Here is a 43,360-nt window from a genome sequence, read left to right on the forward strand (position 1 = left end):
CGCGGTGTAATGGGTTTCCTGATCGTAGGGGCTCAGGGCTGAGCCACTGGACAGATTGGTCTGATCCAGCAGCAACGCTTTGCGTGGCTGACCGTTAGCGTCCAGCCCCACCAGGTCTGCTGCGCGGCGTACGCTGTCGCGGTAGACCCGGGTCGCCAGCAGGTCGCGGATCATCCATTCATGCCAGGCCAATGCATCGACCTGATCGGCGGATTCACTGAGTAGACGCCGCGCCCAATCGATGCCGCGCTTGTCCGCTGCGTTGCGGGCGAACGGCCCGTTGACAAAACGGGAGCTGGCGGGCATGGCGATGCGCACGCCGGCCTTGGCATTGGCCGGATCGCTGCGCACTTGGCGGGCCATGCTGACAAAAATCGCCCGATAATCTTCGTAGCTTGAATAGTTCAGGTTCGGCTCGTCGGCGAAGCCGATGTAATGCGTGCCTTGACCCTCCAGGGCACGAGTGCCGGCGAGCCATGCCTCAAGGCCGTTGTTGCTTTGCACGTCGGCACGCAGATCGGCCCGACGGCCGGTGCCGGCGAGCAGGGTGATGTCCTGGCGGATGCCGAAGCGAGTCTGATAGAGCTGACGAACCGGGTCTGCAGAACGGGTATTTTTCGCAGTGACGTCAACGTAGCTGTAATAACTCGCCGCACTCGGTTTCAAGGCATCCAGGGCGGCATAACTGGTTGCGGGCGGCATGAGATTGGGCAGGGCAATGCCCAGATCGGGGGTGCGACCGAGCACCTTATCGTGCAGGGTCAGGCGTACCTGGCCCGGCTCTTCACGCAAGGGCTGGAGCTGCTGCGGATTTTGCGCAAACAGATTGGCCGTGCCGTCGAGCCAGAATGCCGCTTTACCGCTGCCCTGCAGGCGCAAGCGCCAGACCTGGGGCCGGTCGCTGACCGGCAAGGCCACTTGATCGAATTGCCAATAGGCGCGGTATGGCTTGAGGGCCAACGACAGTTGTTGTCCATCGTCCATGCGCTGGGCTTGCAGTGCGTTGACCCCGCCATGGTATTTGCCGTTCAGCACCGCGTGTTCTCCCGGTGCCACTTGGAAAAACAGCTCATCGCCATTGCCGGTTTCGACACTGAAATGCACTTTGGCCGGACTGAACAGCACCACTGTTTTATCGTCATGCTCGACGCGATAACTGCGGAAGCTGTAGCCGGGAATTTCCAGGCGATAACTGGCAGCCCCGGGCAGCAACGGCCAGCTCTGCGAACCGCGAGTTTCGCTGGCTTTGATCAGCCGTTCGCCCTGCAGCTTGCCCTGACCGTCGAGCAGATAAATATGCTCTTCATTGGCCTCGGCCTGCCATGCCGGCACCCATCGCACTTTAACGGTGTCCGGGCGATTCGCTTGCAGGTACAGACTGCCGTCGCGCAGGTCACCCCACTGCATCGGCGCCGCGAAACCGTTCAGCGTCAGGCCGAGTCCTAACAGCAGGGCCAGGCGTTTCATGCTGTCTTCCGACGTTGCAGCATCAACCACATCGGGGTGATGTCGCTGGGCAGGATGATCAAGGTTTGCCAGAACGGCACGTTGCTCAAGCGGCAATAAAGCACCAGCATCGCCACCGTCACCGCCAGATAGGCGATTGATGAAGCCGCCGCTGCACCGACAATGCCGAAGGCAGGAATCAACAGCAGATTCAGCGCCAGGTTGAGCAGAGCGCCGATGCCCATCAGCAACGACACCGTGCCGGGGCGATCCTTGCCAATCAGATCCAGCCGCAGAATGCTCGCATAGCACAGGCCCAGCAGGCCGGGCAGCAACGCGAGCAGCGCTGGATACGCCGGTTGATACGCCGCACCGAACAGCGTGACGATCAACCATTCGCCGATCACTGCCATCGTCAGGCAGGCGCCGAGCATCACCGTGGCGGTCAGGCGCAGGGCCAGCGGCGTGACCTTGTCCATGCCTTTGTCCTGTTGCAGCAGTCGCTTCATCAGCGGTGTGGTGACCGCCTCCGGAACGATCAGCAACAATTCGGCGGCGGCGCTGGCCATGGCGTAGTGGCCGAGCGCGGTACTGCCCAGCAGGGCGCCGATAAACAAGTAGTCGGAGCGCAGAATGATCTGTTGGAACAGCAGATCCGGATGGCTGCGCGCACTGAATCGCAGCAGCTCGTTCTGGCTCGCACGATCCCATTGCAGTTGCAGCGGTTGTGCGCGTTTGAGCCACATCCAGCCGACCAGCACCACCAGACTGATGCCGGCCAGCCAACTGATCAGCGCGGCTTCGAGTGCGGCCTCTTTCCACATCCAGAACAGCGCAACAAACAACAGCAGCGGCGCGAGGGATTCGATCAGACGCAGAACATTGAAGGCGACCACGCCGCCCGACGCGTTGTGCAAGGTCAGCAAGCCGCTTTTAAGGACGGTCAGCGGCACCGCCAGCAGCAACAGCCACGCCAGCAGACCGAGCTGCATCGTCACATCGAGTTCGCTGCCGAACTCACGGGCCAGCGCGACCACCAGCAAGGTCAGCAGCCCGGCCAGAACACAGCCGAACACCAACACCTGAGCGAGCAACACGCCCATCGGCCGCTGATTGGCCGCTTGGTAACCAACTGCCGAATTCAAGCCGCCGCTGGTCGCCGCGCTGATCAGGTCCGGCAGGGTGCTGAGCAGGGCGAACAAACCGCGTTCACTCGGGCCGAGAATCCGCGCCAGCAACACATTGCGCAGCAGGCGCAAGGCAATCATTGCCAGTTTGGTGCCCATGCTCAGGGCCAGATGCTTGAGGTAGCTACCGCGACTCATGGCCGTGCCCCGCGATAAATGCGCCACGACAACAACGCCGGATTGCACGCGATGCGCTGACTGACGCCGAAGCGCGGCAGGTTCAGCGGGTCGCCTTCGCCGCGATAAATGCCGGTGCCGGTGCCGAGGGCGAACGGGTAGTCGTGATTGGCGATCTGCTCGCGCACGCGTTCATCGTTGTCGCCGTTGGGGTAGCAATACACAGGCAGTGGGCGGTTGCAGCTGTTGTACAAGGCATCGCGGCTGCGGCTGATTTCTTCGTTCAGGCGCTGATCATCCAGGCCGGTGAGGATGGCGTGGCTGGCACCGTGCGGGCCAAAGCGCACCAGACCGGAAGCCTCCAGCGCGCGCACTTGATGCCAGTCCAGCGCTTGCGGCTGTGATTCGGCTGGGCACTCATCGGTGAGTTTTTCCAGTTCCTGCGGGTCAAGCGTCTTCAACCCTTGGAGGAAATGCAGCAGCGCCAGGCTGCGGCGGTCGACATCGATGTCATCGAGCAGTACCGGCAATGGGTGATGCATGAACTGCAGGCACTCGATCAAGTGCATCCGCGCTTTTTCACCGTGGCTGCCCCACAGGGTTTCGCCAAGGCTTTCCCACCAGAAACGCTGACGGCTGCCGATGAAATCGGTGGAGAGGAAAATGCTCGCCGGTACCTGATGTTTCTGTAGCAGCGGGAAGGCGTTGACGGCGTTGTCGCGCCAGCCGTCATCAAAGGTCAGCGCCACCCGTGGGCGCTCGCTGCGCAGCGAATTGGGCTGGAGGATTTCCATCAGCGGCACGCAATCGAAATGCCGACGCAGCCACAGCAGTAAATGCTCGAAGGCCTTGGGCCCGACGCACAGTTCATTGCGGTGCGGCAGGTTGGCGGCACGGTCGTTGGCCAGCACCCGATGCAGCATCAGAATGACCCCGGCACCGTGCAACTGGTTGCGCCCCACTGACGAGTTGAGATAAAGCCAGCCGCTGGTGCGTTTCAGCAGTTGTTTGATCGCCATGGCATGAGTCCTCTCAACGATTCTGGTCAGGATTCCACTGTGCGTAGCGTTGCCCGCGCAGGAACTGCCACAGACCGACGCTCATGCCGGCCAGCGTCACCAGCAGGAATGCTGCGAGGCGGAACGGTTTGGGTAAACGGTGTTGCGAATCCAGCAGGCCGGCGATGGCAACCGCGTAGCCGAGCAATTGCGCAATCAGGCTCAGGCGATAGAAACCGTGCTCGTTCCACAGCCAGAAATTGCTCAGCAGCAGCGGCAGCAAGAGAATCGGCGCGAGACGGCGGATCAGTTTGTGGCTGATCAAGGCAATGGAATAAAGGCCGTACTTGAACGGGTTCAGCAGTGCGCTGCGTTGCGCCAGGCTTTGCAGGCCACCAACCGTGACCCGCTGGCGGCGGCGCCATTGCTTGCCCGCTTCATCAACGCCCTGGTCGATCACTTGCGCCTGGGGTACGTAAACGATGCGTTTGTGCGCGACCGGCGCGCAGGTACTGATGAAGAAGTCGTCGTTGACCTCGGCCGGTACGTTCTGGAACAGTTCGCGGCGCAAGGCGAGCAGGGCGCCGTCGGCGGAGACCATGCAGCCGGTGCGATTCTCGACCCGGCGCAACCAGCCTTCGTAATGCCGATAGAGGCTGTCGCCAATACTCAGGCCACCACCGGTGACCGGGATCACCATGTGCCCGGCGCAGGCACCGACCTGCGGATCGCTCAACGGCGCGAGCAAATGGCCGAGGGTGTCGCGCGACCATTGGTTGTCGGCGTCGGTGAACACCAGAATGTCGCCGCTGCTCACAGCGACGCCGGCATTCAGTGTGGCGGCTTTGCCCTGGCGCGGCAGGTCGAGGACGGTGATGCGCGGATCGATCACTTTGTGCGCGCAGGCCACGGTGTCATCGCTCGAGCCGTCGCTGGCGAGAATGATCTGCAGCGCTGCGGGCTGATAATCCTGGGCCAGCAGGGTGCGCAACTTGTGCTCGATGTGTCGCGCCTCGTTGTGCGCGGCGATGACGATGCTGACGTTCAGCGGCGGTGCCGGCGCGTGCCGCCAGGCCGGGAACAGCGGCGCCAGCAAGGTCAGCAGCAGCGGATAGCCGATGTAGGCGTACGCCGGCAGCACAAGGCACAGGCAAAAAATGAATTCAGCCACGGGCGGGCCTCCTGGCGTTCCAATGACACAGACTGAGAATAAGTGCCGCGCTGGGCAGGTGCAGGCGTAACCAGTGCAGACCCCACAGTTGCAAGGTGAGGCGAGCATTGTGGTGCTTGATGCTCTGCCGCACGCTGAGCATCAGACTCGGCAGCAGGGTCAGCACCAGCAGGATCACCGCGAGCTGCGCGAGGCCGGCGAGCAAGGCAACGATCAGTAGAAAATCCGTCATCCAGACCAGCAACGACAGCAGCGGAAAACGCAGCAGGCGCAGGCTCATGCCATGGGTGCGCAACAACTGCAGGTGGCTGCCCTGACGCCACAGCTCCTTGCCCATCCACTCGCGCCAGTTCATTTCGTAGCCCCAATGCAGGGCGATACTGTTACTGGTCGACAGCAGCCGAGCGCCCTGTGTGCTCAGACGCAAGGTGTATTCCTTGTCTTCGCCGGTGCGCAGGGTTTCGTTGAATCCGCCGACGACGTCAAACCAGCGTTTGCGCATCAACAGGTTGGCGCTGGGCAGCCAGTCCACGGTGCGACTGGCGTGCGCTGATGGACGCAACATGCGCCGTTGCCAGGCGGTCGCGTACCACGGCGCGGCGGCGGGGGTGTGCAGATCCAGGCCAAAAATGTCGCCCTGATTCTGCGCTTCGAGAGCGAACAGTTCGTTCAGCCAGTCTTCGGGCATTTCGATATCGGCATCAATGAACGCCAGCCATTCACCGCTGGCAACCGTTGCGCCACGATTGCGCAAGGCGCCGATCAGCAGGCCGGGCAGCACCAGCACCTGTGCGCCGAAGGCGCGGGCGATCTGTGGCCCGTCATCAGTGGAACCGTTGTCGACGACGATCAGTTCACAGTCGATGTCGGCGGCGTTCGCAGCTTTGCGAGCGGCCAGGAGGGTGCGGCCGATGTGCCGTGCCTCGTTGTACATCGGAATGACGATGCTGATTCGGCTCATGCTCTGGCCTCCGTCAGCGGCGCTTGCTCGGCTTTCAGGCGCAGCACCCAGGTCAGTGCAAGCATGATCCACAGGTACTTCAGGTTCGGCGCGCTGAGAAACATCAGAAACAACGTCAACGACAGAAAACTCATTCCCAGATGGGTGATCAGGTCGGCGTGCTGCCACTCGTGCCGTTGCAGCCATTCGCGTCGTGCGCGAATCAGGTTGTAGAAACCTTGCACGAGCATGCCGACAAACAGCAGGCCGGCGGGAATCCCCAATTCGCTGAAGATCTCCAGATAAGTGTTATGCGCCCGGCGATACAGGTCGCCGATCTTGCGGTTGGCCGAGAATGCCTTGGCATAACCGGTGGTCGCATAGTGCAACGGGAAGGTCCCCGGGCCCGAGCCGAGCAGCGGATGTTCGCGGATGATCTGGCTGCCGACGACAATGTACGAGGCGCGACGGCCGAGGGATTCATCCTGAGCCTTGGCCCCGGCGCTCAAGATACTCAGCGACTGGATGCGCGCCAGATAACCGGCAGGCATCGCATAAATCGCCAATGGCAGCACGATGGCGGCGCCGAGCATGGCGAATCCGAAGTGCCGCGGACGGATACGGTTGAGGTGCTGGCGGTAATGCCAGACCCCGATCGCCAGACTCAAGGCCAGTACCACCAGGCCTGAGCGCGACTCGGTTTTGGTCATGCCGCCCAGCAGCAACAGGCAGCAGCCGGCCCAGAACAATCGTTGCAGCAGGTTCGGGCTGCGAATCACCAGCAGCAGGCCCAGCGGCACGGCGAAGGCGATCAGCAGCGCAAAGGCATTCGGGTCTTCGAGCAGGCCGGCGGCGCGGCCCTTGTCCTGGAATCTGCTGGAAAACATCGCCATCGCGCAGGTCGCGCTAACGCTGAGCGTGACCAGCCGGGCGAACAGATCGAGGTTCAGCTCGCGGCCGATCAACAAAGTGATCACGAACAGAATCAGGCCCACGCTCAGTTCACGCAGATGACTCTGTGACATGCCCATGTTGTCGGTGGCGAGCAGGCTGAGCAGGTACAGCGCCATGAAACCGATCAGGTAGCGCCACAGATTGCTGCGCAGGCGCTGCGATGGAATCTGATGCAATGCCAGTTGCAACGCCAGGATCAGTGCCAGCGAAGCACCGATGAATTTGCTCCCCGATAACGCGCTGTCCTTGAAGAACCCTTCAAACGGCACCAGCGCGGCAATACCCAGCAGGCCCCACGACGGTTTGCGGTACAGCACCGTGAAACCCAGCAGCCCCAGCACTGCCCCCGGCGCCAGATACGGATAAGGACTGACCAGCAAAGCCATGCAGACCAGTGCCAGCAGGCTGACGATCGAGAGCGGGAAAATCATGCGCGTGCCTCCCGTGCCGTGTGGATGTACAGCTGCGACCAGTGTTCAGCCAAAGCCTTGAGGTCGTAGCGTTCCTGTTGTGTGCGTCTGGCGTTGTCGCGCAGTTGCGCGGCCAGTTTCGGTTCGGCCAGCAACGTGTCGAGTTGACGGGCGAGGGCGGCGGTATCGGTCGGTGCGGCGAGCAGGCCGTTGTGGCGGTCCTGCAAGACATCGGGAATGCCACCGACCGCGAACGCCACCACGGGCACACCGGCCTGCATCGCTTCAAGCAGAATCATCGGTGTACCCTCGGTGCGCGAGCTGATCACCAGCGCATCGAGTTGCTGCCACCAGCCTTGCATCGCCGCCTGATAGCCCGGCAAGCGAATCCGCTGTGGTAAACCGGCAGCGTCGATACGCGCCTGCAAGGCTTCACGTTCCGGACCGTCACCGAGCATCACCGCGTCCAGTTGCGGATGCTGGTGACACAGCGCAATCAGCGCATCGAGAAACAGATCCGGACCTTTCTCGCTGCTCAACCGACCGACGTAACCGACCAGCCAGCGTTGTCGTTCCAGCGGCGGCAGCGCTGGCGCCGCTGGCAAACCGTTGGCAATCACCTGCAACTTCTCCGCACGAACGCCAGCCTGACGGTGCAGCGCAGCGATGCTTTGCGCTACGCAGACCACTCGCTTCACCGAGGCCGTGCGGCACAATTGCAGGCTTAGCCAGGTGTAGAACTTCTGCTTGCGACTGCGCGGGGTGAAACCGTGCTGGGTGATGACCAGCGGCAGGCGCAATAGCGTTGCGCCGACCCAGCCAAACAGTTGTCCTTTGAAGTTGTGCGTGTTGAGCAACGGCTTGTCACTACGGCGCTGATGCAAGTGCCGCAGTAGTCCGCCGAGCCCGGCACAGCCGCGGGCGTCCACCCCGGCCTGACGAAAGCGCTCGATCAGCTCGGCTGGCGCGTCGAGGAACAGCACCTGATGCTGCCCCGGCGTCGCCAGGCAATGATCCAGCAACATCCGCTCGGCTCCGTAGAAGCCGCCGCTGCTGAGCAAATGAATGATCGGCAGGGCGACGCACGGGGTGGACGCCGCGTTCAATTGCGCACCCAGTGAACCAGGCTGGGCATGGTCCAGTTCTTGTGCGGATTGCCAGGCTGCGACGTTTCTTCATTGATTACCAACAGCACCGGCAGGCCCAGTTCATGACTGATTTGCGCCGGATGTTTGAAGCGGTGATCGAAGAACTCACGCACGTAGACGAAGGCAATGGCCAGCAGCAGACCGGTGAGCAGGCCGAACGGAATGATCAGCATCGGCTTGGGAAACGCCGCCTCGGTCGGTTCATACGGCGGACTCAAGACACGGGCGTTGGACAAGTCGTTGTCCAGCGCGCGGGTCGTGCTGCTTTCGGCAAAGCGTTGCGCATAGGTTGAAAACGCTGCGTGCAATGCGCCGATCTCGGTGTCCATCTGGCGCAGCTTGCTTTGGGTTTGCTGCAATTGATGGATGCGATTCTTGAATTCGGCAATGCGTGCAGTTTTCTGCTCGATGACCTGGCTGACCACCGACAGGTCGATCGTGCGTTCCTGGATGCGGTTGTTGACCACTTTGAGGAACTGCTGGCGGGTGCGGGCAATTTGCTCGCGGGTCAGCAACATCGGTTCGCTACTGGGTTGAAATACCGCGAGGTCATTCATATAGCGGCTGACCTGAGTGGTCAGTGCCTCGCCCATCTGCCGGATCTCACGGTCTTCGAACGCGATGTTGTCCACCGTGGTGGTGAAGGTGAACGGGAAGGTGTAGTCGTTGAGCTTGTTGGTGTTGGCGGCGGCCAGGCTGGTTTTCAGGTAATCGAGCCAGCGCTGGCTTTGCAGCAAGCGATCGCGATACAGGTTGAGTGCCTGCTCTTCAGTGTTGATCGCGTTGAGGCGAAAGGTGATTTCCTCTTTCGGATCGGACGAACCGACACTTTCCAGCAGGCTCAGCCGTGCGCCTTCCAGACCGTCGAGCCGCACCTGATATTGATGCTTCTTGGTCTCGTAGAACGAGTGCGGCAGCTCGATCGATTGCAGCGCCTGACGATCGACTAGATAGTTGCGCAGCAACGTGGCAACGAACGTTGTGCCCTGGGCAGGATCAGGGAAGCTGTAGACGATCGAGATCACATTGGAACCCGGCAGGGTTTCGATCTTCAGATTGTCGATGGCTTCCTGGGTCAAGCCATCCAGTGCCGTGTCGCGCACCGGATCGGTTTCCATGCCCAGTGCATCACGCAGCGGATTGATCACGTATTCGCGCAGCGGCGTGCTGACGTAATTCTTGAACGGTTCGCCGAGCAGCTTGCTGAGCATCCCCGGCGGCGGGTTGTACTGACCCTGATCGCGCAGTTCGCTGATGGTCTGACGGATCAGCGCCGGCGAACGGAGGATATTGCTTTCGGTTTCCATGTCTGCCAGCGATGGCGGAATGAAGGTGGCGTTGTCCTGGGTCAGCGAGGTGGTCGCATCGCCCTGAGACAGTTTTTTCGACTGCACGATCACCTGTGCGGTGATATCGAAGCTCTGTTTGAGCAACAGCGGCAGCAACAGCGCGATCACTGCAAAGATCAGGAAGATGCGCTTCACCAGTTGCTTGTTGGCGAAGAAAATCCTGAAGAACTCGTGCAGGTAATTTTCTTTTGGGTTCATGTCGTTCACCTGAGAGTCAGTTGTCACTGCCTTTGTTGTCGACGCGGTAGCCGAAGCTGAAACCCACGCCCTGGAACAGCACCACATCGGCCAATTGGCGGGCGAGTTCGCCGGCGCTGGCCAGTTTGGTTTTCGGTACGTAAAGCATGTCGTCCGGTTGCAGGTAGGCGATCTGTGGCGCATCGCCCGACAGTGCTTTCTCCACGTCGTAGTTCATGGCCTGCACCTGATTGCCGTTGCGCCGCATGATCACCACCGAATCGAGACGCGCCTTGACATTGGTACCGCGCGCCAGGGTCAGCGCCTCAAGCACCGACACCGGACGGCGGATCGGGTACGAGCCCGGTTGAGCGACTTCGCCGAGTACGTAGATCTCGTTGCCGGCGGTGGATTTCAGCAGCACATCCACAGTCATCCGTCCCGGCAATTGCGCGTACTTGCTATTGAGGAAGGTTTCCAGTTGATTGACCGTCATGCCTTGCAGCGGCACAGCGCCGATTTCCGGAAAACTCGCATAGCCATCGGTGCCGACGGTGATTTCGCGGCTCATGCCGGTGGCCGGGTGGTTCAGCGCGCTTTTGAGGTTCTGCTCGTTGCTCAGCGGGCTGAGAATCTGCACCGAGAGCTGATTGCGGTTGGGCTGGAACAGCTGCTTGCGTTGATAGGCGCGCTGGATTTCCTGCCGCGCCTCGTCGCTGGTCAGCCCGGCGATTTTCACCGAGGTGTTGGCGCCCGGCAGTTCGATGGTGCCGTCAGGCAGCACCAGTTGCGTGCCGTTGAGCTGACTGGCGGCGGTGAAGTTCAGGCCGATCTGGTCACCCGACTGCACGCGGTAAGCGTCCGAGCCACTGGTACTGATGTGGAAAATCACATCCAGCACATCTTTCGGGCGCAGGGTCTGCTCGACCCTCGGCATGTCGGTGGCCTGCGCATTGGCCGGTGTGGCGGTGAGGATATTCACCGGCATGTTGCGGGTTTCGGAATTGCTGGTGCAGCCTGCAAGCGGCAGCAACAGCAGGACAAGCATTTTGGCGTTCATGGCGTCATCCTTTGCGTTCGCTTACAGGTTTTTGTAAAGCCATTTGGGCATGTAGTACTTGCGCCGGTTGAACACGCTACCGACCACTTTTGCCCCGGCCTGGGTCAGGCGTTGCACGGCGGCCTGGGCGACTTCCCAACGGGTGTCTTCGGCGCGTACCACAAACACCACGCCGTCGACCTGAGTGCTGATCACCAGCGTGTCGGCGGCGGAGTACACCGCGTCGCCGTCGATCACCACGAAGCGGTACTGGCTGCCCAATTGATCAAGCAACGGGCTCAGACGCTCGGCGGTCAGGTGCTCCAGGGTGCGGATTGGCCGGCCGTTGGGCAGCACGTGGAACGGCAGGCTCGAGACCTGCACCACACAGTCCTGCAACAGCGGCGGTTTGTCGGGGTTGAACAGCAAGTCGCGCAGGCCGCGCTCCTTGCTCAGGTTCAACTGCTGGGTGAGGTTGTCGGCCGACTGGCTGGCGTCGACCAGCAGCACTTGGCCGCTGCTCATTTGCGCCAGTTGGCTGGCCAGCGCCAGGGCACTGGTGGTGGTGCCGGCGCCGGGGTTGGCGGCGGTCAGGAACAGGATCCGCAGATCGAGATCCAGCACGGTCGAGGTCAGGTTCGATTCGCTGGGGGTGGCGATGCTCAGGCTTTTATTGGTTGAACCGTCCATTAGCTTGCTCCGTGGCCGCTGAATACTTTGAAGGGGGTTTTCAACAGAATCTTCAGATCAAGCAGAAGGCTCTGCTCGGCGATGTAGCTGAGGTCCAACTCAACGCGCTGGTCGAAGTCGATATTGCTGCGTCCGGAGATCTGCCACAGGCCGGTCATGCCGGGGTAGATCGCCAGACGCGCGAGGTGGTTGTCCTTGTAGCGGTAAGCGTTGAACGAGGTCGGACGCGGCCCGACCAGGCGCATGTCGCCGGTCACTACATTGATCAGGTTGGGCAATTCATCGAGGCTGGTGCGCCGCAGGAAACCGCCGATGCGGGTGATGCGCGGGTCGTGGTCGATCTTGAAATCGATCGCGTCGGCACCGTGTTTGTTGAGGTGACGCAGCGACTCTTTCAGTTCTTCGGCGTTGGCCACCATGGTGCGAAATTTGAACATGCCGAATTTGCGGCCGCGATATCCGGTGCGTTTCTGCACGAACATCACCGGCCCGGGGCTGGAGAATTTGATGACCAGCGCCAGACCCAGCAACAGCGGCGAGATCAGCACCAGGATCAGCAGCGCCCCAAGGCAGGCGACCACCCGATTGGTGCGTGACAGTTGCCATGGCCGACCGCCGTCGCGGCCCGTAAACCAGCCGCGACCCTGGCGATGAATCGCCGCGTCGAGACGCATTCGGTGCTCGGGATCCACGCGCTTGTCGCGGCGCATTTCTTGGATCGCTACACTTTTCTCATGTCCAGTCATGGAGTCCTCCACATTCATTCAGCCGCGAACGGCGCGTGGGCGATAGGCAGTGGGGTAGTAGTCGCGGAACCAGGCGATAAAGCATCCGAGTCCCTCATCCAGCTCTATCCGGGGCTGAAATCCGGTGGCCTGAGCCAGGTCGCTGGCCTCGGCGCAGGTGTTGAGTACGTCGCCCGGTTGCAGCGGCAGCAGCTCGACAATGGCTCTCTGGCCGAGGTGCTTTTCCATCAGCGCCAGATAGGTCTTGAGTTCAACCGGATGCTGCCCGCCGATGTTGAACAACCGCCACGGTGCCATGCTGCTGGCCGGGTCGGGTTGCTTGCGATTCCATTGCGGATCGGCGTGCGGCGGGCGGTGGGTGAGGCGAGCGATGCTTTCGATGATGTCGTCGATGTAGGTGAAATCGCGCTGGTGTTCGCCGTAGTTGAACAGCTTCAGCGGCATCCCTTCGCTGATCGCCCGGGCGAACTGGATCGGCGACATGTCCGGCCGGCCCCAAGGCCCATACACGGTGAAAAAGCGCAGGCCGGTGCAAGGAATGCCGAACAGGTGGCTGTAACTGTGCGCCATCAGTTCATTGGCTTTCTTGGTCGCGGCGTACAGCGACAGCGGATGATTGACGCCGTCCTGCACCGAGTACGGCGTGTGCTGGTTGGCGCCGTACACCGAACTCGACGAGGCGTAAATCAAATGCTCGACCGGGTGATGCCGGCAACTCTCCAGAATGTTGAGGAAACCGTTCAGGTTGCTGTCCAGATATGCCCGTGGATTTTCCAGCGAGTAGCGCACCCCGGCCTGCGCCGCCAGGTGAATCACCACTTGCGGACGTTCGCGGACAAACAGCGCTTCGATGGCCGAGGCATCGGCCAGGTCAACCGTGGCGAGCTGGAAATCGCCGACCTGCTCACGCACCCATTGCACGCGATCGTGCTTGAGTTGCGGGTCGTAGTAGGCGTTGAAATTATCCAGACCGACCACCGAGTGTCCGTCGCGCATCAGCCGCAGCACGCAATGGGCACCAATGAAGCCGGCCGCACCGGTGACCAAGACCTTCATGGCCGTAGTCCTTCAGGCGCAATGTGACGTAGACCGATGCCGCTGTAATGCAGGCCGGCGGCCGCCACTTGTTCCGGGTTGTAGAGGTTGCGGCCGTCGATGATCACCTTCGAACGCAGCTTTTCGGCGAGCAACTCGAAATCGACCACGCGGAAGTTTTTCCACTCGGTGCAGATCACCAGCGCATCGGCGTCTTCCAGGGTGTCGTCGCGGGTGGCGCACAGGTGCAGATCGTTGCGGTAGCCGTAGAGGCGCCGGCATTCGGACATGGCTTCCGGGTCGTAGGCCTGCACACTGGCACCCTCGGCCCACAGCGCATCCATCAGATAACGGCTCGGGGCTTCGCGCATGTCATCGGTGTTTGGTTTGAACGCTAGACCCCATACAGCAATCGATTTACCCGCCAGGCCTTGCGGGAACTGTGCTTTGAGTTTGCTGAACAGGATGTGCCGCTGCAGGTCGTTGACGTCGGTGACGCTGCGCAGCAGTTTCAGCGGCATGCCGTTGTGTTCGGCGGTGTGCAGCAGCGCGCGCAGGTCTTTGGGAAAGCACGAGCCACCGAAGCCGCAGCCCGGATAGATGAAGTGGTAGCCGATGCGCGGATCCGAACCGATGCCTTTGCGCACCGCTTCGATGTCGGCACCGAGCAGTTCGGTGAGATTGGCCAACTCGTTCATGAAACTGATGCGCGTGGCGAGCATGGCGTTGGCGGCGTACTTGGTCAGTTCGGCGCTGCGGTTGTCCATGAACATCAGTTTTTCGTGGTTGCGGCAGAACGGTGCGTATAGCTCGCTCATCTGCTCGCGGGCCGCGTCGTCGCGGGTGCCGACGATGATCCGGTCCGGACGCATGCAGTCGGCGAGGGCGCTACCTTCTTTGAGGAATTCCGGGTTGGACACTACCCGCACTTGCAGATCAGTCTTGCCGCGGCGCAGCAGTTCGCTGTTGGCGGTAGCCAACACCTGATCAGCCGTGCCCACCGGTACCGTGGATTTGATGATGAGGGTGCGGTCAGCTTCCATATACGAAGCGATTTGCCTGGCGACGTTGAGCACGTGGCTGAGGTCGGCGGAGCCATCCTCATCGGCCGGGGTGCCGACGGCGATGAAAATCAGCTCGGCATGCTCGACCGCGTCGCTGGCCTGGGTGCTGAACAGCAGACGGCCGGCCTTGATGTTTTCCTCAAGCGTGCTGGACAAACCTGGCTCGCTAATGGGCGGCACCGCTTGTTGCAGTTGTTTAATCTTGTTTGGGTCAATGTCCACGCATAAAACGCGATGACCGACATCTGCAAGTGCGGCGGCTTGTATAAGTCCGACATAGCCAGTGCCAAATACGCTCACGTCCATCTGCGCACCTCAATATCACCAAAAGTTAACTACGGAATGAGATTGTTAAAGGGGTATAGCGCAGCGTTTGAAAAGCGTGTCAGCAAAATGACATGTTGCATCTGTATAACACTTGAGCATTTTTTGGCGATTGGCCATCAAGTCATTGCTGCGATTGAATTTGTTGCTTTTGTGCAGATTTGTTCAGATTTTAAATAAGCGATAAACGGTCGTAAGCCGCTAATTTAAAGGCTTGTAGCGTCTTGGTTGTGTCAGATTTGAGTCACCGTTTTTTTGACGCTTTCTATAAAAAACAGTCAATTCTTGCGCTTTGATGGCCGGGTGCTAGTGTCAGGTTCTGACTGACAAACCTTTGACTCCCTGCCGTTTGCCTGATCGGTATCGCCATGTTCAGATATGCCAAAGAATTGTTCTTAATTGTTTATTTTTTGATTTATTCCGAATATTACATTGATCGGTTAAATGCTATCGGCTTCAGTTTTGCTGTACTTCTTTTTGGCGCAATGTTTTTGGCGCTTACTTTGGCGTTATATCTAATGGCGTATATAAGGCAGACTCTCATTCGCCACGTGTTCGCATTGGCAATGTTTGTCTCGGCAGTGTTTTTCGATGTCTATACCCGGGTCACGGCGGATTACCTGACCTACAGCGGTTTCGTGTCATTGGTTTACTCCGGCGGTTTCATCCAGGAAGCGGCGTACCAGTACCGGGACGCGCTCCTGCGTGGCGTGCTCAGTGGTTTGCTGTTGCTGTTCGGCATCGGTCTGAAGCCCCGCCATGGGTTGGCGGTTCCCAACGCTTTGCGTGTGGCGGCGCCACTGTGTGGTGTGCTGCTGCTCAGTGCGGTGCTGTTTTTGCGTGCGGGTGAGGGCGCGCGCGGCTTGCCGATCATGTACACGCCGCTGGCCTATCTCAATCTGTTTGCCTATGAAGCGCTGCACAACACCGTCGGCCCGCGCGAACCAGTGACGCTGGCGCGCACCTCACAAGCCGTCGGGCATGACATCGTGCTGATCATCGACGAAAGCATCTCCGGCAATTACCTCGACATCAACGCGCCGTTCGGTGTGCACAGCAACCTCAAACAGGCGCGTCCCGGCGTCGATGTCTTCAATTACGGCTACGCGGCGTCCATCGCCAATTGCAGCGCCGACACCAACGTGACCCTGCGCTATGGCGGCACCCGCGCCGACTACATGCGCATCAACAGCACGCTGCCGTCGATTTGGCAGTACGCCAAGAAGGCCGGTCTGCGCACCGTGTACATCGACGCCCAGCGCACCGCCGGCAACCTGCAGAACCTGATGACCGAAACCGAGAAGAAGGACATCGACCAGTTCGTGCAATTCGACCAGACCAGCGTGCGCGATCGCGACATGGCGGCGGCAGCGAAGCTGATCGAATTGCTCAACGATGACCAGCCGGAGCTGGTGGTGATCAACAAGGTCGGCGCGCACTTCCCGGTGCATGACAAATACCCGGATGCGTTCATGGCCTACCGCCCGACCTTGCCGCGCGGGCAGTTCACCGAGGTGGCCGATACCGGCGAACGCAACGGTTTCAATGGTCAGCCGGATGACTGGGTGCTGTACCGCAATGCCTACAAGAACACCGTGTTGTGGAACGTCGGCGAGTTTTTCGCGCGGGTGTTCGCCGAGGCCAATCTGAACAATGCGCTGCTGATCTACACCTCTGATCATGGCCAGGATTTGCATGAGCGCGGTAATCCGGGCTTGAACACTCACTGCGGTGGCGATCCAGTGGAGGAGGAAGGATTGGTGCCGCTGGTGGTGATTCAGGGCAGCGATCTGAAAACGCTGGACTGGTCGGCACAACTGGCGGCGAACAAGGATCGTTCCAGTCACTACAACATTTTCCCGACGCTGTTGCAGTTGATGGGCTATGACCTGACGGGGATCGAGGCTGTTTATGGCAAGCCACTGAGTGTCGCGACGGCGGATGAATTTACCTTCAACTACCGCTTCAATGCGCGGCTGGGGGCCAAGCCTGAGTGGAAGCACATTGATCTGGGCAGCATTGTCACGCCATCGCAGGCGCCGGCGAGTGTCGCGGCCGGTCAGTAGATTTTGGGTTGGCAGGACTGGCCCCATCGCTGGCAAGCCAGCTCCCACAGTGTTTTAGGGTGAATTCAATATTTGTGAACTACCTCATTCCCTGTGGGAGCTGGCTTGCCAGCGATGAGGCCATAGAGTTCACCGCAAGATTCAGCTCTGTCACCGGCATCCGCTATCCTTGCCCCACACTGACCGATCAGGTGGCGGCATGCTTCGTGTTGAAAACGTCTTCAAAAGCTATCTCACCCCGCAAGGCCCATTGCCGGTGCTGCAAGGCGTCGACCTGACGCTGGCGCCCGGCAGTAGCCTTGCGCTGATGGGCGAGTCCGGCAGCGGCAAAAGCACGTTGCTGCACCTGGTGGCCGGCCTCGACAAAGTCGACAGCGGCAGCATTCGCAGCGGCGAGCATCGATTGGAAACGATGAACGAGGCGCAACTGGCGAATTGGCGGCGCAGCGAAATCGGCCTGGTGTTCCAGCAGTTCAACCTGATCGGCAGCCTGCGCGTCGAAGACAATCTCGCTTTTCAGGCGCGCCTTGCCGGTCGTCATGAGCCGCGTTGGCAGGCGCATCTGGTGCAGCGTCTGGGTCTCGGCGATTTGCTCAAGCGTTATCCCGAGCAACTTTCCGGTGGTCAGCAGCAGCGGGTCGCGTTGGGCCGGGCGCTGGCCTCGCAGCCGAAATTGCTGTTGGCCGATGAGCCCACCGGCAGCCTCGACGAAGCCACCAGCGACGAAGTCCTGCGGCTGTTGCTGGAATTGCTCGATGACACGCCAACCACTTTGTTGATGGTCACCCACAGCCCGCGAGTCGCGGCCCGATTGGCGCAGCGAGTGGTGTTGTCCAGTGGACGGCTGACGTGATCGTCTTTGCGCAAACGCTACGCGCGTTGCTCAGCCATTGGCGGCGTCATCCGGTGCAGTTTTTCAGTGTGCTGACCGGGTTGTGGCTGGCGACCAGTTTGCTCACCGGCGTCGAAGCGTTGAACAGTCAGGCGCGCGACAGCTACGCGCGGGCCAGCCAATTGATCGGCGGTGAACCGCAGGCCAGTCTCAGCACACCGAACGGGGCGACTTTTGCGCAGCAATGGTTCGTTGATCTGCGTCGACAGGGCTGGCCGGTGTCACCACTGCTGCAGGGTCGGTTGCTGCTCAAGGGCCATGAAGATCAGCGCCTGCAACTGATGGGCATCGAGCCGGTGTCATTGCCGGCCGATTCCGCAGTGGCCGGGCAGGCGCTGCCGATTGAGCGTGTCGTCGAGTTTTTCACGCCGCCGGGCAGTACCTGGATTTCACCGGAAACCTTGCAAGCGCTGGGTCTGCGCGAAGGCGACACGCCGCAAACGGCTAATGGTCTGCGATTGCCGCCATTGCTCGCGCAAAAGGACATGGCGCCCGGCCTGTTGCTGGTGGACATCGGCGTCGCGCAGACCCTATTGGAACAACCCGGGCAATTGTCGCGGCTGTTGTTGCCCAAGGATTTTCACGCCGAGTTACCCGCCGTGTTCAAGGGGCAGTTGCAGCTCAAAAGCAGCGGCGAGGAAAACAATCTGGCGCGACTGACCGAAAGCTTTCACCTGAATCTCGATGCGCTGGGATTTCTCTCGTTCGTGGTCGGCTTGTTCATTGTCCACGCCGCCATCGGCCTTGCTTTGGAGCAACGGCGCGGCTTGTTGCGTACGCTGCGCGCCTGTGGGGTCAGCGCGCGAATGCTGATTTTTTGCTTGATCGTTGAGCTGGGTGTGCTGGCGCTGATCGGCGGATTGTTCGGCGTGATCAGCGGCTATTGGTTGGCCAGCGTGTTGCTGCCGGATGTCGCCGCCAGCCTGCGCGGATTGTACGGCGCCGAAGTGGCGGGGCAGTTGCGCCTCAGTCCGTGGTGGTGGTTCAGCGGCATCGGTTTGAGCCTGCTCGGCGCGTTGCTTGCCGGGGCCAACAGTCTGTTGCGCGCCGCCCGTTTGCCGTTGTTGGCCGTGGCGGATCCGCAAGCCTGGCATCAGCAATACGCGCGCTGGCTGCGCCGACAAGGTTGGCTGGCGGCGCTGTTGGCGATGATTGCGTTGGTTGCATTGATCTGGGGCGACAGTCTGGCCAGCGGTTTTGTCCTGATGGCCGGATTGCTGATCGGCGCAGCATTGGCGCTACCGGTGTTGCTCAGCGCGCTGTTGAATCAGTTGCTCGGACGCAGTCGCTCGGTGCTCGGTCAGTGGTTTCTTGCCGATTGCCGCCAGCAACTGCCGGCACTGAGTCTGGCGTTGATGGCATTGCTTTTGGCGCTCGCCGCCAACATTGGTGCGGGCAGCATGACCGCCGGTTTTCGCCAGACCTTCAACGACTGGCTCGAACAACGCCTGAGCGCCGAGCTGTATATCAACCCGAGTAATCCGGCGCAGTCGCGGGAAATGTACAGCTGGCTCAAGCAGCAGCCGAATGTTGCGGCGATTCTGCCCAACTGGCAGGTCGCGGTGACGTTGCAAGGCTGGCCGGCGGAAGTGTTCGGCATCATCGATCACGCGCATTATCGCCAGCACTGGCCGCTGCTTGATGCGATGGGCGACGATCCGTGGGCACATCTGGCCACGGATGATGCGGTGATGCTCAGCGAGCAAATCGCCCGGCGCCTGAAATTGCACGTGGGTGAAAATGTGGCGATTCCGACACCCAACGGCACTTGGTCGCCGCGCATCGTTGGCATCTACGCCGACTACGGCAATCCCAAGGGGCATTTGCTGGTCAGTATCCACCACCTGCTGCGCGGCTGGCCGCAACTGACGCCGAACCGTTTCAATCTGCGCATCGAGCCGCAGAGCATCCCGGCGTTGTTGAATAGCTTGCAGGCGCGCTTTCAACTGGAGGACAGCCGCATCGTCGATCAGGCGCGGCTCAAGGGCTGGTCGGTGCAGGTTTTCGAACGCACCTTTGCGGCCACTGCGGCGTTGAACAGCCTGACCCTGGCGGTGGCGGGTGTGGCGCTGTTCATCAGCCTGCTGACGCAGAGTCAAAGTCGCCTCGGCCAACTTGCACCGCTGTGGGCGTTGGGCGTAACGCGGCGGCAATTGATGCTGCTCAATCTCGGCCAGACGTGGCTGCTGGCGGTGCTGACATTGGTGCTGGCGTTGCCGCTGGGGATCGCGCTGGCGTGGTGTCTGGACGCGGTGATCAACGTGCAAGCGTTTGGCTGGCGGCTGCCGTTACGGGTGTTTCCGTGGCAATTGCTGCAGTTGATGGGGTGGGCGTTGCTGGCGACGTTGCTGGCGTCGGCATGGCCGCTGTACTCGCTGTACCGCACGCAACCGGCTGATCTGCTGAGGACGTTTGCCCATGAGGATTAACCTCGTTGTGCTGATGGTTTTGTTGCTGCTCGGTGGTTGCGATCAATCGGTGCCGGAGCAGAAAGGCTTCGCCGGGATGGGCGATCAGGCGTTGGCGTTCACGCCGGTGGTGCCGGGGCGAGTGTTCAGTTTTCCGGCGGATCACGCTGCGCATGAGGGGTTTCGCATCGAGTGGTGGTACGTCACCGCCAATCTCAAGGATCAGCAGGGTAACGAATTCGGCGTGCAGTGGACGCTGTTTCGCAGTGCATTGAAACCAGTGGCGGAGCAGGCTGGGTGGGCTGATCAGACGATCTGGCTGGGGCATGCGGCGGTGACTTCGAGCACGGTGCATCACGCCGCCGAACGTTACGCCCGAGGCGGGGTGGGGCAGGCGGGTGTGCAACTGGCGCCGTTCGAGGCGTGGATCGATGATTGGCGGTTTGCCAGTCAGGCGCAGGATCCCCTGAGCGACCTGCAACTCAGCGCTCGCGATAAGGATTTCGCCTATCAACTGCACCTGACGTCCAGCCGCCCGCTGGTGTTGCAGGGCGACAAGGGGTTCAGTCAGAAATCCGAAGAGGGGCAGGCGTCGTATTACTACAGCCAGCCGTTTTTCCAGGCCAGCGGAACGTTGCAGATCGACGGCCAGAGCTACACCGTCAGCGGCCCCGCGTGGCTCGATCGGGAATGGAGCAGCCAGCCACTGACCGCCAATCAAACCGGTTGGGACTGGTTCTCCCTGCACCTGGACAGCGGCGAACACGTGATGCTTTACCGCATGCGCCAGAAGGACGGCGCGCCGTATCTCACCGGTACCTGGATTGCTGCCGATGGCCACACGCAAACCCTGAATAGCTCGCAGATCCAGCTCAACCCGCAAGACACCGCGAAAGTCGCTGGCCGGGTTATGCCGGTGAAATGGACGATCAGCATCCCCGACAAACACCTCGACATTACCCTCGACGCGCTCAACCCCAACGCCTGGATGAACCTGCGTATCCCGTACTGGGAAGGTCCGGTGCGCATCAGCGGCAGTCATCCCGGCCGGGGCTATCTGGAAATGACCGGGTACTGAAAGGTATCCGCAAATCCCTGTAGGAGCTGCCGAAGGCTGCGATCTGTTGAGGTTGCTTTTAAGACCAACATCAAAAGATCGCAGCCTTCGGCAGCTCCTACAATGGATCGGTTTGAACTCGGCTTACTGTGTTGTCCTCTACAGAAAAACCTGTCGAGGATTTGCCATGAGCGACGACCTGCAACCCCCAGACATGACCACCTGGCAGCGTCTGTTTGATGACCGGACCTACTGGCAGCAATCCCCCGACGCGCATTATTTCGATCTGCAACGCATCGCCGATGACCTGCTCGGCCAGGGCGCCATCGATCTTGAGCAATGGCAGATCCTGCGCGCCAAAGCCGACGACCTGCACAAGGATTCCCCCGCGATCAACGTCACCCGTGAACTCGATGACCCCGAAGCCTGAGGACAGCCCCATGAAACCCATCACCCAAGGCGAACACCCCGACGAACCCCGGCCACCGGGCGAAACCGAACGCGACAACGACGCCCTGCGCCCCACCGACCCGAAACAGCGTGAAAACACTGGCAAAGGCACGCCCAGCGGCGAGTCCACCGCGCAGGACACCGCCAAACAACAGACCTCCTCGACACAAACCAAAGCCAAGCCCTGAACAGCGTCTATGCTCAGTGGCACGTTCGTCGCCGAAGCCAATTCGGCGCCGGGCGCTGCCATTCATCACAGGGAAAGTAATGCATATGAAGCTCGACGCACTGGCCAAGGCCATCACCCTCGCAACCGTACTGTCCGCCACCAGCTTCGGCGCTCTGGCTGCCGATATTCCTCTGTCCGCCACTGTTGAAGCCGATCAGGTCACCACCAAAGTGATCTCCGTCGATGCCGCCAACCATCAGGTTGTGCTCGAAGGTGCCGAAGGCAAGCCGGTTCATGTTCAGCTCAGCGACAAGGCGAAAAACCTCGCCAATCTCAAGGCCGGCGATCAGGTCAACATCCAGGTACAGCGTTCCGTCGCCGCCTACCTCGATACCGATGTGGATAAAGGTCTGCCTGGCACCACCGAACGTACCGGTGAGCTGCGTAAGGCTCCGGGCAGCGATAACCCCGGCGGCGAAGCGTACCGTCAGGTTCAGGTGCAATTGAAAATCACCAAAATTGATTTGAAGACAAATCAGGTGACCCTGCAAAATCCGGCGGGCGTGTCGAAAGTTCTCGACGTGAAAAAGCCTGAAATCCAAGCCAAACTGAAAGATCTGAAAGAAGGGCAGAGCGTTATTGTCACTTACACCGATATCTTGAAAGTGACCAGTCAACACGAAAGTTGAGCTTTAACTCTACAAGATGACTGCTCTTGTACAGTTTTTGTATTAGAGTAGTCATACTATTAGTTTGGATTGACCTCATTGAAAGTTTCATGAAAGGAATCGTCGATAAATATCTATTAACGCTTTCGTACATAAATTTCATATTCAAGAATGAGGACATAAGCGCCAACTTCTATTAAAATCCTTCCCGTTCGCCCAGTGTCAGGGCTCTTTACCGGTGCATGGATTGCCAGGCCATTACACTGGGCGAACACCTCTTCGGAGTAGTTGTATACAATTTCTGCAAACAAAAAGGGCGACTTTAAAAGTCGCCCTTTTTGTTTGCGGTGGATTAAACCGAGATTTGCACGTCAGGCTTGCTGCTCTTGAAAGCGCTTCAGCGTGGCCTGATACATTTTTGTCCTGCGGTGATTTTTCCCGTAGGTGCCCGCCGCCGCGACGGTACCTGCCTGAATGTGATCCAGATAGCTGAAAATCTTGCGCGGTGATAGAAACTTGATGCCATAACCCAGGCTGCTCATTCGATCTTGCAACGTGTAGCCGGGTACGAGGTCATCCATGCAGAAGTGCAGGCCTTGGGACTTCATCAAGCGCGCATTCCACAATGTGCAGAAACTTTTCAGATGCGTTTCTTTGTACGGCCTTGGCATTTTCGAACGCATACCCAGACGCACTTTTGCTTTACGAACATAGTGCTTGCAGAAGCGCGAAGTTAGACGCCAAGTGTCACGAACAATCCCGCGATTGAGTTGTTCGACACAACCGACTGCGGCCATGTCCGGCGTTTTCGTGCATTCGCGCATCATCATGGCAAACACCTCTTTGTCGTAGACAAAGGTGTCGGTGTGCAACAGAAACAGATAATCGGTGTCGACTTTTTCCAGTGCCAGATCCAGTGCCTTGCCATGCGCAATATGCCCGGCTTCCTTGCCCGGCGAAGGCCGCTCGATCAAGTTGATCCAGTCGAGCGAGCGCAAGTAATCCAGGCTGGCATCCGCCGAATCGTTATCCACCACCCACACCGGAATGCGTTGCTCCTGAACGTGCTCACGCAAAAGCTCAAGGCACATTCGGGTGATGTCCGGGGTTTTGTAATTTACCAAGACAAGGCTGAAATTCGACGCTGGCTGGGTTGGTAAATCAAACGCTTTCATGTCGGAAGGGCTCATCTGCGATTCAAAGGCAACAGGGTTTCTTGGCCGCGATCGTAGCGAGGCAACCTTAGTCGAACCTTAATTTGCGGATGTGACGGTAGATGTATGCCGAAGGGAGATCGCTGGTCTTATGAAATGCATGGGGTGCTGCCGGTCATTACCGGATAAAATGCGCGCCCCTCTCGCGGTTCAAGGAAGAAACGGCGCACGCCGTTGTGTCACGGATGAAACCACTTTCCCTCTACCACCCGGCCTTGTACTGGCTGCGCGTGTGGCAAAAAAGACTGTTCCGCCAGATCGCCTGGCACTGTTCCAGCAAACGCTACGCACGCCCCGTCGCTACGGCCGAGCGTCTGCCGTTCCGCTACCTCAAACACACCTCGAAACTCATCCGCAAACTCGGCGACTCCGACCTCGCTCTGCAACACAACAAAGTCATCAACCTCAAACTCGCCATCGCCGCCATTGACGGCGTCATCATCGCCCCCGGCGAACACTTCTCCTTCTGCCGCCTCGTCGGCCGCCCGACGTTGAAGCGCGGCTACGTTGAAGGCATGGAACTGTCTTTCGGCGAGGCACGACGCGGGGTAGGCGGTGGCATTTGCCAACTGAGCAACCTGATCCACTGGATGGCGATTCATTCACCGCTCGTGGTGGTCGAGCGCTCCAACCACAGCTTCGACCCGTTTCCGGATGAGGGGCGGGTGCTGCCGTTCGGGTCCGGGGCGGCGATTTTCTACAACTACGTTGATCTGGTGCTACATAACCCGACGGATCGGAGCTTTCAGCTGAAGTTGAACGTCGGCGAGACCCAACTTGAAGGGGAGTTGTTGTGTGATCGGGTGAGGGAGTATCGGTATCACGTTTTTCAAGAAGGGCATCGGTTTGTGCGGGAGGGCGCGCGGGTGTATCGGGAGAATGAGATTTGGCGGGAGGTGCGGGAGAAAGGGCAGGTGGGGGAATTGGTGGAGAGGGTGAGGCTGTATCGGAATCGGGTGGTGGTTAAGTACGACGTGGACGAGCGGATGTTCGAAGCGAGCTAGTATTTTCCGCAAGGTTTTCGTTGGATTTTTTAAGCCACAAGGAAGTAACAAATGATCAACCGTTTCAAAACTGTCGGTATGGCGAGCACTGCGCTTTTTTCAATGTTCATCGCCTTTAATACCTGGGCACAAGCGCCGCGTGATTACTACGACGGTATGAAGGCAGGGAAGTGCGCGCCAAATTCTGAGCGGCTGCATGAACAAGCGGTCGCAGGTGATCTTGACGCGCAGACGCAGTTTGGCAAAGCCATTCAAGAGAACCTCTGCGGGGTGGTTGAGCAGTGGTCACCGGGCATGCCGGAAGTGTGGTTTCGCAAAGCTGCAGAGCAAGGTAATGCTGAAGCGCAAGTCGGATTGGCTGAGGAACTTCGTTGGGATCGAAGCGTTGAGGGTGAAGACGCAAGTGTTTACTGGGATTTGAAAGCTGCGGAACAAGGTAACGCCAAAGCCCAGTTCAGTTTGGCGCAGATCTACCATCGCGGTGGCCGATCGATCAAAAATCTCAAGGACATGGACAAAGCATTAGCGTACTACCACCAATCCGCCGAAGGTGGGTATCCCTCAGCCTACATGCTGCTGGCAAGCCTCTATGAGAAGGGTGAGGGAGTTACACAGGACGATGTTGTTGCCGCTCAGTGGTATCGCAAACTGGCTGAAACCGGTGACGATTACGGACAGCTGAACCTCGCGGAGATGATTGCCGCAGGACGAGGTGTGGACAAGGATGAAGCTCTGGCATTTTCCTGGTTTGGCAAATCGGCTGCGCTCGGCAATAAGTACGCGCAGTATGAAATGGCGCAAATGCTTGAACAGGGGCGAGGCACCGTAAAAAACCAACATGAAGCAGCCAAGCTTTACCGCAAGTCTGCTGATGCCGATTTTGGCAACGCGCAGCTGGCGCTTGGGAAAATGTACGCACAAGGACGTGGCGGCTTGCCTAAAAGCAAATCCAAGGCCGAGTACTGGATACTCAAAGCCAACGAACGCCGTGCTCCGGGAGCGGAGGAAGCGTTGGAAAAGCTTTGATTTTCAAAGGAAGGGTTTCTTGATTTGAAAGAGGGCGATCATGGGATCGCCCTTTTTTTATTTGGATAAATCAGACTTCTTGTCGCCAAGCAGAGAGTGTGATCACTGTGCCTTCGTCTTTTCTATTACTGATTTCAATCTTGTAGGTGCCGCCACCAATATAGCCTTCAACGAGTGCCTTTCTCTGGTTGCCGCTGATTTCGGCATCCTTCGCATGCTGCTGATAGAAGTCGATGACGTCTGCGTACTCTGTAAAAGTCCGGAGAATGACTTCGAACTCATGTCGTGGACGGCCGGCTATTTTGTCCCAATCACCTTCAATCGGCGTGCCCTCCATCCCCGGCGTCGTGAAAACACCGTGGGCGCCAGCACCTATCAGGTGAGCCCGCTGCGGAAGCATCGCCAGCATGGCTTTGGGAAAGTCGGAAGGTAACTGTGCCGCTGTCCACGCTCCCTGTTCCGGTTTGGTTGCAGCGTATTCAACGCTGGCAATTTTCTGCGCGTTGGCTCGGCGTTCCGGATCATCACTTTCCGCCCATATCGCCATCATCGGAGGCAGTTGTTTACTCCAGCCTATCAAAGATTCGGCATCAGCTTGTTTAGCGCCTTGCGGTTGGAAAATGGTCAGCACGGTTTGCGGGGCATCATTACAGGTCAAAGCCTCCTCACGCGACTTGACCGTGCAGTGGCCATTGACCAGCCCGACAGCGACCAACTGGCCCTTGTCGTTAAGCAACAATGCGCCGCGCTCAAACCCATTGTTGCCATCATCCATGGCAGTAATCATTTTGCTGCCGGCAGGCACACCGTCCGCAAACGTCGACATTTCCGAATCAAGCGCTTCCAGAACTTGCTGCACAATCATTGTGTTGTCGTTGGTATAGCTACCGGTCTGATAGCCAAAAAAATCAACCAGTGCAGAGCGCACCGCGGGATCCTGATTGAGCTTTGGCGCGCGTTCTGCGGCGGGTTCGTTTGAAAGTAACAGGGCAGTGGTGCCGTCGGGGCGTTGTTCGGAGCGAAGGGACAGTGCATTCGCATTGAGGGAGAAGGTGAGGGCGAGGAGGATGGAAAATGGGCGATTCAGGCGTTTCAAGGCTACAGTCCTTTGATTGTTCAGTCCGGGGGAGTAGAGGTTAAACAACGAGATTTCTCAGGGGCTGCCTGCGGTTCTCTCGTTTTTTCTAAAGCAAATACCAGGCTTGTCGGGATTAAAGTTTTTAGTCCTCGTTGAGCCACTCGGCATTTTGCACCATGGCTTCTTCTAGCCACTTATCGAAGCTAGCGTAGGTGGCGTGAAGTTCCCAGCCCTCTGACGCATAAGCATGAATTATCAACACGTGGGGCTGCCCAGAAAGATCCTCTCCATCAAAACACGCGATGTCATCATTCGCGTTGAATTTGGCGAATGGGATCAATGTGCGTTTTGGATAAAGCCGTTTGAGTGTTTTGTACCAGTTGCTGATTGTACCTTCGTTGTATACCAGCAGCCACCAAGGCTCGATGTCTGTTTCTGGTTCAATGGATGCAAAATGCAGGAAGTTTGTAGGGTATGGGTAGGCTGGTAGGCCTTCGATGTTAAGATGGATTTGCATAAGTAATTAATCAGGAGAAAACCACGTTTAGAACGCGGAAAGATTGATGGCCGTTCGGGGTAGACCACCGTCAGACAAAATAAATCTGTCCCCTTTTTTGTATTGTCTCTTTGTCTCTTTGTCTCTTGTGGTCCCCTTTTTACAGTGGGTTCCGTCGAAAGAATTAGAGGCTCTCTATGTTATTCAGGGACAGACCACTTTCAGACAAAATAAAACGTGGTCTGCTCCCCGTTTACAGCTTTACTATTTCAGTTGGTAACTAAATTTCTCATCCAGTCCAAAGTTTTCATCTTGAGTTTTGACTCGATCAAGAATAATTAATATTTTTCTATATGGGTCGCCCATTCGTTCTTCTGAATGTTTTGATTTTGTCCAAATTAATTCAATTGGGCGCTCTACATCGGTGCTGAGTAGATCCCAAAGCGCATTAAGATTATTTCCATAGTATTGAGTAACAGAAAAAGCAGACGCTATCCGCTTATGGAACTCTTGCTCAGATGAGATGGACAATCCATCAAGCTCAACTATCATTTTGATTTACTTCCACTTTCCAATAGGGGTAACAGTTTCGTAATGATCACTAGTTATGTAAAGGAGTCCGTCATCTGAGTAGAGTAGCCTGGTCCCCGGCTGATTGCTCCGCGACATCGTGTTATTGAGACCGACGTCAGCTTCATACCAGGTTCGGCCGGGGGCTGAAGGAAGTACGTTTGTATCGTTGTAAAAAACATCACCGCCTAGCTGCCCGCCAGGAACGCTATTGTTGACTGCTTTACCTTTTTTCCATCCGCTTTGTGTTGCCTGAGCTTTTGTAACGTAATTTGGGGGAAGATCACCAGTAATGGTACAGGGACAGATCACGTTAAATAGCGAGAAAGAGGAGAGTTTCCAAAGGGCAGATTATAGATGCAAAAAAAAGAAACCGTGGTCTGTCCGCCGTTTACGCATTGGTAGGCGTTGGCAGATTTCACGTAGACACGATTGTTTTCCTGCTTGGATTACACCATCACTTCGATGCCAGTTGAGCCCTGCCTGCTGGTGTAATACCGAACTCGAGTTGGTCAAAACATTATTGTATCTACGTTGCCAATGTGTGCTGTTAATTTTTCACGGAAATCCGTTTCGCTGGTGAAGTTAGTGTTGTCAATCATGTTAAGGAACCAAGTCGCGTCTAAAGCTGTGAATATTTCAAGCCATTCTGGTCTTTTAGCTTTCGAATCAGGCATGTCGTTCGCGGCAAAGCCGTGGCCTTTGCCTTCGGATAAATAAAGATAGTTATCTGCGAAGGAGTAGCCTATAACCTTTGGCCAGTTTGAGCTATGCGGGAGGTTTGGCTCCATATCCTTGCTAGCAATCACATGAAAAGTTCTCATTTTTTTTCCGGAAGTACGTCGAGTTTGTAGAAGTTTACTTTTTTCCTATCTAGATGGAGTTGTTGTGCTCCGCCATCGCCATATTTTCCAGATTACCTTCAGAAAAAGAAAACGTGGTCTGTCCCCGATACAATTGGTATTTAATCATGGTTCTTGGTTTTTTTTAGTAGGCTTGCAAGCTCTGGATAAGAATCCACCTCTTCCGGTGGAAGTAGATCTATGATTTTTTGTATTTTCCCCGCGTATTCTTGTTCAATCGCTGCTTCTGTCCAGTCTAATTCCGATGCCGCAGCGATAGTTACCTCGGGAAAATTCGAGTCAAGGAGTGCTTTTAAAATCTCTATTGCATCATGAGATCGTAGTTCTCCGAGCGCAGCAGTACTTCGTTCTTGCCAATACTCCTCTTTTGAAAGAATAGTTTCTCGAAGAAGTTTCCAGTCTTCGGAGTCAAATTTTCGCAAAACCCCCTGGGCTACCTGCTCGGTAATGTACTCATTCCAATTCGAGTCTTCACTCTGGCCAAGCCAGTAATTGTATTCATCGTAAGTCTTGCTAGTCATTTTTTATCTCTACTTAGATCGGTGGTGACATAGGTGCGTCGCCCGCCGGGAATGAAGATGTCACGACGCCATTGTCTTTCAACACCTGCCACTGAACACCATCAACCGTTTTGGTGTGTAGAGTGGTCGTAACTCCGTCAACATCGCGCATGAGTACACCCGGTGTTGCGGCTACTTCATCCGTAACCCAAAGTATCTTATCGTTACTCCAAGTTTCCGGCGCTAGTGTGTGTTTCCCTCCTTTTTTGGCCGACATGCCGACGGTACCGTCTTTTCGTTCAAGAATCATTTTGAAATCTTCGACTTTTATCGTGCCGTCCGGGTTTTTCTGCAATACGGTCATCTGGTGCTTAGGGGACTTCAGTACTTCAGAGGAGTGTCCGCCAATTGGTTTATTACTGTTCGGACTACGTGTGCCGAACAGAATCTTGTCTTGCATCTGGGCGGGCAGTGCTCCAGCGTATGGGCGATTATATGGATCAGGTGGTGCTCGACCTTCGTCGTGTTCAGCCTTTTCCGAATCATCCGCCTTCTTACCTTTAGTTTCATCTCCAGGCGGGCAAGAATTCAACCCCAACGGATCCACCCACCCCGTAGGGTTCGGCACGTACTGGTAGCTATTCAACCCACCCGCAAGTTTGATCGGATCCGGCGTCAAAAACCGTCCAGTCCCCGGATTGTAGTAGCGGTGGCGGTTGTAATGTAACCCCGTCTCGGCATCGAAATACTGACCCTGGAACCGCAACGGGTTATCGATCTCGCTGACGTCCAGCGCAGCGAGATTACCGTAGGCTCGGTACTTCGCCGACCACATGATCTCACCGCTGTAATCGGTGAGTTCCTGCGGTGTGCCGAGGTGGTCGAGTTGATAGTAAAACGGCGTAGCCTTGCGCGGGCCTTCGCCATCGAGCATCGCCAGTGGACGGAAGCTGCCCGGTTCGTAGATGTAGCTGCGATAGCGGTTTTCAGCGCTTTCTGCGATCAGGCGTTCACCTTGCCAGAGGAATTCGGTGGTGTGCCCGTCGACGGTTTTTTCGATACGGCGGCCAAAGGCGTCGTATTTGTAGCTCGCGATGCTTCCACCCGGCAGGCTGACACCGACGAGGCGGTGCTGACAGTCGTAGCGGTATTCGGTGACGAGTTTCTGGCCGGCGCCGCGACGCTCGCGAATCAGATTGCCGTAGGTGTCATAGTCGTAATGGCGGTCACCCTGCATCAGCAGGCGGTTGCCTTTGACGTTAGCCAAATTGGCTACGGGCAGGTCATTCTGACCGAGGAGGTTGCCTGCTGGATCGTGGGCGAAGCTTTCCGGTGTCGCACCACGCACACTGATCAGTCGATCCAACGGGTCGTAGTGATAGCTGCGATTACCTTTGCGGGTGTCATCTACGCCGGCTAGGTTGCCATTCGCGTCGTAGTTGTAGCGTCGCTGGAATAGATTTTTGTCGCGTTGGCTAACGCTATGCGCTTGCAGGCGACCTTGTTCGTCGTACTGCTACTGGCTTAGGAGCAAACCCTTTTGTCGCTGTTGCTCGCGACCGGCGCTGAACTGGTGAGAGGTTAAGCGTGAGCCGTTCAGGTCGATGTTGCTCAGGTGTCCGCCGGGTAGATGACGGTAATCGAGTGTGCTGCCATCTGGAAGGCGGCTGTGGCTCAGTTGGCCGACGCTGTCGTATTCGTAACGTGTAGTGCCCCAGCCCTAGTGTTCGGTGATCAGGCGGTCCTGCACGTCGTATTCGTACGCGAGCGGCCAGTTGCCGTCGTCGAAGTTTACCAGGCGCCCCAATGCGTCGTAGCTGTAGTGGATTTCTTCGCCGTCTGGCAAGGTTTTGACCAGCAGACGTCCGGACGCATCGCGCTGGCCTTCGCGGTCCCAGTGGAACTGCACTTTGACGCGGCCGTACTCGTCGCAATGGATCTCTTCGCCTTTCGGGCCGGTAACCATCAATCCAAGCAGTTGCTGTGAATCGCCCCGACTGATCATAAAGTGGTGCATTCGGGATCTCCGGGGATAGGAGCGAATTTCATTTTGGCTGTTATCGCGCGTAATGCCGTCAGAGAGTTGGCATTGGCTAGATCTTCGTCGGTCAATATCAAAAGAGCCATGAGGCCACAAAATCAGGGGGGGCACCCCGAATCCAAGCTTGGAGAATGCCCCCTCTAACTGAATGTGTACTTTTTTGTGATTTCTAAAAATTAAACTCGGCGCTGACTATTCCGTCGTCATCTTTCGAATCGGTCTCATCATTGTCAGGTGTGAGCTGCTCGAAAAAACTAGTAAAGGACGGCGCAATTAGAAATAGTGATGATGCATCATCTTTTGCTTCGTGATACCAGTAATATACTTCTTCTGTGTTTTTGTTAATGCAAAATTGATCTCCTCCACCTGACTCACCAAAAGTATAGAGTTCACCGCGTATTTGGTTCGCATACATTTCATTTTTGTAGTAGATGTTATTTGAATCCGGGGCTAGTCCGTATATTACATCTAAGAATACGAAGCCATCTTGGTCGCCGATAGGCATCTTTTTAGGGGTTTTGAATTTTGCCCCATTGGAAAAGACAATGGCTGTCTTGAATCTATCAAGCAGCTGATTCAAGCTTTCAGAAATTTTAATATCGTCTGGCAAACTATTGCTGGGCCGTTTTGTCTCGAAAGACATCGACTCGGCGCCGAGCTCGTTTAAAATCTTGTCATATGACATAACTAATTCCTCATGTCCGAAGCAGAGCCGATATGGGGGGTATTTCCATGTAGGACTGTTGGTATTAACTGAATGGTCTCTTTGTCAAGATGATGTGGTGTGAGCCCGGCTTTTCGTAGCAGTAGTTTAGCAGCATTGGCGCTTCTCAGGCCTCGATCCTTTTTCAGTCTTTTGTATACTTGTTTGAAATCTTTATCTGTTCCATTTAGTACACCAGGTTTGAATTTGACAGTACCTTTGGACCACTGTGAAAAGTCGGGACGACCGTTAACGAAAGGAATAGGCTCCCCTTTGGTTACTTCGTTGACCTCAGGAATGTCTGAGTACCAAGGGCTTTCCCCCGGTTTTCCTTTTCCGTCGGGCCCCCAGCGACCTTGGTTCCTTGGGAGTCGGGTGCGGGAGGATTTGCCTCTGATGCTCCTGGGCACTCGTCTAAACCTAACGGGTCCACCCAGCCAGTTGGATTATGGACATATTTATAATTATTCAGCCCCCCGCCAGTTTGATCGGATCCGGGGTCAAAAATCGTCCAGTGTTCGGATTGTAGTAGCGATGGCGATTGTAATTTAGACCTGTCTCGGCATCGAAATACTGACCCTGGAACCGTAAAGGGTTATCGATTTCACTGACTTCCAATACCGCGAGGTTGCCGTAAGCTCGGTATTTGGCCGACCACATGATTTCGCCGCTGTAGTCGGTGAGTTCCTGTGGGGGGCCGAGATGGTCGAGTTGGTAATAGAACGGTATAGCCCTGAGCGGGCCTTCGCCGTCGAGCATCGCCAATGGTCGGAAGGTACCCGGTTCGTAGATGTAGCTGCGATAGCGGTTTTCAGCGCTTTCCGCGATGGGGCGTTCGCCTTGCCACAGGAACTCGGTGGTGTGGTCGTCGACGGTTTTCTCAATACGACGGCCGAAGGCGTCGTACTTGTAGAAAATAAATCTGTCCCCTTTTTGTCGCTGTTCTACGGGCGGAAGTTGGTCGGGTAAGCGTTCGCTTCTGGCCGGAAGTGTACGATCGGGAGCGGCAGTTAACCGCCAAAAGCAAGCGCCTGTGAATGGCCGCAATCGGCTGAACCGAGATGCCTACCCCGAAAGGGCTAGACCCTTCCCGAGGAAATAGAAAGTTCGGCTCGCCAGAAATTTTTTTAGGTCGCAACTCCGCGGTCTGCGCCTGGCTTGAACATGAGAGATTCGTCTTCTTGTCTAGCTTTACAGCGCTCTACAAATATCAGCGCTGCGGACGGATCTTTAAGAAAGAGTTCGTATGACTCTCTGCTTATTTCGTAATACTCGTCATAGTCAACCAAGCGGTTGCTAACAGGGATAGAGACATAATACTTCCCACTGGCGGCTTCTATTCCTAAAGTGAATCGCTCGTCTGTATTGACAAAAGTGTCATTGAATTTCATGATTTCCCTCTATAGCGACAGTGGTGATATTTCAAGTTTCGGTGCAATGGGGCCTTTAGCGTCGACTATTGCTTCACTGTTTCCATTTGGCAACCTTCCACCCGGAATCCATAGGTCGTTAGCGCCGGCTTCATTTCCTGATGGAATTCTTAATTGAAGTTCCCTTGGGTTAGTGATGTCCACGCGCAATAATTGATTGTTGCTAAGAAAGCCAGGTTTAAGACCAAAGGAACTCTCAAAGAACAGAAAAGGGGACGGAAGCTCATAAAGTGCAGATTGCCTTCAGAAAAAGAAAACGTGGTTTGTCCCCCGTTTACGGTGCAATTATCCATATAGTAAGGGTGTCGTCAGGTGCTTGTCTTTGACATCGACGAGGCTAGTCACGAGCATTTAGGGTTGACGGGTAAAGGTCATCCGATGGGCACTTAGGGAAGTAAAAACTTCAATCTTTATCGGTTGCGTCTCATGTGTCCTAATCTTTATATTCAAACTGACCTCGATATGTAAATTCGATGCCTCGTAATATGTAGGCTGTGGTTTTTCCTTTATAAGCACAATCATAAATTGTAATAACAGTGTTTATTTTTTCAGGTGAGGTAGAGAGGTTTTTCTTTTTTATTTCAGCGATGATATCGGAGTCATAAGAAAAATCCTCGATTGCTTTTTCCAAATTTTTAGTTGGCTCTACGATATCAGCTTCAAAAAAGTCGTCGTCAATAAAGCCCAGAGAAAATGCATTGCTGAACTCCGATCCTAGAGATTCTCCATCGTCAGAATAGGCAGGCGTCACTATTTCCCGAAGAGTGGATTGCTGCCAGTCGGCGTTGCAGTCCAAATTGATACTGTTTTTTTATTACTCATCTTTTTCTCCTCAATTTTTAAGGCCAGATGGGAGAGAGTCAACTCCACCTTCTAACCTCCGACCCGGCCACTCATTGAGGGAAAAAAGGGGACAGATTTATTTTCATTTTTTAGAAAATAAATCTGTCCCCTTTTTGTCTTGTATTCTTTACAAGACTGTTGCACGAAATACTTATCTTAGGCATGTCAAAATTTCTCTGGAACATGCCGGTAAAAAGGGGGCAGATTATTTTTAATGGCTTTGGTTGATACATTTAAAAATAAATCTATCTTTTCATCTGCCCACTATTATCGATATTTGTGCTGGGCCTATTGTTTAGGCTATTTTAATGAAGCTATCGTTATTAAAATAAAATATGAACGCTTTGTAGGCAGTATCCATATCATATGAGGCGGTCTGTTCTTTTAGGTTTTTTATTATGGACGATAGGTCGTCGCAGAGTAAAACATAACGATAGCCTATTTTTGATAGCTCTGTCGGATTATCATCAGCGTCGTAGTCTTCAAAGGTGTCTGGGTTTTCGATTATTGCTTCGCAATTCAAACCCCACTCTTCTTTGTTTTTTGGTAAATACAATGCGTCTTCCCAATTTAGGTTTTCTGCATCAGAGAGAACATTAATAAATTTTGTTTTTTTCATTTGATCCACCATTTATTTTCGGCCGCCTCCCCAGAGCTCCATCCCACCTTTCTGGCCTGGATGTAGAACATCAGCAACTACCCCTCCGGATCTGTGTTGCGCCGTAGGGATGAGCTGCAAAATCCCTTCACGGTAGGCATCATGATGCCAGGTTAGTAGAGGATGTGGCTTTGACCTTGCGTGAGCGCCCTTCGGGCCAGGGCTGACTTTATCAAAAATGCCAGGATACAACGTTTCCATATGATCTTTGTAAACAGGATCATTATTCATAGTGTTGTAGAGCTGTTTATTGCCTTCCTGAAAGTGTGAAAGATCGCTTCTTCCAGGATAGTGAACGTCTTTTTCCAATGTGGCCTCATAAGCGACGCTATAGTGAGGGCTGGATTTAGGGCGGCCACTCGCATCCACAACAGGAGGTTCACACTCGATAGCCGTTAATCCCAACGGATCCACCCATCCCGTAGGGTTAGGCACATACTGATAGTTGTTCAAACCACCTGCAAGCTTGATCGGATCCGGTGTCAGAAACCGCCCGGTGCTGGGATTGTAGTAGCGGTGCCGGTTGTAATGTAACCCGGTCTCCGCATCGAAATACTGACCCTGAAAGCGCAGAGGGTTGTCGATTTCGGCGATGTCCAAGGTGGCCAGATTGCCATAGGCACGGTATTTCGCCGACCACATGATTTCGCCGCTGTAGTCGGTGAGTTCTTGAGGTGTGCCGAGGTGGTCAAGTTGGAAATAGTACGGGGTTGCCTTGACGGGGCCTTCGCCGTCGAGCATTGCCAATGGGCGGAAGCTGCCAGGCTCGTAGATGTAGGTGCGATAGCGATTCTCGGCACTTTCGGCGATCAGGCGTTCACCTTGCCAGAGAAACTCTGTGGTCTGACCATCGACGGTCTTCTCAATGCGACGACCAAAGGCGTCGTACTTGTAGCTTGCGGTGCTGCCACCGGGCAGCGAGACGCCAATCAGGCGATGCTGGCAGTCGTAGCGATATTCGGTGACCAGTTGCTGGCCGGTACCACGGCGTTCGCGACTAAGGTTGCCGTAGGCGTCGTAGTCGTAATGCCGGTCGCCTTGCATAAGCAGGCGATTGCCTTTTACGTTGGCGAGGTTCGCAGTTGGCAGATCGCTTTGGCCCAGCAAGTTGCCGGCCGGGTCATGAGCGAAGGTTTCGGGAGTGGCGCCGCGAACGCTGACCAGACGATCCAGTGGGTCGTAGTGGTAGCTGCGGTTTCCTTTGCGGCTGTCATCGATGCCGGCCAGGTTGCCGTTTGCATCGTAGGCGTAGCGGCGCTGGAACAGATTGCGATCCTGCTGACCTACCGTGTGCGCTTGAAGCCTTCCCTGTTCGTCGTATTGGTATTGGCTAAGCAGCACGCCTTGTTGGCGCTGCTGTTCACGGCCAGCGTCGAACTGATGCGTAGTCAGGCGCGACCCGTTGAGGTCAATGCTGCTCAGCCGACCGCCGGACAAGTGGCGGTAATCGAGTGTGCTGCCATCCGGCAGGCGGCAGTGATTGAGTTGGCCGACGCTGTCGTACTCGTACCGCGTGGTGCCCCAACCTTGGTGCTCAGTGATCAGGCGATCTTGTACGTCGTACTCATAGGCGAGGGGCCAGTGGCCGTCGTCGACGTTTACCAGGCGACCCAGGGCATCGTAGCTGTAATGGATTTCTTCGCCATCAGCGAGGGTTTTGACCAGCAGGCGACCAGAGGCATCGCGCTGATACTCGGTCACCAATTCACTGCCGTCGTCACCAAACTCGGTTTTCTTCAACAGTTTGCCGTTGAGGTCGTACTCATAAGCGGTACGGCGTCCGTCGAAACCGGTTTCCTGCTGGATCAGCCCGTTCGAGTAGTAATCCAGCTGATAGTGTTCGCCGCGTTCGTTTTCGATGTCGGTGAGCAGCAGACGCGAATTATCGTAGCGATAGCGCAGTTGGCTGCCGTCCGGGTTGATGCGACGGCTGACTAGATGCAGGTTATCGGCATACTCGTAACGGGTTACGCGGCCCAGTTCGTCGCGTTCAGCAGTGACGCGGCCGTATGGGTTGTAGGTGAACGCACGGGTAGCGCCGCCGGGCAGCGTGATCTGTGCCAGACGGTTAGCCGCATCCCACTGGTAGTGGGTGATTGCACCCGTTTCAGCCTGACGTGTGATCTGGCGACCGAGCGCATCGTAGCGGTATTTGCGCTGGCCGCCGTCCGGCAGGCGCTCCTCCAGCAATTGGCCGAGATTGTTCCAGCCCAGTTGGTGGCGGCTGCCGTCGGGATGGCGGATCTCCAGCAGGCGTCCTTGGCGATCATAGGTGTAATGCGTCGAGTTGCCGTCCGGGTCGACTTGCTCAGTGATGTCACCCTGATCGTTACGCCAGTAGATCCATTTGGCGGTACCGCGATTCACCACACGGACAAAGCCCTTGTAGTACTCGTAGGTGGTCGGCGCGTCTTCTGGCGGGATCACCGCGATCAAACGGCCGGCCTCGTTGTACTGATATTCAGTGACCGCACCCATCGGGTCTTTTTCGGCGAACAGTCGGCCTTTGTCGTCATAGGCTTTTAAGTGCTCGGCACCATCCGGATCAACTTTGGCGACGAGTCGCGCCTTGTCGTCGTGGGTATAGATCTCTTCGCTGCCATCGGCGTTGGTAACGGTGACGCTGCCTTTGTCATCCCACGCATAGTGCGCATCCATCTGAGAGAAACTGGCCCAGTGATGGATGCAACGTGCGGACTTGCCTTCCTTTTCCCACTCCCAGTAGAAGCTTGCGCCTCCGGCGAGCTGCCGCTCAAGAATGACGTTCTGTTCGTTGTAGGCATAACGCTCGGACTCTCCCAGAGCGTTTGTGGCTTTGATCAACCGATGTTGAGCATCGTACTCATAGGTGGTCAGCGTCTGAACGGTGTTCCAGGCGTCTTCGAGATTGTCCGCTGGAATAAACTGCTGATAGTCGATGGCGACAATATGCTTGCGGTCGTACCGCACAAGCAATGCACGACCAGCCCCGTTATCCACGCGCTTGATTCGACCATGGATGTCACGGGTGATGTGCAGGCGATTGTCGTAGTTGTCGCTGATGGCGATCAACGTCGCGCCTTTGCTGTTGAAGCGGAAGTGATAGAACTGCGGCTTTTCGCCGGCTTGAGTCAGTACGAGTTCGGACGGATCGTCGCCAATGAAAATCGCGGCTTCTGAAAGGCTGTTCGTGATTGCCGGGCGCTGTACGCTGGGCAGCGGAAAAGTGGTGACCCGGTTTTCGTGATCGGTCCACACGACCTCGTCGCCATTGATGTCCACCCGCTGAGCGAGAGCGTGACTCCATCCATAGCCTAGACCGCAGTCGATTTCAGCCGCGCTGGTTCGGTAGAGACGAGTCCAGATGAACGGCAGCAAGCCACCCAGTTCACCATCGGTAATCGTCAACAATTCCTCGCCAGTAACCATCGATACGGGGCAATTGTTAGTACAGGTTTTTTTCGCACTGGTTGCACTTTTATCGTCCGGGGTTTTCGACTGCGTAGATACGTCGTCGAGTTTTTCCTCCGGCTGGAGCGTATGTTTGTTTTGTTTCTTGTCGCGTGGAAATGAGGAGGCGTCCTTAACCTCTTGCTTCGGAGTGTCCGCCGTTTTGGGCAGCGGACTCTGAGCAGGCTTTTGCGCCACCTGACTATGCGAAGCTTCCTTCGCTGACTGCGGTTTAGGCGCTTCGGCGACGGCCTCATCGATCTTCAATGCGGCTGTTTTGGCCGGCTTCATTGGCACATTCTTAGCGCTAACGATAATTGGCTTCGACACTTCCGCATGGGCGGGCAAAGCGTGCTTGTTGCTGAGTGTCATCAGGGTAGAGGCGAGGTCCTCAAGGTACTTGACCGCTTCTCCCGATTTGATGGTGGAGAGGACTTTGGTGCCTGCTCTAACGGCCAACCCAGCGCCACCTGTCAGGCAGATGCCCACTAGGACGTTGATCAGGAATTCCGAGGCAATCGCAGTTACTACGTCAACTACGACTTGGGGAGGCAGCATGCCCACCCAAGCCACAATGGCTGAGATATAGATAAACATCAGGGGTTCGTCGCTGAGTATCAGCAATCCTGAAGCGATCGATTCCTTGGAGGCTGCATAGAGTTTGTCGATCTCGACGTCCGACAAGTATTTTTTCAGCTTTTCGTAATTTTTCCTCGGATTGGCGAGTAGCTCGAACAGGCTTTTGATGTCATCCCACAGCTGCAACAGAGCCTTTTCAAACCCCTCGAAGGCTCGTTTGAGCAAAATCACGGAACGCCCGGCACGATCCGCTGCAGAGTAACTGGCCCATTGCGGCTTGAACTTGCTCGACCATTCGCTCTGCAACCAGCCATCAAGCTTGCCGATAACGCCTTGATAGGAGTCATAGAGCGCCTTGACGTCGCTCTGGGATACGTTGGGGAAAAAAGTGATGCGGTAAGTCTGACCTCTCTTGGCCCCCTCGATCACTTTGATGCCGCTGGGTCCGATCGTGGTTTCGATGACCGGACCGGTAACGTCGTCGTAAAAGGTACCTTTGGTAACCGGTTCCAGTTTGACTGGCGTGTTGCCAATCGGCACAAAGCGCGCCGACTCGAACATATGAATCAGCGTGAAATCACCTACCAACGGGCACGTGGCGTAGGTCTTTACCGCACCTGTTTCGGTTTTCCGTTCGGTGATGCTGACTTCGTTGCCGACCTTGAAGGTCTGGTCGACGTCCAGCGCCCAGCCAGTCCAGAAACCGTCTGCCCATTCCTTGTAATCACTCAGGCAGTTTTTGAAGTCTTTGAGGATCAAGTTCACGTCAGGTTTTTTGGCGTCCAGCACACGCAGGACCAGGGTACCAATCGGGGTATTCATGACGTGACTTCCTTTGTCAGCTCTGCGGCGAGACGCTCTGCCATCTCTTCTGTGTTTGGGTTCTGGCGCACGAAGCGCTCAACCTTTCTGCGCAAGTTGGCTTCGGGGAATTCGAAGTACAACTCAGGGCAATCTTCGGATAGCCACTGCATCAGGTTTTCAACGACGGTGGTGTGGTCCTTTTTCGCGAGAGCATCCAAAAGCGTTTGGGGGATCTCCCACCAGGGCCACTCTTTTGCGGGAGGTACCGCTCTTCTGCCGACATCGAGCGTCTGTCCGTTAATCAGGTAGCGTTGGAACACCGGCAGCAATTCACCTGCTGTAGCACCTAACCCTTCGATGATCGGATGAAAATGTCGACCATCCCAGAACCTGAAAAACACCTCAGTGGCGTCCGGCATTTTTACCTGAGTCAGGCTACGCAAATGCTCCAGCACCGTTTCCGGCGCGCTGGTGGATACCGCTAGCCAACCCCAATCCAATGCATCGGTTTCAGTAATCCATTGCAGAAAACTGGCATTGGGGCTGATCTCGGCGAGATACGGCATTACAGGAAGCCAATCGGCGTAAGGTGTTCCACCCCATATGGGCTGCAGTTGTGGTGCGGCATCTTGCTGATAGAAAGGCTTGAGCGGCTCGGAATCACTCGCCGCGCTGATGACTAAATACAAACGCTCGCCAGTCTGCAACGGCTGTTGCGCCAGCCAATCCTTAGGCGTAATTCGATCAGATGGCACAGGCACCTGCCTTGCATTTTTCGCATTCTTCGCAGAACGGCGCGTTACGTTTGAGGGTGTTGATCTGGGCCGGGGTCAGGACCTGGCCGGCCTTGTCGGCGTCGGCCTGTTTCAGCACGCCTGGCATCAGCGGGGCGGCGCCGGTGCCGCTGCCGGGGCTGCCGCCGGAGTTCATGTTGATCACCGGGCCGCTCAGGGTCACGCCGCCGGCGTCGATCTTGATGAAGCTGCCGCCGCCGATCAGGGTCAGCTCTGCGCCTGCTTCCATTACCACCTTCATGCCGCTGCTGAGGTGGATTTCTTGCCCAGCGTCGATGAACTGGCCGGTGCCGATCTTGATGTGTTGGTTCACGCCGACGGTGAGGTGATCATTGGCGCGGGTTTCGACTTTGCGGTCGGCGTAGACGGTGTGGTGTTCTTCGGCTTTGAACTCGCTGTAGCTGTTCTTTTCGACGGTGTCGTGGCGTTCGTTGCCGACGCGGATTTTCTGGTCGTGCTCGATGTTTTCGTCCCAGTCGCGCTGGGCGTGCAGGTAGATCTGTTCCTGACCTTTTTTGTCTTCGATGCGCAGTTCGTTGTAGCCGCCACCGCCCATCGAGCTGAGGGTCTTGAAGGTGCTGCGGGTTTTGTTCGCCGGCAGTTCGTAGGGGACGGTGTTTTCCTTGTGGTACAGGCAACCACTGATCAGCGGTTGATCGGGGTCGCCTTCAAGGAAAGTGACCAGCACTTCCATGCCAATCCGCGGGATGGCGATGCCGCCGTACTGGGCGCCGGCCCAGGCGCTGGAGACGCGCAGCCAGCAGCTGGTTTTGTCGTCGGCCTGGCCTTCGCGGTCCCAGTGGAATTGCACTTTGACGCGGCCGTACTCGTCGCAATGGATCTCTTCGCCTTTCGGGCCGGTGACCACGGCGCTCTGGCTGCCGAGGATGCGCGGTTTCGGGTGGCGCAGGGGCGGGCGATTCGGCACGTCCCACGGGGTGGCCTGGAAGCGGTTGCGGTAGCCCTGATGGAAATCGTCTTTGAGTGCGGTGGTGTCGCTGGTCACCGATTCTTCGAGGACTTGCGGCTGCTTGCCTTCGTGGAGGACTTCGGTCAGTAACCAGAGGTCGTTCCATTTGGCTTTCGGGTGCGCGGTCAGCGCGAGGAAGTGGCCGCTGACCAGCAACGGCTGATCGCTCTTGCCTTCAGCCAACTGGAAGTCGCTGCGATGACGTTCGAGGGCGCGTTTGGCCAGGTGTTTGCCGCGCTCGCGGTCGACGAAGCGGCCCGGGTAGTCGTAATCTTCAAGGTCGGGCAGGGCGTCGCCACGGTTCTCGCTTTCGAGGGTGAGGCGCGGTTTTTCGAAGTCGTAATCGCGGCGGGTGGTGCGGCTGGTGCGGGTTTCCAGGCGCAGGTCGAAACGCTTGATCACCGGGTCGCTGGCGACCATGCCGGAGTCTTGCTGATAGGCCACAGGCTTGAGTTTCGGGAATACCGTCTGGTCATCGCCGAACACCAGTTTGTGCGCCGTCGCCGTGTGCTGGAAGTGGTAGTGAATACCTTCTTCCTCGCACAGGCGCTGGATGAAATGCAGGTCCGATTCATCGTACTGCACGCAGTAGATGCGCTCGGGATAGATCGAACCAGTCTTGAATTCGTAGGCGTTGCTTTGGATACCGTGCTCTTCGAGAACCATGCCGATGATTTTCGGCACCGTGAGGTTCTGGAAGATGCGTTGATTGACGCGATGCGCCAGGTACGCCAGTTGCGGGCGCAGGGTCACTGAATAACGGGTCAGGCGTTTGCCCGAGTCACCTTGCGCGGCGCGATAGATCTGGCCGTGGATGCCGCTGCCGTCGGGCGACAGTTGCAGGAAGGCCGGTTTGTGCAGCAGGGTTTCGAGGTCCAGCGACGGCTGCTCACTGACCAGCTCCACCTCGAAGACAAAAGGCTGGCTGATGGCTTCCCGACCGGTGAGGGTAAACACCTGGAAATCGGCGGAAAGACCTTCGATGGTCAGGGCAAAGTGGGTTTCATTGGCCGGCGCGAACATCCCTTGTTCCTCGTGCTGTACAGCGGCGTTCGTCGACGACCGCAAAGCGGCTCAACGTACGCGAAATTCTGGAGGGGCGTAAACAACATCGACCAGCAGAGCTGGCCGATGCTTGTAACGATCAGCCGTAATTAAACGACTGGAGCACGCCAGTCATCGGAACCCGAAGTACCGGATACTTCGTGGGTCCAGGTGATTTTACGGTAGGTGAACTGCACTTCTTCCAGGTGGGTGAAGTGCGAGTTGCCTGGATCCTGGCAGTTGTGCATTTTGTTGTTGATGGCGACGATGATCGCGTCTTCCAGTTTGGTGGTGTAGTAGTGCTCTTGGGTGCCTTGAGCAGAAGTACGGAACCACTGGATAACGATTTCGCTCATGCGCTCGCCGGAGGTCAGAGCGGCTTGCAGCAGAGGCGAAGCTTTGTCGTAGACCTTGGTGATCACAACTGGCTTGTGAACGCGCTGACCGGTTGGCTGACCGGATTGTGGGTCACGCGGGATGATCACGTCGTGGCTGAAAGCCTGAACCATAACCTGGTCTTCGTGGCCTTCCTGGTAGGTGTTGCCTACGGAGTCAGCGGTGAAAGCGCCTGCAGTGATCAGGCCTTGTTTTTCGCCGGTAACCGACATGTACGCTGGTGTTGCCATGGGGTGCTCTCCTTGCGGAATAATTTAAGGTGCCCGGGAGGCGAAATCGCCCGGTGGGTGCCTGACTGTTATCAAGGAGCGTGCCAACAATTGTGGCAGCCATACGGGCCGGGGTGTTTGACTGATTTTTCAGGCGCTTGTGCGAAATAAAGCGCTCGCTCAAGGCAAAAGTGCGCAAGAAGT

General features: G+C 56.7%; 38 protein-coding genes and 2 pseudogenes (1 of these 40 cut by a window edge). 9 read left to right on the top strand and 31 right to left on the bottom strand.

What is annotated here, in order from left to right; all coding sequences use genetic code 11:
• The 13 genes in view from ACM6IN_RS04165 to ACM6IN_RS04225 are tightly spaced (at most 21 nt apart) and all read right to left on the bottom strand, a layout consistent with a single transcriptional unit that may run on beyond the window.
• Window positions 1-1,467: the 5' portion of a hypothetical protein gene (locus ACM6IN_RS04165; protein ID WP_414915460.1), read on the bottom strand. It extends 453 nt beyond the left edge of the window; 1,467 of the gene's 1,920 nt are visible here — the first part of the coding sequence; it begins with the start codon at window positions 1,465-1,467; its stop codon lies off the left edge, out of view.
• The gene (locus ACM6IN_RS04170) at window positions 1,464-2,771 is read right to left on the bottom strand and encodes an oligosaccharide flippase family protein (RefSeq protein WP_414915461.1); all 1,308 of its coding nucleotides are present in this window, start codon (window positions 2,769-2,771) and stop codon (window positions 1,464-1,466) included. The genes ACM6IN_RS04165 and ACM6IN_RS04170 overlap by 4 nt, the downstream gene beginning before the upstream one ends.
• Window positions 2,768-3,769, bottom strand: a complete 1,002-nt coding sequence (locus ACM6IN_RS04175) for a polysaccharide deacetylase family protein (RefSeq protein WP_414915462.1) — start codon at window positions 3,767-3,769, stop codon at window positions 2,768-2,770. Before ACM6IN_RS04175 ends, ACM6IN_RS04170 begins: the two co-directional genes overlap by 4 nt.
• A gap of 13 nt (window positions 3,770-3,782) precedes the next feature.
• On the bottom strand, window positions 3,783-4,919 hold the full coding sequence (locus ACM6IN_RS04180; RefSeq protein ID WP_007919437.1) for a glycosyltransferase: 1,137 nt from the start codon (window positions 4,917-4,919) through the stop codon (window positions 3,783-3,785).
• Window positions 4,912-5,880, bottom strand: coding sequence for a glycosyltransferase (locus tag ACM6IN_RS04185; protein WP_095111620.1), 969 nt, complete (start codon window positions 5,878-5,880; stop codon window positions 4,912-4,914). Before ACM6IN_RS04185 ends, ACM6IN_RS04180 begins: the two co-directional genes overlap by 8 nt.
• Window positions 5,877-7,244, bottom strand: coding sequence for an O-antigen ligase family protein (locus ACM6IN_RS04190; RefSeq protein WP_414915463.1), 1,368 nt, complete (start codon window positions 7,242-7,244; stop codon window positions 5,877-5,879). The genes ACM6IN_RS04185 and ACM6IN_RS04190 overlap by 4 nt, the downstream gene beginning before the upstream one ends.
• Entirely contained in the window at window positions 7,241-8,329 is a 1,089-nt protein-coding gene (locus ACM6IN_RS04195; protein WP_414915464.1) for a glycosyltransferase family 4 protein, read from the bottom strand. Before ACM6IN_RS04195 ends, ACM6IN_RS04190 begins: the two co-directional genes overlap by 4 nt.
• Window positions 8,326-9,918: a GumC family protein gene (locus ACM6IN_RS04200; RefSeq protein WP_007919472.1), complete on the bottom strand. Its 1,593-nt coding sequence runs from the start codon at window positions 9,916-9,918 to the stop codon at window positions 8,326-8,328. The genes ACM6IN_RS04195 and ACM6IN_RS04200 overlap by 4 nt, the downstream gene beginning before the upstream one ends.
• Before the next feature lie 16 nt (window positions 9,919-9,934).
• Window positions 9,935-10,957, bottom strand: a complete 1,023-nt coding sequence (locus ACM6IN_RS04205) for a polysaccharide biosynthesis/export family protein (protein WP_007919474.1) — start codon at window positions 10,955-10,957, stop codon at window positions 9,935-9,937.
• 21 nt (window positions 10,958-10,978) lie between these two features.
• On the bottom strand, window positions 10,979-11,626 hold the full coding sequence (locus ACM6IN_RS04210; protein WP_095111617.1) for a CpsD/CapB family tyrosine-protein kinase: 648 nt from the start codon (window positions 11,624-11,626) through the stop codon (window positions 10,979-10,981).
• Entirely contained in the window at window positions 11,626-12,372 is a 747-nt protein-coding gene (locus tag ACM6IN_RS04215; RefSeq protein WP_007919478.1) for a sugar transferase, read from the bottom strand. The genes ACM6IN_RS04210 and ACM6IN_RS04215 overlap by 1 nt, the downstream gene beginning before the upstream one ends.
• An 18-nt stretch (window positions 12,373-12,390) precedes the next feature.
• Entirely contained in the window at window positions 12,391-13,428 is a 1,038-nt protein-coding gene (locus tag ACM6IN_RS04220) for an NAD-dependent epimerase (RefSeq protein WP_414915465.1), read from the bottom strand.
• Window positions 13,425-14,777, bottom strand: coding sequence for a UDP-glucose dehydrogenase family protein (locus tag ACM6IN_RS04225; protein ID WP_095111616.1), 1,353 nt, complete (start codon window positions 14,775-14,777; stop codon window positions 13,425-13,427). The genes ACM6IN_RS04220 and ACM6IN_RS04225 overlap by 4 nt, the downstream gene beginning before the upstream one ends.
• Window positions 14,778-15,163: 386 nt before the next feature.
• Between ACM6IN_RS04225 and ACM6IN_RS04230 the strand changes: the two genes are divergently transcribed.
• From ACM6IN_RS04230 to ACM6IN_RS04260, 7 genes are all read left to right on the top strand, one after another.
• On the top strand, window positions 15,164-16,861 hold the full coding sequence (locus tag ACM6IN_RS04230) for a sulfatase-like hydrolase/transferase (RefSeq protein ID WP_414915466.1): 1,698 nt from the start codon (window positions 15,164-15,166) through the stop codon (window positions 16,859-16,861).
• A 199-nt stretch (window positions 16,862-17,060) separates the two neighbouring features.
• Window positions 17,061-17,714, top strand: coding sequence for an ABC transporter ATP-binding protein (locus ACM6IN_RS04235; RefSeq protein ID WP_414915467.1), 654 nt, complete (start codon window positions 17,061-17,063; stop codon window positions 17,712-17,714).
• Window positions 17,711-20,182 carry an FtsX-like permease family protein gene (locus ACM6IN_RS04240; RefSeq protein WP_414915468.1) on the top strand — a complete coding sequence of 824 codons (2,472 nt, stop codon included), beginning with the start codon at window positions 17,711-17,713 and terminating at the stop codon, window positions 20,180-20,182. The genes ACM6IN_RS04235 and ACM6IN_RS04240 overlap by 4 nt, the downstream gene beginning before the upstream one ends.
• A complete protein-coding gene (locus tag ACM6IN_RS04245; protein ID WP_414915469.1) occupies window positions 20,172-21,239 on the top strand; it encodes a lipocalin-like domain-containing protein in 1,068 nt (355 codons plus the stop codon). The genes ACM6IN_RS04240 and ACM6IN_RS04245 overlap by 11 nt, the downstream gene beginning before the upstream one ends.
• 166 nt (window positions 21,240-21,405) lie before the next feature.
• On the top strand, window positions 21,406-21,648 hold the full coding sequence (locus ACM6IN_RS04250; RefSeq protein WP_007919491.1) for a hypothetical protein: 243 nt from the start codon (window positions 21,406-21,408) through the stop codon (window positions 21,646-21,648).
• Window positions 21,649-21,658: 10 nt separating this feature from the next.
• Entirely contained in the window at window positions 21,659-21,856 is a 198-nt protein-coding gene (locus ACM6IN_RS04255; RefSeq protein ID WP_007919492.1) for a hypothetical protein, read from the top strand.
• 85 nt (window positions 21,857-21,941) lie between these two features.
• Window positions 21,942-22,526 carry a hypothetical protein gene (locus ACM6IN_RS04260; protein ID WP_042704991.1) on the top strand — a complete coding sequence of 195 codons (585 nt, stop codon included), beginning with the start codon at window positions 21,942-21,944 and terminating at the stop codon, window positions 22,524-22,526.
• A 350-nt stretch (window positions 22,527-22,876) separates the two neighbouring features.
• Here ACM6IN_RS04260 and ACM6IN_RS04265 read toward each other — a convergent pair whose 3' ends face one another.
• Complete coding sequence (locus ACM6IN_RS04265; protein ID WP_102902789.1) at window positions 22,877-23,680, bottom strand: glycosyltransferase family 2 protein; 804 nt, start codon at window positions 23,678-23,680, stop codon at window positions 22,877-22,879.
• Window positions 23,681-23,904: 224 nt separating this feature from the next.
• Between ACM6IN_RS04265 and ACM6IN_RS04270 the strand changes: the two genes are divergently transcribed.
• Together ACM6IN_RS04270 and ACM6IN_RS04275 are read left to right on the top strand one after the other, a co-directional pair.
• Window positions 23,905-24,723 (top strand): VanW family protein, encoded by an 819-nt coding sequence (locus tag ACM6IN_RS04270; RefSeq protein ID WP_414915470.1) that lies wholly within the window; start codon window positions 23,905-23,907, stop codon window positions 24,721-24,723.
• A 51-nt stretch (window positions 24,724-24,774) separates the two neighbouring features.
• Entirely contained in the window at window positions 24,775-25,749 is a 975-nt protein-coding gene (locus tag ACM6IN_RS04275; protein WP_414915471.1) for a tetratricopeptide repeat protein, read from the top strand.
• 70 nt (window positions 25,750-25,819) lie between these two features.
• Here the strand turns inward: ACM6IN_RS04275 and ACM6IN_RS04280 are convergent, their stop codons facing one another.
• The 17 genes and pseudogenes from ACM6IN_RS04280 to ACM6IN_RS04360 form a co-directional block, all read right to left on the bottom strand.
• Window positions 25,820-26,845 (bottom strand): hypothetical protein, encoded by a 1,026-nt coding sequence (locus ACM6IN_RS04280; protein WP_007919497.1) that lies wholly within the window; start codon window positions 26,843-26,845, stop codon window positions 25,820-25,822.
• Window positions 26,846-26,969: 124 nt separating this feature from the next.
• Window positions 26,970-27,344 (bottom strand): SMI1/KNR4 family protein, encoded by a 375-nt coding sequence (locus ACM6IN_RS04285; RefSeq protein ID WP_007919499.1) that lies wholly within the window; start codon window positions 27,342-27,344, stop codon window positions 26,970-26,972.
• A gap of 243 nt (window positions 27,345-27,587) precedes the next feature.
• Window positions 27,588-27,875 carry a barstar family protein gene (locus tag ACM6IN_RS04290; RefSeq protein ID WP_414915472.1) on the bottom strand — a complete coding sequence of 96 codons (288 nt, stop codon included), beginning with the start codon at window positions 27,873-27,875 and terminating at the stop codon, window positions 27,588-27,590.
• A 6-nt stretch (window positions 27,876-27,881) separates the two neighbouring features.
• Window positions 27,882-28,205: a ribonuclease domain-containing protein gene (locus ACM6IN_RS04295; protein ID WP_414915473.1), complete on the bottom strand. Its 324-nt coding sequence runs from the start codon at window positions 28,203-28,205 to the stop codon at window positions 27,882-27,884.
• A 200-nt stretch (window positions 28,206-28,405) separates the two neighbouring features.
• Window positions 28,406-28,717, bottom strand: a complete 312-nt coding sequence (locus ACM6IN_RS04300) for a hypothetical protein (protein ID WP_414894093.1) — start codon at window positions 28,715-28,717, stop codon at window positions 28,406-28,408.
• Window positions 28,718-28,857: 140 nt separating this feature from the next.
• A complete protein-coding gene (locus ACM6IN_RS04305; RefSeq protein ID WP_414915474.1) occupies window positions 28,858-29,277 on the bottom strand; it encodes a HEAT repeat domain-containing protein in 420 nt (139 codons plus the stop codon).
• A 13-nt stretch (window positions 29,278-29,290) separates the two neighbouring features.
• Window positions 29,291-31,222: pseudogene (locus ACM6IN_RS04310) on the bottom strand (RHS repeat-associated core domain-containing protein); the annotation flags it as partial.
• A gap of 244 nt (window positions 31,223-31,466) precedes the next feature.
• Window positions 31,467-31,982 carry an SMI1/KNR4 family protein gene (locus tag ACM6IN_RS04315; protein ID WP_414915475.1) on the bottom strand — a complete coding sequence of 172 codons (516 nt, stop codon included), beginning with the start codon at window positions 31,980-31,982 and terminating at the stop codon, window positions 31,467-31,469.
• Between the two features lie 2 nt (window positions 31,983-31,984).
• Complete coding sequence (locus ACM6IN_RS04320; protein ID WP_157279747.1) at window positions 31,985-32,410, bottom strand: HNH endonuclease; 426 nt, start codon at window positions 32,408-32,410, stop codon at window positions 31,985-31,987.
• A pseudogene (locus tag ACM6IN_RS04325) lies at window positions 32,383-32,912 on the bottom strand (RHS repeat-associated core domain-containing protein); the annotation flags it as partial. The pseudogene ACM6IN_RS04325 and the gene ACM6IN_RS04320, both read right to left, overlap by 28 nt.
• Window positions 32,913-33,127: 215 nt before the next feature.
• Window positions 33,128-33,391 carry a hypothetical protein gene (locus ACM6IN_RS04330; RefSeq protein WP_007919513.1) on the bottom strand — a complete coding sequence of 88 codons (264 nt, stop codon included), beginning with the start codon at window positions 33,389-33,391 and terminating at the stop codon, window positions 33,128-33,130.
• Between the two features lie 472 nt (window positions 33,392-33,863).
• Window positions 33,864-34,226 carry an immunity 22 family protein gene (locus ACM6IN_RS04335; protein WP_414915476.1) on the bottom strand — a complete coding sequence of 121 codons (363 nt, stop codon included), beginning with the start codon at window positions 34,224-34,226 and terminating at the stop codon, window positions 33,864-33,866.
• Window positions 34,227-34,568: 342 nt separating this feature from the next.
• Window positions 34,569-34,892, bottom strand: coding sequence for a hypothetical protein (locus ACM6IN_RS04340; RefSeq protein ID WP_238539547.1), 324 nt, complete (start codon window positions 34,890-34,892; stop codon window positions 34,569-34,571).
• A gap of 12 nt (window positions 34,893-34,904) precedes the next feature.
• The gene (locus ACM6IN_RS04345; RefSeq protein WP_414915477.1) at window positions 34,905-39,761 is read right to left on the bottom strand and encodes an RHS repeat-associated core domain-containing protein; all 4,857 of its coding nucleotides are present in this window, start codon (window positions 39,759-39,761) and stop codon (window positions 34,905-34,907) included.
• A complete protein-coding gene (locus ACM6IN_RS04350) occupies window positions 39,758-40,498 on the bottom strand; it encodes a DUF4123 domain-containing protein (protein ID WP_160039308.1) in 741 nt (246 codons plus the stop codon). Before ACM6IN_RS04350 ends, ACM6IN_RS04345 begins: the two co-directional genes overlap by 4 nt.
• A complete protein-coding gene (gene tssI, locus ACM6IN_RS04355; RefSeq protein ID WP_414915478.1) occupies window positions 40,488-42,530 on the bottom strand; it encodes a type VI secretion system tip protein TssI/VgrG in 2,043 nt (680 codons plus the stop codon). The genes ACM6IN_RS04350 and tssI overlap by 11 nt, the downstream gene beginning before the upstream one ends.
• Window positions 42,531-42,661: 131 nt before the next feature.
• A complete protein-coding gene (locus tag ACM6IN_RS04360) occupies window positions 42,662-43,177 on the bottom strand; it encodes an Hcp family type VI secretion system effector (protein ID WP_007919523.1) in 516 nt (171 codons plus the stop codon).
• Between the last annotated feature and the right edge of the window lie 183 nt (window positions 43,178-43,360).

It is taken from the genome of Pseudomonas sp. IT-P395 (assembly GCF_949767675.1).
Lineage (GTDB): Bacteria > Pseudomonadota > Gammaproteobacteria > Pseudomonadales > Pseudomonadaceae > Aquipseudomonas.

Bases quoted from the DNA above. Each gene is read 5' to 3' on its own strand.
- ACM6IN_RS04255 (WP_007919492.1), top strand. From the start codon at position 21,659: ATGAAACCCATCACCCAAGGCGAACACCCCGACGAACCCCGGCCACCG.
- ACM6IN_RS04175 (WP_414915462.1), bottom strand. From the start codon at position 3,769: ATGGCGATCAAACAACTGCTGAAACGCACCAGCGGCTGGCTTTATCTC.
- ACM6IN_RS04215 (WP_007919478.1), bottom strand. From the start codon at position 12,372: ATGACTGGACATGAGAAAAGTGTAGCGATCCAAGAAATGCGCCGCGAC.
- ACM6IN_RS04190 (WP_414915463.1), bottom strand. From the start codon at position 7,244: ATGATTTTCCCGCTCTCGATCGTCAGCCTGCTGGCACTGGTCTGCATG.
- ACM6IN_RS04290 (WP_414915472.1), bottom strand. From the start codon at position 27,875: ATGATAGTTGAGCTTGATGGATTGTCCATCTCATCTGAGCAAGAGTTC.
- ACM6IN_RS04285 (WP_007919499.1), bottom strand. From the start codon at position 27,344: ATGCAAATCCATCTTAACATCGAAGGCCTACCAGCCTACCCATACCCT.
- ACM6IN_RS04220 (WP_414915465.1), bottom strand. From the start codon at position 13,428: ATGAAGGTCTTGGTCACCGGTGCGGCCGGCTTCATTGGTGCCCATTGC.
- ACM6IN_RS04225 (WP_095111616.1), bottom strand. From the start codon at position 14,777: ATGGACGTGAGCGTATTTGGCACTGGCTATGTCGGACTTATACAAGCC.
- ACM6IN_RS04185 (WP_095111620.1), bottom strand. From the start codon at position 5,880: ATGAGCCGAATCAGCATCGTCATTCCGATGTACAACGAGGCACGGCAC.
- ACM6IN_RS04265 (WP_102902789.1), bottom strand. From the start codon at position 23,680: ATGAAAGCGTTTGATTTACCAACCCAGCCAGCGTCGAATTTCAGCCTT.
- ACM6IN_RS04300 (WP_414894093.1), bottom strand. From the start codon at position 28,717: ATGAGAACTTTTCATGTGATTGCTAGCAAGGATATGGAGCCAAACCTC.
- ACM6IN_RS04230 (WP_414915466.1), top strand. From the start codon at position 15,164: ATGTTCAGATATGCCAAAGAATTGTTCTTAATTGTTTATTTTTTGATT.
- ACM6IN_RS04170 (WP_414915461.1), bottom strand. From the start codon at position 2,771: ATGAGTCGCGGTAGCTACCTCAAGCATCTGGCCCTGAGCATGGGCACC.
- ACM6IN_RS04210 (WP_095111617.1), bottom strand. From the start codon at position 11,626: ATGGACGGTTCAACCAATAAAAGCCTGAGCATCGCCACCCCCAGCGAA.
- ACM6IN_RS04360 (WP_007919523.1), bottom strand. From the start codon at position 43,177: ATGGCAACACCAGCGTACATGTCGGTTACCGGCGAAAAACAAGGCCTG.
- ACM6IN_RS04315 (WP_414915475.1), bottom strand. From the start codon at position 31,982: ATGTCATATGACAAGATTTTAAACGAGCTCGGCGCCGAGTCGATGTCT.
- ACM6IN_RS04235 (WP_414915467.1), top strand. From the start codon at position 17,061: ATGCTTCGTGTTGAAAACGTCTTCAAAAGCTATCTCACCCCGCAAGGC.
- ACM6IN_RS04270 (WP_414915470.1), top strand. From the start codon at position 23,905: ATGAAACCACTTTCCCTCTACCACCCGGCCTTGTACTGGCTGCGCGTG.
- ACM6IN_RS04205 (WP_007919474.1), bottom strand. From the start codon at position 10,957: ATGAACGCCAAAATGCTTGTCCTGCTGTTGCTGCCGCTTGCAGGCTGC.
- ACM6IN_RS04305 (WP_414915474.1), bottom strand. From the start codon at position 29,277: ATGACTAGCAAGACTTACGATGAATACAATTACTGGCTTGGCCAGAGT.
- ACM6IN_RS04245 (WP_414915469.1), top strand. From the start codon at position 20,172: ATGAGGATTAACCTCGTTGTGCTGATGGTTTTGTTGCTGCTCGGTGGT.
- ACM6IN_RS04250 (WP_007919491.1), top strand. From the start codon at position 21,406: ATGAGCGACGACCTGCAACCCCCAGACATGACCACCTGGCAGCGTCTG.
- ACM6IN_RS04330 (WP_007919513.1), bottom strand. From the start codon at position 33,391: ATGAAATTCAATGACACTTTTGTCAATACAGACGAGCGATTCACTTTA.
- ACM6IN_RS04200 (WP_007919472.1), bottom strand. From the start codon at position 9,918: ATGAACCCAAAAGAAAATTACCTGCACGAGTTCTTCAGGATTTTCTTC.
- ACM6IN_RS04275 (WP_414915471.1), top strand. From the start codon at position 24,775: ATGATCAACCGTTTCAAAACTGTCGGTATGGCGAGCACTGCGCTTTTT.
- ACM6IN_RS04345 (WP_414915477.1), bottom strand. From the start codon at position 39,761: ATGAATACCCCGATTGGTACCCTGGTCCTGCGTGTGCTGGACGCCAAA.
- tssI (WP_414915478.1), bottom strand. From the start codon at position 42,530: ATGTTCGCGCCGGCCAATGAAACCCACTTTGCCCTGACCATCGAAGGT.
- ACM6IN_RS04260 (WP_042704991.1), top strand. From the start codon at position 21,942: ATGAAGCTCGACGCACTGGCCAAGGCCATCACCCTCGCAACCGTACTG.
- ACM6IN_RS04340 (WP_238539547.1), bottom strand. From the start codon at position 34,892: ATGAAAAAAACAAAATTTATTAATGTTCTCTCTGATGCAGAAAACCTA.